This window comes from Kitasatospora sp. NPDC041988 (genome assembly GCF_055588525.1).
In genome coordinates this window covers 521,200-565,512 of record NZ_JBVJCO010000001.1, presented here as the reverse complement: position 1 = coordinate 565,512, position 44,313 = coordinate 521,200, and the positions used below count along the sequence as shown (strand labels likewise).

At 74.4% G+C, this 44,313-nt stretch carries 33 protein-coding genes; 15 read left to right on the top strand and 18 right to left on the bottom strand.

Annotated features, from left to right (window positions below; all coding sequences use genetic code 11):
• Positions 1-1,147 precede the first annotated feature (1,147 nt).
• From ACZ6NC_RS02365 to ACZ6NC_RS02335, 7 genes are all read left to right on the top strand, one after another.
• The gene (locus tag ACZ6NC_RS02365; protein WP_465728073.1) at positions 1,148-1,687 is read left to right on the top strand and encodes an ArsR/SmtB family transcription factor; all 540 of its coding nucleotides are present in this window, start codon (positions 1,148-1,150) and stop codon (positions 1,685-1,687) included.
• A complete protein-coding gene (locus tag ACZ6NC_RS02360) occupies positions 1,684-3,000 on the top strand; it encodes an MFS transporter (protein ID WP_465728071.1) in 1,317 nt (438 codons plus the stop codon). Before ACZ6NC_RS02365 ends, ACZ6NC_RS02360 begins: the two co-directional genes overlap by 4 nt.
• 316 nt (positions 3,001-3,316) lie before the next feature.
• Positions 3,317-3,886: a TetR/AcrR family transcriptional regulator gene (locus tag ACZ6NC_RS02355; RefSeq protein ID WP_465728313.1), complete on the top strand. Its 570-nt coding sequence runs from the start codon at positions 3,317-3,319 to the stop codon at positions 3,884-3,886.
• A 68-nt stretch (positions 3,887-3,954) separates the two neighbouring features.
• Positions 3,955-5,130: a GDSL-type esterase/lipase family protein gene (locus ACZ6NC_RS02350; protein WP_465728069.1), complete on the top strand. Its 1,176-nt coding sequence runs from the start codon at positions 3,955-3,957 to the stop codon at positions 5,128-5,130.
• Between the two features lie 307 nt (positions 5,131-5,437).
• On the top strand, positions 5,438-5,632 hold the full coding sequence (locus ACZ6NC_RS02345) for a hypothetical protein (RefSeq protein WP_465728067.1): 195 nt from the start codon (positions 5,438-5,440) through the stop codon (positions 5,630-5,632).
• Between the two features lie 225 nt (positions 5,633-5,857).
• A complete protein-coding gene (locus tag ACZ6NC_RS02340; RefSeq protein WP_465728065.1) occupies positions 5,858-6,298 on the top strand; it encodes an Lrp/AsnC family transcriptional regulator in 441 nt (146 codons plus the stop codon).
• A gap of 65 nt (positions 6,299-6,363) precedes the next feature.
• Positions 6,364-9,333, top strand: a complete 2,970-nt coding sequence (locus ACZ6NC_RS02335) for an aminotransferase (RefSeq protein ID WP_465728063.1) — start codon at positions 6,364-6,366, stop codon at positions 9,331-9,333.
• Between the two features lie 106 nt (positions 9,334-9,439).
• On the opposite strand, the gene ACZ6NC_RS02330 is transcribed toward ACZ6NC_RS02335, so the two are convergent.
• On the bottom strand, positions 9,440-10,396 hold the full coding sequence (locus ACZ6NC_RS02330; protein WP_465728061.1) for a GlxA family transcriptional regulator: 957 nt from the start codon (positions 10,394-10,396) through the stop codon (positions 9,440-9,442).
• 91 nt (positions 10,397-10,487) lie between these two features.
• On the opposite strand from ACZ6NC_RS02330, the gene ACZ6NC_RS02325 reads away from it, so the two are divergent.
• Positions 10,488-11,117, top strand: coding sequence for an MBL fold metallo-hydrolase (locus ACZ6NC_RS02325; RefSeq protein WP_465728059.1), 630 nt, complete (start codon positions 10,488-10,490; stop codon positions 11,115-11,117).
• A gap of 190 nt (positions 11,118-11,307) precedes the next feature.
• On the opposite strand, the gene ACZ6NC_RS02320 is transcribed toward ACZ6NC_RS02325, so the two are convergent.
• Positions 11,308-14,526, bottom strand: coding sequence for a DEAD/DEAH box helicase (locus tag ACZ6NC_RS02320; protein ID WP_465728057.1), 3,219 nt, complete (start codon positions 14,524-14,526; stop codon positions 11,308-11,310).
• Between the two features lie 111 nt (positions 14,527-14,637).
• Positions 14,638-15,513, bottom strand: a complete 876-nt coding sequence (locus ACZ6NC_RS02315) for a TIGR04222 domain-containing membrane protein (RefSeq protein WP_465728055.1) — start codon at positions 15,511-15,513, stop codon at positions 14,638-14,640.
• A gap of 283 nt (positions 15,514-15,796) precedes the next feature.
• On the opposite strand from ACZ6NC_RS02315, the gene ACZ6NC_RS02310 reads away from it, so the two are divergent.
• From ACZ6NC_RS02310 to ACZ6NC_RS02300, 3 genes are all read left to right on the top strand, one after another.
• A complete protein-coding gene (locus ACZ6NC_RS02310) occupies positions 15,797-17,305 on the top strand; it encodes a TolB family protein (protein WP_465728053.1) in 1,509 nt (502 codons plus the stop codon).
• Positions 17,306-17,383: 78 nt separating this feature from the next.
• Positions 17,384-18,160 (top strand): GNAT family N-acetyltransferase, encoded by a 777-nt coding sequence (locus ACZ6NC_RS02305; RefSeq protein WP_465728051.1) that lies wholly within the window; start codon positions 17,384-17,386, stop codon positions 18,158-18,160.
• Positions 18,161-18,525: 365 nt separating this feature from the next.
• Positions 18,526-20,019, top strand: a complete 1,494-nt coding sequence (locus tag ACZ6NC_RS02300; protein WP_465728049.1) for a phytoene desaturase family protein — start codon at positions 18,526-18,528, stop codon at positions 20,017-20,019.
• Between the two features lie 48 nt (positions 20,020-20,067).
• Here the strand turns inward: ACZ6NC_RS02300 and ACZ6NC_RS02295 are convergent, their stop codons facing one another.
• The 12 genes from ACZ6NC_RS02295 to ACZ6NC_RS02240 all read right to left on the bottom strand — a co-directional run bounded on the left by ACZ6NC_RS02295 (position 20,068) and on the right by ACZ6NC_RS02240 (position 36,915).
• Positions 20,068-21,498: a nucleotide pyrophosphatase/phosphodiesterase family protein gene (locus tag ACZ6NC_RS02295; protein WP_465728047.1), complete on the bottom strand. Its 1,431-nt coding sequence runs from the start codon at positions 21,496-21,498 to the stop codon at positions 20,068-20,070.
• On the bottom strand, positions 21,495-22,664 hold the full coding sequence (gene eboE / locus ACZ6NC_RS02290) for a metabolite traffic protein EboE (RefSeq protein WP_465728045.1): 1,170 nt from the start codon (positions 22,662-22,664) through the stop codon (positions 21,495-21,497). Before eboE ends, ACZ6NC_RS02295 begins: the two co-directional genes overlap by 4 nt.
• An 82-nt stretch (positions 22,665-22,746) precedes the next feature.
• Positions 22,747-23,637: a TatD family hydrolase gene (locus tag ACZ6NC_RS02285; RefSeq protein ID WP_465728043.1), complete on the bottom strand. Its 891-nt coding sequence runs from the start codon at positions 23,635-23,637 to the stop codon at positions 22,747-22,749.
• Positions 23,637-24,512, bottom strand: coding sequence for an EboA domain-containing protein (locus ACZ6NC_RS02280; protein ID WP_465728041.1), 876 nt, complete (start codon positions 24,510-24,512; stop codon positions 23,637-23,639). The genes ACZ6NC_RS02285 and ACZ6NC_RS02280 overlap by 1 nt, the downstream gene beginning before the upstream one ends.
• The gene (locus tag ACZ6NC_RS02275; RefSeq protein ID WP_465728039.1) at positions 24,509-25,501 is read right to left on the bottom strand and encodes a sugar phosphate isomerase/epimerase family protein; all 993 of its coding nucleotides are present in this window, start codon (positions 25,499-25,501) and stop codon (positions 24,509-24,511) included. The genes ACZ6NC_RS02280 and ACZ6NC_RS02275 overlap by 4 nt, the downstream gene beginning before the upstream one ends.
• Positions 25,498-26,412, bottom strand: a complete 915-nt coding sequence (locus ACZ6NC_RS02270) for an SCO3242 family prenyltransferase (RefSeq protein ID WP_465728037.1) — start codon at positions 26,410-26,412, stop codon at positions 25,498-25,500. The genes ACZ6NC_RS02275 and ACZ6NC_RS02270 overlap by 4 nt, the downstream gene beginning before the upstream one ends.
• A gap of 146 nt (positions 26,413-26,558) precedes the next feature.
• A complete protein-coding gene (locus ACZ6NC_RS02265; protein ID WP_465728035.1) occupies positions 26,559-27,794 on the bottom strand; it encodes an inositol-3-phosphate synthase in 1,236 nt (411 codons plus the stop codon).
• Between the two features lie 91 nt (positions 27,795-27,885).
• Positions 27,886-29,025, bottom strand: coding sequence for a ferritin-like domain-containing protein (locus tag ACZ6NC_RS02260; protein WP_465728034.1), 1,140 nt, complete (start codon positions 29,023-29,025; stop codon positions 27,886-27,888).
• Complete coding sequence (locus tag ACZ6NC_RS02255; protein WP_465728032.1) at positions 29,022-30,083, bottom strand: hypothetical protein; 1,062 nt, start codon at positions 30,081-30,083, stop codon at positions 29,022-29,024. The genes ACZ6NC_RS02260 and ACZ6NC_RS02255 overlap by 4 nt, the downstream gene beginning before the upstream one ends.
• Positions 30,080-32,251: a hypothetical protein gene (locus ACZ6NC_RS02250; protein ID WP_465728030.1), complete on the bottom strand. Its 2,172-nt coding sequence runs from the start codon at positions 32,249-32,251 to the stop codon at positions 30,080-30,082. The genes ACZ6NC_RS02255 and ACZ6NC_RS02250 overlap by 4 nt, the downstream gene beginning before the upstream one ends.
• Positions 32,252-32,300: 49 nt before the next feature.
• The gene (locus ACZ6NC_RS02245; protein ID WP_465728028.1) at positions 32,301-32,597 is read right to left on the bottom strand and encodes a hypothetical protein; all 297 of its coding nucleotides are present in this window, start codon (positions 32,595-32,597) and stop codon (positions 32,301-32,303) included.
• 277 nt (positions 32,598-32,874) lie between these two features.
• Entirely contained in the window at positions 32,875-36,915 is a 4,041-nt protein-coding gene (locus ACZ6NC_RS02240) for an nSTAND1 domain-containing NTPase (RefSeq protein ID WP_465728026.1), read from the bottom strand.
• 265 nt (positions 36,916-37,180) lie between these two features.
• On the opposite strand from ACZ6NC_RS02240, the gene ACZ6NC_RS02235 reads away from it, so the two are divergent.
• Positions 37,181-38,071 (top strand): glycoside hydrolase family 25 protein, encoded by an 891-nt coding sequence (locus ACZ6NC_RS02235; protein ID WP_465728024.1) that lies wholly within the window; start codon positions 37,181-37,183, stop codon positions 38,069-38,071.
• A gap of 62 nt (positions 38,072-38,133) precedes the next feature.
• A complete protein-coding gene (locus ACZ6NC_RS02230) occupies positions 38,134-38,781 on the top strand; it encodes a C40 family peptidase (protein WP_465728022.1) in 648 nt (215 codons plus the stop codon).
• A gap of 376 nt (positions 38,782-39,157) precedes the next feature.
• Here ACZ6NC_RS02230 and ACZ6NC_RS02225 read toward each other — a convergent pair whose 3' ends face one another.
• Positions 39,158-39,640 (bottom strand): carboxymuconolactone decarboxylase family protein, encoded by a 483-nt coding sequence (locus ACZ6NC_RS02225; protein WP_465728020.1) that lies wholly within the window; start codon positions 39,638-39,640, stop codon positions 39,158-39,160.
• Positions 39,641-39,821: 181 nt separating this feature from the next.
• On the opposite strand from ACZ6NC_RS02225, the gene ACZ6NC_RS02220 reads away from it, so the two are divergent.
• Positions 39,822-40,739, top strand: coding sequence for an RNA polymerase sigma-70 factor (locus ACZ6NC_RS02220; protein ID WP_465728018.1), 918 nt, complete (start codon positions 39,822-39,824; stop codon positions 40,737-40,739).
• Positions 40,740-40,852: 113 nt separating this feature from the next.
• Here the strand turns inward: ACZ6NC_RS02220 and ACZ6NC_RS02215 are convergent, their stop codons facing one another.
• Positions 40,853-41,929: a restriction endonuclease gene (locus tag ACZ6NC_RS02215; RefSeq protein WP_465728016.1), complete on the bottom strand. Its 1,077-nt coding sequence runs from the start codon at positions 41,927-41,929 to the stop codon at positions 40,853-40,855.
• Positions 41,930-42,139: 210 nt separating this feature from the next.
• Here ACZ6NC_RS02215 and ACZ6NC_RS02210 point away from each other — a divergent pair, with 210 nt between their 5' ends.
• Entirely contained in the window at positions 42,140-42,862 is a 723-nt protein-coding gene (locus ACZ6NC_RS02210; protein ID WP_465728014.1) for a DUF6193 family natural product biosynthesis protein, read from the top strand.
• A 118-nt stretch (positions 42,863-42,980) separates the two neighbouring features.
• Here ACZ6NC_RS02210 and ACZ6NC_RS02205 read toward each other — a convergent pair whose 3' ends face one another.
• A complete protein-coding gene (locus tag ACZ6NC_RS02205) occupies positions 42,981-44,189 on the bottom strand; it encodes a threonine synthase (protein WP_465728012.1) in 1,209 nt (402 codons plus the stop codon).
• Between the last annotated feature and the right edge of the window lie 124 nt (positions 44,190-44,313).

Genomic DNA, 44,313 nt, shown 5'->3' with positions numbered 1-44,313 from the left:
CCCCGACGATCCCTACGCGCTAAACTCAGCAGTACGACCTCCCTCCCCCGCCCTCCCCCCCCCCCCCCCCCCCCCCCCCCCCCCCCCCCCCCCCCCCCCCCCCCCCCCCCCCCCCCCCCCCCCCCCCCCCCCCCCCCCCCCGCGTCCGGCCGAGCGGACGAGCGGACGAGCGGACGGACGAGAGGGCTCGTCCTCGAGTCCGGCAGGTGCGACAACGGCGCCGTCCTGCGCTTCACCCACGCCGAGGAGATCGAGCCGCTCGCCGCCCTCACGGGCCTCCCCGGCAGCACCGAGCCGGCCCGGCCCGGGCAGCCGTACTCCTACCGGAACAACCCGTGGCGCGGCGCCGAGGTGGTGCCGATGGCCGCGAACATCCAGTGGGACCTCTACGCCGGCACCGACCTCACCACCAAGCGCGGCGACGGCACTTCGGCCGCGTACCTGGTCCGTCCGCATGCTCTACAACGAGAAGGAAACCGCCTTCAAGCCCTCCTGTCGGCCCATCGCCGAGGGCGGCTACTTCTACGACCTCGCCGAGCTCGAGCGCTGCTTCGGCCGCACCTGACCGCGTCCCGCCTGCGCCGCCGTGGGCGGTGGGTCCTCCGGGCGGGGCGGGCCGGGCCTCATCGTGGGGGGCTGCTCGTGGCTGGAGAAAGTGACGCGTCCGCGGCCTGCGGGGCCGCGTCACCGCGCTCGGCGCCGGCGTCCTCGGCCCGCGCGCGGTCCGGCCGGACCGGCCAGGCGCCTGAGACCGGGGTCGGATCGGAGATGTCGAGCACAGGCCGAGTGTCCGACGGGTCGCCGCCGCGACGGCGACCGACCTCGCTGTCCGTCGCGGCGGGTCGTGATCAATCCCGCTGACCGCAGCCATGCGGCGTGAACCGAAGCGCAAGCCGATCACGGCCGCGCAGTGGCGGGACGGCCTCGCAGGGCGATCTTCAGAAAACCAAGGCGACCTCAAGCGGTCAGTGCATCACCGCTGTTCAGAAGGTCAGCGCAGACCTCCGTCGGCGTTCGGTACCCGTGGATCTCGCGAGGTCGGGACGGAGAGCGCAGGAGCGAAGGCCTCACGCGCTGGACAGCCGATTCCGGAAGCCCGAACAAAACGCCCTTGACTAATGGTCAAGAAGTGTTGACCATTAGGGGCATGCCTACCGATGATCTTCCCGAGACGCTCCACGTCACCACTGACGAGCAACTACGCGCCGTTTCCAATCTCACGCGTCACCGGATCATGGCCGTGCTCCGCTTCGAGCCCGCGACGATCACGCAGATCGCCGAGCGAGTGGGCCTTGCGAAGGGGAGTTCCAGCTACCACGTACGGCTGCTGGAGCGGGCCGGCCTGGTGAAGGTGGTACGAACGCGGAAGGTCCGGGGGGTCACCGAGCGGTACTACGCAATGGCCGCGCGGGCGATCGTGCTGCCGGATCCGGGCGAGGGAGGGCCGGATGTGCTGATGCGGCATGCGGTGGCGGACCTGGAGGCAGCGCCGGTGGATGGCGAGCGGCACGTGCGGATGGCGCATCTGCGGCTCACCGAGGAGCAGTTCGCGGAGCTGGGGGCGCGGCTGCAGGCACTGGCGGACGAGTACCGGGAGCTGTCCGATCCGTCGCTGCCGGACGCGTCACTCGTCTTCGCACTGTTCCACCCGGCAGCGCGCCAGCAGGCCGAAGGGGACGCCAAGTGACCTCAGACGTTCGGAAGTTGCCGACCGGGTTCGGACGGCTGTGGACCGCGCAGACGGTGTCCTCGCTCGGTGACGGGGTGACGCATGCCGCGCTGCCGCTGCTCGCGTTGACGTTGACGCGGGATCCGATGGCGCTCGCCGTCATCACGGCCGCCGGAACGCTGCCGTGGCTGCTCTTCGGGGTGCTCGGCGGTGCGCTGGTGGACCGCTGGGACCGCCGGCGCACGATGTGGGTCACGGACGCGGCACGTGCGGTGCTGCTCGCGATACCGGCGGCAGCGGCCGCGCTAGACGTGCTGAGCATTCCACTGCTCGCGGCCGTCGCCTTCCTGCTCGGCCTCGGCGGACTCTTCTTCGACACGGCCGCGACGGCCTATCTGCCGGATCTGCTCGGCCGCGACCCCGCGCTCCTGGAGCGCGCCAACTCTCGCCTGCGCGGCACCCAGACCGCCGCGTCCGGCTTCGCGGGGCCGCCCGCGGGCAGTGCCCTGCTCGCGCTCGGGCGGGCGGTTCCGATCCTCGCCGACGCGGTCTCGTTCGCGCTCTCCGCACTGCTCGTACGGTCGCTGCCTGCCGCACCCCGGCCCGTACCGCAGGCCCGTGAGTCGCTGCTGCGGCAGGCGCGGGCCGGCGCCTCGTACGTATTCCGGGATCAGTTGCTGCTCGGTCTCGCGCTTCGTCCGGCGGTCGGGAACATCGCCTTCCTCGCCGTGGAGACCGTACTCGCCCTCTTCGCACACGACCGTCTCGGCATCGGCACCTTCGGCTTCGGCCTGCTCCTCACGGCGGAGGCCACCGGCGGTCTGCTAGGCGCGGGCATCGCCTCCTTCCTCGGCCGACGACTCGGCACCGGCACCGCGCTGACCTGCACGGCCGCGGTCGAGGGACTCGCCATCCTGGGCCTTGCCGCAGCCCCGAACCCGTACGTCGCCGGCCTCGCACTCGCCGCCTGCGGAGCGGGCATGGGCGCCACGATGGTGCTCGGCCCCTCCCTCCGACAGGCGATCGTCCCCGCCCACCTGATGGGCCGGGTCGCCTCCACCTCCCGCATGCTCGCCATGTGCGCCGCCCCGTTCGGCGCCTTCCTCGGCGGCTGGCTGGCCACCACCTACGACGTACGCACCCCGCTCTACACCGCCGCCGGCCTCCTCCTCACCATGACCGCCGTCACCGCGACCATGACCAGCAACCGCCAGGTCGAGGCGGCGCTGCGTGCCGCCGCCCCGGCCGATGATCCGGATCACCCGGAATCCCGGGATCCCGTTCAGGAGGGTGCCATTTCGGGCTCCGCGAGGTCGTCGAGCCAGTGCTGAGCCCAGCTCGGCGTTCCCCGCCTCGGCCCGGAGCGTCGGGCGCCTGGCCTCCACAGGATGCAACGAGTGGCCCAGCGGGCCGGGTGGGCCGCCGTCAATCCTCGTCGTCCTCGACAGCCTCCGGGTCCCGGAAGGGGCGCAGGCCCTGACCGGGTCCGCGGGCCTTGATGTTGAACAGACAGCGGCCCAGATGTGCCGGTCCTTGAGCGGGGAGAGGCGGGCCACGTGCTCCGGGCCTGAAGAATAACAGCCGCATGATTTGCCTAAATGCCTTAGGCAAAGGCATGATCGGTGCAGGCAACGGAAGGGGCACATGATGGCCAGGGCAGGAGTGACCGCGGAACGGCTCACCCAGGCCGGCGCGGAGCTCGCCGACGAGGTCGGCTTCGCGCAGGTGACCGTGTCCGAGCTCGCCAGGCGGTTCGACGTCAAGGTCGCGAGCCTGTATTCGCACGTGAAGAGCTCCCACGACCTCAAGACCAGGATCGCCCTGTTCGCCCTGGAGGAGCTCGCCGACCGGGCCGCCGACGCCCTGGCCGGGCGCGCCGGCAAGGACGCCCTGGCCGCCTTCGCGGACGCCTACCGCAGCTACGCGCGGCAGCACCCCGGGCGCTACGCCGCCACGCAGTACCGGCTCGACCCCGGGACGGCCGCCGCGAGTGCCGGCGTCCGGCACGCGCAGATGACCCGGGCGATCCTGCGCGGCTACGACCTGACCGAGCCGGACCAGACCCACGCCGTCCGGATGCTGGGCGGCGTCTTCCACGGCTACGTCAGCCTGGAGCTGGGCGGGAGCTTCGGCCACACCGCCGTCGACCCGCAGGAGTCCTGGGACTGGATCGTCGACTCGCTCGACGCCATGCTGCGGGCCCGGGCCGCGCACTGAGCGGTCCCCTCCCCGATCCCGAACGACCCGGTCACCCCTGATCACCCCTGATCACCAGGCTGGAAGCAATGAGCACCGAGCACGACCTGATCACCACACCCGTCACCCCGGACCTGCTGCGCGGCCATCTCGACATCGAGCGCACCTCCCACGGACTGCTGCCGCACCGACTGCCCGCCCGGGCCCGCCGTCAGATCCCCGACGAGCAGCTCGCCATGGCCGAGGCGCAGCCCTCCGGCGTGCGGCTGGCATTCCGCACCCGGGCCACCGCGATCGGCCTGGAGACCCTGCCGACCAAACGGGCCTACCGGGGTGTTCCCGCGCCGGCATCCGGCGTCTACGACCTCCTGGTGGACGGTGACCTGGCCGCCCAGGCCGGAGTTTCCGGCGGCAACACCCGGGTGATCGACATGGCCACCGGCTCCGCCGAGCTGCACCCGGGCCCGCCCGGCACCGCGTGGTTCCGCGGCCTGCCCGCGCGCGACAAGACGGTCGAGATCTGGCTTCCGCACACGGAGATCACCGAGCTGATCGCCCTGCGCACCGACGCCCCCGTCACGCCCGCGCCGGACCGCGGGCGCAGGCTGTGGCTGCACCACGGCAGCTCGATCAGCCACGGCTCCAACGCGGACCACCCGACCGCCACCTGGCCCGCCCTCGCCGCCGCGCGGGGCGGCGTCGAACTGGTCAACCTCGGCTTCGGCGGCAGCGCCGTGCTGGACCCGTTCACCGCGCGTGCGATGCGCGACGCTCCCGCCGACCTGATCAGCCTCAAGATCGGCATCAACCTCGTCAACACCGATCTGATGCGCCTGCGCGCCTTCGGCCCGGCCGTCCACGGGTTCCTGGACACGATCCGCGAGGGTCATCCGCGCACGCCGCTCCTGGTCGTCTCCCCCGTCCTCTGCCCGGTCCAGGAGGACACCCCCGGCCCGCTCGCACCGGACTTCACGAGTGGCACGCTGAAGTTCCGGGCCACCGGCGACCCCGCCGAACGCGCGGCCGGGCGCCTGACGCTCGGTGTCATCCGCGACGAGCTCTCCCGCATCGTCGCCGGGCGCGCCACCGACGACCCGCACCTGCATCACCTTGACGGCCGCGCGCTCTACGGCCCGGCCGACTACGACGAGTTGCCGCTGCCCGACGAGATCCACCCCGACCCGGCAGGTCACCGCCGCATCGCCGAGAACTTCGGCCGCCTCGCCTTCGGCCCTGGCGGGCCCTTCGCGGGCGCGAACGCCTGACCGGACGCGGCGCGAGCGGCACCGTGGTGGCCATTCCCGACCCCGAGGCCTGATCGGCGCGTGAGGACCCGGCGGGCGCCGCCGGAGTGCTCCCGTACGCGGCTGCTGTGCTGCCCGTGGCGGCTGGTGTCATAGGTGCATCACCCTGGTCGACCGCGCACTCCTCGGCCGCCGGGCCGCCGACGGCCGCCCGCCGTGTGACCTCCTCCCCCGCCTCCCGGCACCGCGGACCGGCCACGGTCACTGACCGACACCCCCACCGGACCAGACGCCACGTCAGACAGCTCTCAGGAACGGGGACCTTCCCTTGACCGTCAGCGCCTCGGCGGCCTTCGCCATCATCATCCTCATCCGGCTGTCCCGCCGGACCGAGGCCCGCACCCGGGCCGACGAGAAGTTCACCGCACTCCTCTGCACCGTGTTCGGGGTCCTCATCGCCACCACACCGTGGGGCCAGGCCATCCTCCGCCTGGTCGGCGTGGTGACCCGGGCAACCCACTGAGGCCGGCCCGCCTCCCGTGGCGTGGTGACGGCGGCTCCCTCGGAAGCCTCCTGCCGACCGCCGGCTTCGTTCGGCGGCACAATCGATTCGAGCGTTAAGTGTTGCCTGGACGCGCGAATCGATCGTAGGGTCGAACGTGCCACCTCATCGCGGAGGATCATCCATGGGCCATCTGACCGCCGGACCGCCGGACCGTGACGACCTCGCCGTGCGGCGGTGAGCGGCATGGACGAGATCGACCGGGCGATTCTGCGCGAGCTCCAGGCCGACGGGCGGATCCCGTACGCGGACCTCGGGCCCAAGGTCGGGCTGTCGCCGTCGGCGGCACGGCAGCGGCTGCAGCGGCTGCTGGACGCCAAGGTGGTGCAGGTCGTCGGCGTCACCGACCCCATGGCGATGGGCGGGCAGGCGATGGCCCTGCTCGGGATCAAGGTGGACGGCGATCCGCGGGCGGTGGCCGACGCGCTCTCGCGGCACGAGGAGGTCGTCTACGCCGTCCTGACCTCAGGCTCCTTCGACCTGTTCACCGAGGTGGTCTGCCAGAGCCCGGCCGCGCTGCTGGCCTTCATCAACGACGTGGTGCGCCCGGTGGAGGGCGTGACCGTGGTCGACAACTTCCCCTACTTCGGGATCCACACCCACCGGTTCCTCTGGGACGTGGGCTGAGCCCGCCCACCGGCGCTCTTCTCGTTCCGCCCGCCCGAGCCCGCACCCCAGGACAAGGATCCCGCATGCCTCAGCACCAGCCCTCCGGCGTCGACTTCTTCGCCCGCAAGGCCCTGCCGGCCCCGCGGGTGTCCGGGGAGGAGGCACGGCGGATCGCCGCCGAGAGCTTCGGGCTCACCGTGCGGGCCGAGCCGCTCGGCAGCCAACAGGACACCAACTTCCTGCTGTACCAGGGTGACGACGCGCCGGCGGCCGTGCTCAAGATCGCCAATCCGGCGTTCGGCGCGGCCGAGATCGAGGCCCAGGACGCCGCCGCCGATCTGATCGCCGAGGCGCACCCCGGACTGCGGGTGGCGACCGTCCTGCGCGACCTCGCCGGTGCCCGGCGGGCGGCCACGGTCGGCACCGAGGACGGGCCGGTCACCGCGCGGCTGCTGCGCTACCTGCCGGGCGGTGCGCTCTCCGGCCCCCGCCACCTCTCCCCGCGGACGGTGGCGGCGATGGGCGCCATCGCCGGCCGGGTCGGCACGACCCTGCGCGACTTCCGCCACCCCGGGCTGGAGCGGGTGCTGCAGTGGGACCCTCAGCACGCCGACCGCGTCGTCGGCGGCCTGCTGCACCACGTGCCGGAGCCGGACCGCCGGGGCGCCGTCGAGGCCGCCGCGGCCGCGGCCTGGGCGGCGCTCGGCGAGTCGGCCGAGGCGCTGCCGCGGCAGGCGGTGCACCTGGACCTCACCGACGACAACCTGGTCCGCTCCCCGGGGGGCCGCTCCGGACTTCCCGACGGGATCATCGACTTCGGCGACCTGACCCACAGCTGGGCCGTCGGCGAGCTCGCCGTCTGCCTCTCCTCGGTGCTGCACCACGCCGGCGCGGAACCACACCATGTGCTGCCCGCCGTGCGTGCCTTCCACGGCGTGCGCCCGCTGTCCGCCGACGAGGTGGCCGCGCTGTGGCCGCTGGTCGTGCTGCGGGCCGCCACGCTCGTCGTCAGCGGCCGGCAGCAGGCCGCCGTCGACGGCGACAACGCCTACGTCACCGCCGCGCTCGACGCCGAGTGGCGGATCTTCGAGCAGGCCGTCTCGGTACCGTCCGCGGTGATGACGGGCCTGGTCGCCGACGCGCTGGGCCTGCCCCCGCGGCCGGCCCCCTCCCTGCCGGTCGGCCGGCCGCTGGTGCCGGGGCTCGCACCGGACGGGATCGCCGTGCTCGACCTGTCGACCGAGGCCGACGCGATGGACCACGGCGCCTGGCTGGAGGCGGGCGCCGAGGGCCGGCTGGCCTCGGACCTGCTGGCCCGGGGCAGCGCCGCGGTGGCCACCCGGTACGGCCGGCCGCGGCTGACCGCCGCCAGGACGCTGGCCGCCGACTCGCCCGCGACCGTCGCCACCGGGGTCGACCTCTGGCTCGGCGGGCCGGCCGGGCTGCAGGTGCCGCGCGACGGCGAGCTGCTCGCCGCCTCTCCCGGCCGGGCGACCCTCGGCTGCGGTCTCCACCTGCTCGACGTGGCGTGGAACGCCGACGTCGCCCCGAGGGCGCAGGCCGGCACGCCGCTGCGGGCCGGGGACCCACTGGCGGACCTGCCCGCCGGCACCCGTGTGCACCTCGCGCTGCGACGCCGGCAGAGCCCCGAGGTGCCGCCCCTGGTCCGCCCCGAGTACGCCGCCGGGTGGCTCGCGCTGACCGCCGACCCGGCAGCGCTGCTCGGCCTGCCCGCGGCCGCCCCCATCACGCCGCCCGCGGAGCTGCTCCACCGGCGCAGCGCCTCCTTCGCCACCGTGCAGGAGCACTACTACGACGCCCCGCCCCGGATCGAGCGCGGCTGGCGGCACCACCTGGTCTCCACGGACGGGCGGGTCTACCTCGACATCGTCAACAACGTCACGCCGCTCGGCCACGCGCACCCGCGCGTCGAGCAGGCGGTGGCCCGGCAGCTACGGCGGCTGAACACCAACTCCCGGTTCCACTACGCCGCGGTGGTGGAGTTCACCGAGCGGCTGGCCGCCCTCCTGCCGGACCCGCTCGACACCGTGTTCCTGGTCAACTCCGGCTCGGAGGCGGTCGACCTGGCCCTGCGGCTGGCCATCGGCGCCACCGGCCGGCACGACGTGGTCGCCCTGCGCGAGGCCTACCACGGCTGGACGTACGCGTCGGACGCCGTCTCCACCTCCGTCGCCGACAACCCCAACGCGCTCACCAGCCGCCCGGGCTGGGTGCACACCGTGGACTCGCCCAACCCGTACCGGGGGCGCCACCGCGGCGCCGACGCGGCGGCCTACGCCGAGGACGCCGTCCGCACCGTCGACGACCTCGCGGCGGCCGGCCGGGCACCGGGGGCCTTCGTCTCCGAGTCCTTCTACGGCAACGCCGGGGCCGTCGCCCTGCCCGACGGCTACCTCCGCCAGGTCTACGGCGCGGTGCGGCGCCACGGCGGGCTGGCGATCGCGGACGAGATCCAGGTCGGCTACGGCCGGCTCGGCAGCTGGTTCTGGGGCTTCGAGCAGCAGGGCGTGGTGCCGGACATCGTCACGGTGGCCAAGGCGATGGGCAACGGCCACCCGCTGGGCGCCGTCATCACCTCGCGGGCCGTCGCCGACGCCTACCGGGACCAGGGCTACTTCTTCTCCTCCACCGGCGGCAGCCCCGTCTCCAGCATCGCCGGCCTCACCGTCCTCGACACGCTGCGGGACGAGGACCTCCAGGGCAACGCCCTCCGGGTGGGCGGCCACCTGCGGGCCCGGCTCGAAGCGCTGACGGACCGCCACCCGGTGATCGGTGCCGTGCACGGCGCCGGCCTCTACCTGGGCGTCGAGCTGGTCCGCGACCGCGACACGCTCGAACCCGCGCCCGAGGAGACGGCCGAGCTCTGCGACCGGATGCTCGAACTCGGCGTGGTCGTCCAGCCCACCGGGGACCACCTCAACGTGCTCAAGATCAAGCCGCCGCTCTGCATCGACCGGGCCGCCGCCGACTTCTTCGCGGACATGCTCGACCGGGCGCTCACCGAGCTGACCCGCGGCCCGCGCGGGCACTGACCGGCCCCAGGGGCACTGACCGCCCTCGGGGCCGACCGCCACCTGCTGCCCGTCCGGGGCACGGCGGACGGCGTCTCCGGAGCGTGGCGGGCCCGGGCACCGGTGGTCAGGGGGCGTGGCTGAAGGAACGCCGGTAGGAGCGGGGCGGTACGCCGCGGCGACGCACGAACTGCTCGCGCAGGACGGCGGCGCTCGCGTAGCCGACCCGGCGGGCGATCTCCTCGACGGGCAGGGCGGTGGTCTCCAGGAGCTCCTCGGCGCGGGTGAGGCGGAGGTTGAGGAGCCACGCGTGCGGGGTGGTGCCGGTGGCGGCGGTGAAGCGGCGGGCGAACGAGCGTTTGCTCATCAGCGCGCGGCGGGCCAGCTCCGCGACCGGCAGGGGTTCGTGGAGGTGGTCGCGGGCCCACGCGAGGACGCCGGCCAGCCGATCGTCCTGGGCGTCCTCGGGTGCGGGAGTGGCGAGGTACTGGGCCTGGCCGCCGTCACGGTGCGAGGGCAGGACGAGGTCACGGGCGATCGCGTTGGCCGCGGCAGCGCCGTGCTCGCGCCGGATCAGGTGCAGACACAGGTCGAAGCCGGCGGCGGCGCCCGCCCCGGTCACGACCTGCCCCTCGTCGACGTACAGGGCCCCGGGGTCGACGGCGACCAGTGGATGGCGCTCGGCGAGCAGGCCGGCGAACCGCCAGTGGGTGGTGGCCCGGCGGCGGTCGAGGAACCCGGCGGCGGCGAGGGCGAAGGCGCCGACGCAGTGCGAGGCCACCAGGGCGCCGCGTTCGTGGGCCCGGGTCAGCCCGTCCAGCACGGCGGGGGCGGGCGGGGTCCGGAAGTCGGCCCCCGCCAGGGCGATGACCAGGTCGGCGGTGGCCAGGCGGTCCAGCCCGTGCTCGACGGCCAGCGGCGTCCCGACGTCGGTCGGCACGTTCCCCGGCCGGTCCGTGCAGAGCGCGAAGTCGAAGCGGGGCAGACCGCCGGACCGTTCGGCGAAGACCTCGGAGACGAGGGCGGCGCCGAGCAGGCCGACCCCGGCGGGGGCGTACGCGGCGATCCTGGTGAAGGGCGGCATCCCGGCAGTCTGCCACGCTTGGCACGATTCCCGCGATCACTGGCATCCGTGCCACTCGTGGTCGCGAGGACGACACGGAAGACTCCCTGTCATGACGAACACCGCAGCCGCGACACCCACCGCGCACCCCACCGACGCCCCGCCCGCCCGCACCGCCACGTACACCGTGCTGACCACCGGGTACACGCTCTCCACCGGCCCGGGCGTGGCCGCCACCGTCTCCTACGTCTCCGACGGCGACCTGCACGTGATCGTCGACCCCGGGATGGTGGCGAGCCGGGACCGCATCCTCGGGCCGCTCGCCGAACTCGGCCTGGGCGCCGACGACATCACCGACGTCGTACTCAGCCACCACCACCCCGACAACACCATGAACGTGGGCCTGTTCGGCAACGCGCGCGTGCACGATCACAAGGCGGTCTACCGGGCCGACCAGTGGACCACCCGTGACGCCGAGGGGTACGAACTCTCCCCCGCGCTGCGGCTGATCCGCACCCCCGGCCACAGCCCCGAGGACATCACCCTGCTCGCCGGCACCGCCGAGGGCGTCGTGGCCTTCGTCGGCGACCTGTGGTGGCGGCCCGACGGCCCGGCGGACGACCCGGTCGCCCCGGACCGCGACCAGCTGCGCACCTCGCGCCTGCGGGTGCTGGATTCCGCCGCTCTGATCGTGCCGGGCCACGGAGCGCCGTTCGCCGCCGACGAGAGTGCCGTGCTCTGAACGGGCGCCGACGGCAGACCGTCCGATTCCACCGGCCCGGGCGGCCCGCGCCCAGGTGCCGGACCACCACCGCCGGGGCAGGCCCTTCCGCACCCGGCGGGCGGGCCGGGCGGACCGGGCCGGGCGGCCGTCCGGGCAGGGCGCTCGGCCGCTGTCGCCCGGGTTCCGCCCCCCGTCAACCGGCCTCCCGTCAGCCGACGTTGCGGTAGGCGGCGGCCCAGCCGCCCGCGGTGTGGTCGCCGCGGGTGAAGACGGCGGCGCCGGTGCGACCGGCGGCCGGGTCCTCCGGAGCGGGAACGGGGTACGGGAGCTCGACGGGCGTGCCGGTGCCGGTGTGGCGGGCGGTCGCGGCGCCGCTCCAGGTGAGGACGGTCGCACCGCGCGGGGCGTGCACCTCCGCGTGGCCCGCGTGCAGGGTGATCGTGGTGCCGGTCGCACGGGCGGCCAGCAGACCCTGGTACTCCCCGGCGGACAGCCGGCAGCTGCCGGGCGGCGTGGTGCCGGACCAGTCCGGGGCGTCCAGGCCGCGGGCCCGGGCCGCCTTCCACATGGCCGGGACGAGGGCGGTGGTGTGGGCGGGGGTGGCCATCTGCTCGCACATCCAGAGCAGCCGGCCGGCGCCGCGGCGGGGCCCGAGGGTGCGCCAGCGGATGCGCTGGGCGAGGTCGGCGGCGACGGTGGCGATCCACGGGTGGACGGTGCCGAGATGGCCCTGGGCGCCGAGCCAGGCGAGGTAGCGCTGCGCCTCCTCCAGCACGGGGGTCATCGAGTCGGTGGGGATGCCCAGGACGTAGGCGCTGCGGCCGCGGAACGCCTGGGGGCTGTGGGCGACCAGCAGCAGGACGGCGCGGGCGAGGTCGCCGGCCACGGGCTTGGCGTCCTCCTCCGCCTCCTCGCCCGGCGCGTCGCCCGGCTGCTCGGGGGCGTCGGGGCGGCCCGCGGTGCGCAGCACGTGGAACAGCGCCTGCTTGGCCCGCTCGGTGAAGGGGGCCTGTTCGAGGGCGGGCAGACGGGTGGCCAGAACGGCGATGAGGGCGTCCTCGGCGGTGTCCGGGTCGTCGGGGACGGGCAGCGCGTGGGCGGCCTCGGCGAGGCCGGCGGCGAGTTCGGCCTCGACCATGAAACGGCTCGTGAGCTTGCCGAGTTCGGTGGCCGCCAGCCCGGCGTCGCCGTCGGCCGGCCCGGTGCGGCTGAGGTAGCCGGTGGCGGCGAGGAACTCGGTGGCGTCGTACAGCGGGTCGAAGGGGTGCTGGCCCTGGTGGAAGGCGAAGGTGCGGGTCCACCACTGTTCGGCCTGGGCGAGGGTGGCGATCCGGCCCTGCACGGCCTCGGCGAGCAGGTGGTCGGAGAGCCGGTCGCGGATGCGGGAGGTGACGGTGTACCCGGCGGCCAGCCGGGCCTGCCAGTGGTGGCGCTCGCCGGGGGCGGTGAGCAGATGGGCGAAGCCCTCGCGTTCGCCGGCACCGATCCGGCCGGCCCGGCCGAACATCTGCTGGACCATGGACACCTCGATCCGGTCCAGGCCGATCTGGGTGTCCCGGACGATCACGGCCCGGGCGGGCAGGTTGACGCCCGCGGCGACGGTGGAGGTGGCCACCAGGACGTCGGCCCGGCGGGTCCGGAAGGCGTGTTCGGCCTCGCGCTTGAAAGGCCAGTCGCGGTAGTGCAGTTGCACTCCGGCCTTGCTGCACAGGCGCTCCACCAGGTCGACGTCGTCCGCGTCGGCACCTGCCGTGTCGACGCCGCGGTCGTGGGCCAGGGCGAGCGCGGTGGTGCGCACCGAGCGCTTGCTGCCGCAGAACACCAGCACGCTCCCGCCGTCGGCGCTGTGCCGGCGGGCCAGCCGGACGGCCTCCCGGGTACGGGTCCGGTTGCGGGTGGCCCAGTCGGGGGCGTCCGCGTCCGGGGGCAGCGCGGGGAGCTGCCAGGTCAGCCGGGTGGGCCGCCAGGGCGAACGGATCAGACGGGCGTTCAGCCAGGCGGCGGTCTCCTCGGCGTTGGCCACGGTGGCGGACAGGCCGACGATCCGCACCCGGGAGGCGTCCTCCCGCACCCGGGCGAGCAGAGCCTCCAGGACCGGGCCGCGGGTGGGGTCGCCGAGCAGGTGGATCTCGTCGACGACCAGGCAGCCGACCTCGGCGAGCGCGGCGCGCAGTGAGCTGGTGCGGCAGATCGCCTCGAACTTCTCGGTGGTGGCCACCCAGAGGTCGGCCTCGCGGATCAGATCGGTGTCCACGGCCGCCTCACCGGTCAGCCGGACGACGCGGCGGCCGGCCCGGCGCCAGGCGTCGAGATCGCGGTCGAGCTCGTCGGTCAGCGAGCGCTGCGGGACCAACCAGGCGGCCTTGCGGCCGCGTTCGCAGGCGGTGAGCGCGGCGACCACGCCGATCGCGGTCTTGCCGGCCCCGGTGGGGGCGACCACCATGACGTGCTCGTCGCCGTCCAGCAGGGCCGGGACGGCAGCGGCCTGGACCGGGTTGAAGGTGGGGTGCGGCAGCAGCCCGGCCCACGCCTCGGGCACCAGCGCGTGGACCGGGACGAACGCGTCCGCGTCGTCGGCGGGCAGGTCGTCCAGGGCGTCCCACTGGGCGGCGAAGGCGTCCCGGGCCGCGTGGGCGGCGGGGCCGGCGGCCGGGGTGACGCTGCCGGCCGGCCAGGCCACCAGGTCGGTGCGCCCGCCGAGGTCCGAGACGGTGGCCACGTGCTCGGCCTCGGCCCAGTGTTCGGCACGGCGCACCCGCACGCCGAGGGCGGTCAGCTCACGGCCCAGGGCGTCGAAGTCCTCGCCGGCCGGGAGGATGACCCGGGCGTCGTCGGCGGCACCCAGGGCGGCCACGGGCAGCGGCCGGGCGGGGTCGGTGACCTTGCCCCACCACAGCGCCCTGGTCTCCGGCCGGGTGGGCCGGGGCAGGTCCTCGGGCCAGTCGGGGGCGGCGGCCTTCGGCTGGGCCGGGGCGCCGGGCGGACGCCATTCCGTGATCGGCGTGACGGTCACGCCCGGTCCCGTCTCCTCCGGGAGGGCGCAGGGCTCCAGGCCCGCCATGATCCGGGCGGCGGTGCGCACGGTCACGGTCCGCTGGCCGGGCACCGGCGCGGACGCCGGGGCGGCCGGGCGCAGCAGCTTGTCGTAGGTCTTCACACCCAGCTCGGCGAGGGCGAAGGCGCGCGGGCAGGCCGGACAGACCACGGCCACGTACCGGTGCTGGCGCCCGCCCGCCTCGTACGGGCGGCGCAGCGAGTGCAACGGCTCGCCGCAGTCGGGGCACGGGCGGGGCACCTGCTCCTGGTAGCTCCAGCCAGGTTCCGTGAAGCGCAGCAGCAGGCCCTCGGCCGGGAGGGCGTTCCCCCAGCGCTGTTCGACCAGTTGAGGGACGGTCGGCTCGGTGGTTTCGGTGTCCGGTTCGTGCACGACGACCACTCTCGCAGCAGGCCGGCCCCCGGCGCAGGGATTCCGCGGGACCGGCCCGCACGCCCCGGGGCGGGGGCGGGGGCCGGTCGGGTCAGGTCCCGTCAGGTCGGCTCACGTCACGGCGGGGCCCTGGCGCCTGCTCCCGTCGGCGTCGGCGTCCTCGGCCCGGATGGGCCGCGGCCGGCGGCGGCCGGGCAGCGCCGGGCGCCCGCGGACTGCGACGGTGAGCCGGTCCCTTCCCAGCGCCTCGACACCGACCACGGCGACCGCACTCCACGAGGTCCGGCCCACCGGGGCGAGCACGTCCTCCGCCAACCGCCATCCCGGCGGGACCGCCGTCCCGGCCTCCAGCGCGGCGAGCAGCGGGCGGGCGCGGTCGGCCGGGCGCTGGTACTCCTCGTTCGCCTCCTGCGCCTCGTTCGCCTCGCGCTCCTGCCGCCTCCGGAGGCGGCGGGCCGGCGGCGCGGCCACCACCAGTGCGGCGATCCCGCCCAGTACCACCGCCGCGCCCTGGTCCACGCCGAGCACGACCACGGCCGCCCGGGCGGCGAGGGCCGCGACAGCAGTCAGGACGACGGCGACCAGGACGGGGACGACCCACCCGGCCGGCACCTGCCGCGGACGCCGGGCTTGCGACGAACGGAGACCGCCCACCAGCAGGCCCCGGCGCCGCAGCCCCGCCTCCAGCCCGTCGGCCGGTGCGCTGGAACCGAACGCGGCCCGTGGCGCGCCGATCCAGGAGGTACCGGACGGGCCGATCGCCGCCAGCAGAACGGCCTCCACCTCGTCCCTGGGCCGCGGCCGGATGACCCGCAGCATCCCGTTCCGGTCCATCTCCAGCCGGTTGGTGAGGATCATCCGCAGCAGCGCCGTCTCGGCGACCCGCCAGCCGCCGCCCGCCAGCCAGGCCAGCTCGTACAGCGACAACTCCTCGTCCGTCGAAGGCTGTTCGGACCGTCTCCCCGTCCGTCGTCCTCGCACGACCACCGCTCCCCCACACACCCGGCCACCGGGCCACCGGGCCACCCGGCCGCCCCGGTGCCCGCAAGACTACCGAGGCCCTGACCACGGCACTGCGCGCGGGCCGCCGTCACGGCCCGGGCCTCGCCGGGGCGGTCCCCGGGGCAGGACCGGGAGTTGGCGCAATGTCGTCAAGACGGTGCCCGGTGCATTGACCGAACCCGGCGCGGACGATTGGCTCGCCCTGAGCCGGCCGCCGGGGGCGGGCCGTGGCAACGCGGCAAGGGCGCGAGCAAGGGAGCCGACCACGATGAGCAGGACACCACGCACCACCGCCGGCCGACCGGCCACGAGGCGCCGTCCGGCGGCCGGCGCGGCAGCCGTGCTGATCGCCGCCGCGCTGGCGGGCACGGCCGCACCCGCACAGGCCGCGTCGCCGGGCACGGCCACCACCCGGGTCAGCTCCGGGCCGGCCGGGGACCAGCCGAACGCCTCCTCGTGGGCGAGCGGCGTGAGCGCCGAGGGCCGGTACGCCGTCTTCAGCTCGGCCGCCACCAACCTCGTCCCGGGTGACACCAACGGCGTGCTCGACGTCTTCACCCGAGACCTCTGGACCGGGCGGACCGAACGCATCAGCCTCACCGGAAGCGGCGCGCAGGCGGACGGGGGCTCGTACGACGGCGTGATCAGCGGCGACGGCCGATACGTCGTCTTCACCTCCACCGCCGCGCTCGTCCCCGGAGACACCAACGGCGCGGAGGACATCTACCTGCGCGACCGCTGGACCGGGCGCACCGAGCGGCTCACCGTCGGGGACCCGAAGCGCGAGCAGCCGGGCCGGGACTCCTACCTCCCCTCGGTGAGCCGGGACGGCCGGTACGTCGCCTTCGCGTCCAGCCGGACGGACCTCCTCCCCGCCGACAGCCCGGCGCTGGCCAACGTCTACGTCCTCGACCGGTGGACCGGCACCACCCGGCTGGCCACCGTCGGCCCGGACGGCTCGCCGGCCAACCGGCCGTCCGCCGACCCGGAGATCAGCGCCGACGGCAGCAGCGTCGGCTTCATCTCCAAGGCCACCAACCTGCTGCCGCCCGCCGCGGGCGCTACGGCCAAGGGGCCCGCAGCCGGCCCAGCCGCGGGCGCGCCGGCCACGGACGCCGCGGACGAGGGCCCGGAGCACCGCCCCGGGGTGCCGGCCCGGACGGGCAGCCGCTCGCGGGCGGGCGACGGCCGGCCCGCCGAGCTCCTCAAGCCGCGCCTCTACCCGTTCTACGTCCGCGACTTGGCGACCGGGCGGACAAGCGGCGCCAGTACCGACGAGAACGGCGAGCTGGTCGGCGTCGCCGACGGCTCGCTCGGCCCGGACGGCCACCACGTCGTCTACTCGCTACCGGTCGCCGACCAGGGCCCGGACGGCGGCGTCGGCGGCCGGCACTTCGAGCTCTTCGTCCGCGACCTGCGGCTCGGCAGCGTGCGACACGTGGCCGCAGGCCTGCCGGGCACCACGTCGGACGCCTCCTTCTACGACCCCCGCCTGGCCCTGGGCAACCGCTGGCTCTACTTCACCTCCAGCGCCGGGAACCTGGTGTCCGACGACACCAACCAGGCCGACGACGTGTTCCGCCACGACCTCTGGAGCGGCCGCACCGAGCGGATCAGCGTGGCGTCCGACGGCACCCAGAACACGGGCGCCTCAAGCGGGCCGGTGGTCGCCGCACTCGGCACCACGGTGCTGTTCGGCGCCGAGGACGGCACACTGGTGGAGGGGGACTCCAACCGAGCGGCCGACGTCTTCGCCCGACGGCTGCCGCTGTTCTGACCCTCCGCCCGGGCACCGGCAGGGGGCATCCCCGGCCGCCTGCCCGGACACGATGCGGTCCGGGCTACGATCGGTCGGATGCTCCCTGCCTCCGTTCACGACCGGTCCGAACTCGCCTCCCTGCTGCAACGGGATCCCGCGCTGCACGCCTACGAGTTGGGCGATCTCGACGACTTCTTCTGGCCCTGGACGGCGTGGTACCGCCACAACGACAGCCTCGCGCTGGTCTACCACGGCAACGGGCACCCCACCCTGCTCGCCTTCGAACGGCCCGAAGCCGTGGGCGAACTACGGGAGTTGCTCGACGGCCTGCGCACCCTGCTCCCCCGGCGCTTCCATGCGCTGGTCACCGAGGGCGCCGAGGACGTGCTCGGCGTCCGGCCTGACGTCGAGCCGCACGGACTGCACCTGAGAATGGCCCTGACCGACCGGGTCCGGGCATCCGGCCAGGACCCGCGGACCGAGCCACTCACCCGCGCCGACCTGCCCGACCTGACGGAGCTCTACGCCGTGGCCTACCCGGGCAACTGGTTCGACCCTCGCATGCTCGACACCGGCCAGTACGTCGGTGTCCGGGACAAGGGCGAACTCGTCGCGGCCGCCGGCGTTCACGTCTGGTCGCCCGCCTATCTGATTGCCGTCCTGGGCAATGTCACGACGCACCCGCGCGCCCGCGGCCGGGGCCTCGGCAAGGCCGTTGTCTCAACCCTGTGCGGCCGCCTCCTCGAGACGGTCGACCACCTCGCCCTGAACGTCAAAGCGAGCAACTCCGCAGCCGTCGCGCTGTACACCGCGCTCGGTTTCGAGACGATAGGGCGCTACCACGAGTTGTCTGTCGGCCAGGGGCACCTCTGACGGGTCGGGGACGGTCGGGGCAGGTGCTCCGGGCTCTGTATTCGGGTTGGGTCCGCAGGGCGTGGCCCGGTAGCGTGCGGGGACGATCTCGGGGGGCCGATGCGGCCGGTGGGACCGGGCCTGGGCGCGGGCCCACCACGACGGTCCGGCCCTGCTGCACCGGGTTGATCGTCGGACCGGGCTCACCGCCGACGACTTCGCCCTCCTCTCGGACTGGGCGGGCGAGTTGGGCTGACGCCGCCGGTCACAGGGCAGGGCACGGAACGGCTTCCGAAATCCCGTAGCCCGCCCCGCCGTCCCACGCCATCGGCCGTCCTCGCCGTGGTGCACGGCCTTCGACCCGTCCCGCACGGGAGACTGGTGCCGTGGACAGCACTCCTGGACCAGGTGATGGGCGTGGCCGGCCGCCACGCGCCGCTCGTGCCGGCGAGGGTAGCGCCGTCGTCGTCGGGGCCGGCCCGAACGGGCTGGCCGCCGCCGTCCGGCTCGCCCAGGCCGGTGTCCGCGTCACCGTCCTGGAGGCCGCCGACGAGATCGGCGGCGGTGCCCGAAGCGGTGAGGCGATCCTCCCGGGGCTCCTGCACGACCACTGCTCCGCCGTCCACCTGATCACCGTCGGCTCGGCCTTCCTGCGCGGCCTCGGCCTGCACCGCTACGGGCTCCGGTGGCGCCTCCCCGAGATCGACTGCGTCCACCCTCTCGACGACGGCACCGCCGGTGTCCTGCACCGCTCCGTCGGGGAGACCGCGGCAGGGCTCGGCACGGACGGTGCGCGCTGGCGCCGGCTGTTCGCGGCCCCCGCCGCGACGTACGACGAACTCGCCGAGGACATCATGCGCCCGCTGCTGCGCGTCCCCCGCCACCCGCTGCTGCTGGCCCGCTTCGGAGCCCCGGCCATGCTGCCGGCCACGGTCCTGGCGCGCGCGTTCACCGGAGACCAGGCACGGGCGCTGTTCGGCGGTGTGGCGGCCCACGCCTACCAGCCGTTGGACCGGCCGCTCAGTTCCAGCGTCGGTCTCGGCATCCTCACCGCCGGCCACCGGTACGGCTGGGCCGTGGCCGCCGGCGGGTCGCGCTCGATCAGCCGGGCGCTGGCCGAGCTACTCACCGACCTGGGCGGCACAATCGAGACGGGCCGGCGGATCCGCTCGGCCGCCGAGCTCCCGCCCGCGGACATCACGATGTTCGACCTCGTGCCCAGCGCCGTCGCCGAGATCCTCGGCGATCGGCTGCCGCCCCGGGTCGCCCGCGCCTACCGCCGGTTCCGGCACGGACCGGGCGCCTTCAAGGTCGACTTCGCCGTGGCCGGCGGCGTCCCGTGGACCGCCGAACCGGCGCGGCGGGCCGGCATGGTCCACCTCGGCGGCACCTTCGACGAGGTCGCCGCCACCGAACGGGAGATCGCTGCCGGGCGCATGCCGCAGCGACCGTTCGTCCTCGTCGGCCAGCAGTACCTGGCCGACCCGCAACGCTCCGTGGGCGACGTCCACCCCGTGTGGAGCTACGCGCACGTACCGCACGGCTACACCGGCGACGCCACCGAGGCCGTCACGGCCCAGATCGAGCGATTCGCCCCCGGGTTCCGGGACCGCATCATCGGCCGCTCCGTCCGCACCACCTCCGACTTCGCCGCCCAGAACCCGAACTACGTCGGCGGGGACATCATGACCGGGGCCAAGAACGTCCCCCAGCTGCTGTTCGGCCCCCGCATCACCCTCCGCCCCTACGACACCGGCGTCCCCGGCCACTACCTCTGCTCCGCCGCGACCCCGCCCGGCCCCGGGGTCCACGGCATGTGCGGCGCCAACGCCGCCGAGGCCGCCCTGCGCCGGTTCCGCCGGATCCGCGGCCCACGATGACGCCGTCGCGGACGTGAGCCGGCGGCCGGGGCCGGGGCGGGCCTCCGGTCATCCCGCCGTCGTCAGGGTCCGCCCCGGTACCGGCGGGATGCCGTCGAGGCCGGCCAGGGTCAGCAGGAGCTCCGGCAGGTCGGTGGCGGCGTAGCGCGGGCGCGGGGCGGCGAGCCGGGTGGTGTCGGAGCAGAGCAGGACGGGGGCGTCGTCCGGAGCCTCGCCGGGCAGCCGGCCGTGGCTGCCCCGGACCCAGCCGGCGTCCAGCGGGACGACGGAGAGGGTGGACCGCAGGCCGAGCCGGCGGCGGGCCAGGGCGGCGGCGGCGCGTAGCCGCACGGCCCGGTCGGCGGGGTCGAGGAAGAGCTCGGCCGGGTCGTAGCCGGGCTTGCGGTGGATGTCGACGCACCGGGCGAAGTCGGGGGCGTGGTCGTCGCGCAGCCAGTAGTAGTAGGTGAACCACGCGTCGGCGGCGGCGACGGCGATCAGCTCGCCGGCCCGCGGGTGGGCGATTCCGCGGGCCGCGTGGTCGGTGCCGGCCAGCACCTCGTCGATCCCCGGCACGCCGGTCAGCAGCTCCCGTACCCGGGGTTCGTCCGCCCGGTCGGCGAGGTAGACGTGCGCGACCTGGTGGTCGGCGACCGCGAAGGCGCCCGAGGTCCACGGGTCGAGGTACTCCATTCCGGCCTGGCGGTGGACGGCGAGCAGCCCGGCCTCGCGCAGCACCCGGTTGATGTGCACGGGCCGGTGGACCGGTGTGATGCCGTACTCGGAGAGTGCGACGAGGGTGGCTCCGGTCTCCCGGGCGAGGCGCAGGAGCGGTTCGAGGGCGGCGTCCAGCTCGGCCGCGGCGGCGGCGGCCTGTGGGGCGTCCGGTCCGAAGCGTTGCAGGTCGTAGTCGAGGTGCGGGACGTAGGCGAGGGTCAGGTCGGGCCGGCCGGTGCGGACGACGTGCTCGGTGGCGCGCACGATCCAGTGCGTGGAGGCGATCGAGGCGCGGGGGCCCCAGTAGTCGAAGAGCGGGAACGGGCCGAGGGCCGCGGTGAGGTCGTCCCGCAGGGCAGGCGGGGTGGTGTAGCAGTCGGGGGACTTGCGCCCGTCCGCGTGGTACACCGGGCGCGGGGTGACGGTGAGGTCGGTGCCGGCGCCCATCGCGTACCACCAGCAGATGTTGGCGACCCGGTAGCCGGGAAAGCGCCGGCGGGCGGTCTGCCAGACCTTCTCGCCGGCGACGAGCCGGTTGTGCTGACGCCACATCAGCACCTCGCCGAGCTCGCGGTCGTACCAGCCGTTGCCGACGATCCCGTGGCCGGCGGGCGGCAGGCCGGTCAGCAGGCTGGCCTGCACGCTGCAGGTGACGGCGGGGAAGACCGGATCCAGGCGGGCGCCATGGGCGGCGGAGGCCGCGAGACGCGGCATGTGGCGCAGCAGCCGGGGCGTGAGGGCGGCGACGTTGAGCACCAGGAGCGGGGTCGGGCGGGCGGTCATTCGGCGGCCCGCAGGCCGGCGGCCGCCAACTGCTCGCGAGCCCAGCCGAGTTCGGCCGCGATGCCGGCGGCGAGGGCGCGGCGGTCGGCGGGGCGGTCGGTCGCGGGGAGCACGGGCCAGGTGTACGTCTCGACCTCCAGGTGGTCGGTGGCCGGGCTCGCACCCGACAGCAGGGCGTGCAGGGCCTCCGTGAGGACGGGCCGGGTGGAGGTCAGCGGCGGCTGCGGATCGGCGTGCAGCGGGACGTGGAAGTGGACCCGCCAGGGGGCTGCGTCCTCGTGCGGGGGCGTGAGCAGGGCCTGGTCGAGGTCGTCCCAGCAGCGCGGGTGCGGCCGGGTGCCGGCGCGGGTCTGGTGCAGGAAGCGCGGCTCGGCGAAGGAGGCAAGCGCCTGCCGGACGGCCGGGTCGGAGGGGTCGTCGGCCTGAAGTGCGCAGGCGAGCTGGGCCTTGACGACGGGCAGGCCGGCCCGGGCCAGGGAGGACAGTGCCGCGGCGGGCTGTTCGAAGTCGACGGCGAGATGGCAGGTGTCCAGGCAGACGCCGAGGTGGTCGGTGTCGATTCCGTCCAGGCGGGCGCAGGCCTCCTCGACGGTGCCGATCGTGCAGCCGGGTTCCGGTTCCAGGCCGACCCGGACCTTCCGGCCGCTCTCCGCCTCGATCTTGGCCAGCCCTTCGGCGAGCAGGTCGAGTCCGCGCCGGGCGGCCGCTTCGTGGTCGGGCGTCCAGGTGGTACGCCACCCCAGCGGCAGGGTCGAGATGCTGCCGCGCACGGCGTCGTCGGGCAGGAGGGCGGCGAGCACCCTGGCGAGGGTGAGGGTGTGGTCGAGGCGCTCGGGGCGGGACCAGTCGGGCAGGTAGACGGCGCGTTTGACGACCGGCTCGTGGAAGCCGCGGTAGGGGAAGCCGTTGAGCGTGACGACCTCCAGCCCGCGGGTGGTCAGTTCGTGGCGCAGCCGGTCGAGGGCCGGCGGATCCTCGGCGAGTGCCCGGGCGGCGTCGTGGGCCAGCCAGAGCCCCAGCCCGAGCCGTGGTGCGTCGAGCAGTTCACGGACCGGTTCGGCGTAGGCGGCGAGCTGTCCGACGACTCCGGCGAGGTCCTCGGCGGGGTGGACGTTGGTGCAGTAGGCGAGGTGGACGGTGCTGCCGTCCGGGTGGCGCAGGCGCATGGTCTCCTCGTACGGACAGGGGCCTCGGTGGTACGCACAGGGGCCCTTGGTGCGGGGGCGTGCTGGCGGGTGCGACGGGCCCTCAGGCCCCGCGAACGACGGTGTTTCCCAGGTAGGACGCGGGCGGGGCGTCGGCCTGGCCCGGCAGCGGGGCGCCGGCCGGTGGCGTGCGGGTGTCCTCGGCCGGGTCGAGGCGCCCGCTCTGGCCGTAGAAGGCGAGCGGATTGCGCCAGCACACCTGGTCGACCTGGTCGGGGGAGAACCCGGCCGCCAGCATCGCCTCGGCGGTCCGCCGGGTGGCCAGCGGGTCGCTGCGGCCCCAGTCCGCGGCCGAGTTCACCAGCATCCGGTCGACGCCGTGGCGGGTGAGGACCTCGACCATGCGCCGGGGGTCCATCTTGGTGTGCGGGTAGATGGAGAAGCCCATCCAGTGCCCGGAGTCGACGACCTGGTCGACGGTCAGTTCGGTGAGATGGTCGATCAGCACGAGCTCCGGCGCGATCGTGCTCTCGCGCAGCAGGTCGAGGGTCCGGCGTGTGCCGGCGGCCTTGTCCCGGTGCGGGGTGTGGACCAGGACCGGAAGGCCGTGGCCGATCGCGAGTTCGACCTGCGCGGCGAACGCGTGGTCCTCCCGTGGCGTCATCGAGTCGTAGCCGATCTCGCCGACCGCCACCACCGCGTCCTTGTCCAGGTAGCGCGGCAGCAGGTCGAGCACGCCGGCGCAGCGTGGGTCGTTCGCCTCCTTCGGGTTGAGTGCCAGTGCGCAGTGGTGGCGGATGCCGAACTGGGCGGCGCGGAACGGCTCCCAGCCGATGAGGGAGTCGAAGTAGTCGGCGAAGCTGCTCACGGCGGTCCGCGGCTGGCCGATCCAGAACGCGGGCTCCACGGCCGCGCGGATGCCGGCGGCGTGCATGGCCTCGTAGTCGTCGGTGGTGCGGGACGACAGGTGGATGTGCGGGTCGAAGATGCGCATCAGATCCCGGAAAGGTGTGCGGAGGGGCGGGTGGGGGCGGTCGTGGGGGCGGCGGCGCCCGTGGGCGGCCGGGGCGGGTCTCCGCTGTCGGCCAGCAGCCACAGGTCGGGGGGAACGGGACGGCCGGCGCTCGCCAGCTCCTCGGCGTAGGTGAGCGCCATCCTGGCGAGCTCGCGGTCCGCCCGGTGGCGCAGCCCGGCGACCGCACGCAGCGGGATCGCGCAGTGCAGGCACTTGAGGACCGCCTGCCGGTAGGTGTGCTGGTCCAGGTACCGGGCGCCGTACGGGCCGAGGGCGGCGGCCACCAGTCTGGTGTCGTTGGTCCGCAGGGCGTCGTGCACGAGCCCGAGCAGGTCCCCGGGTTGCCCGCCGGGGCCGGTGCCCGCGCCGCCGGGCGCCTCGCCGTGGCCGGCGCCGACGGGGCCGTCGTCGTACATAGCCGGGCCGGGTGCCCCGGGGTTGAGCACGCCGAGCGCGCGAAGCACGCCGCGCCGTTCGGCGGCGTCCCCACCGTGGTAGAGGACGGTGAGCCGCTGCGGGTCGGGGCGCGGGCCGGCCGCGGCGGCCAGCAGGAGCGTGCGGACGGCGTCGTCGATAGTCCAGCCGAGTCCCTCGGGCGCCGGGCCGGCTGCGGCGGACGGCGGCCCGGTGGATGGCCGCGCGTCGGGCGGGGCGTCCAGCTGTGCCCGCCCGAACCGCCGGGCGGCCTGGGCCAGGTGCCGGGGCAGCGCGCCGGCCGGGTCGGCGGCAGCCTCTCCGAGCGCCTCGGTGAGGACTCGTGCACCGTCATGGGTGAGCCGCTCGTGCAGGGCTTCGCGGAGGGCGTCGAGCGTGACCGGAGCGGCGTTGCCGAACCGCGTCACGGGTTGCGTCACCGCGCCGCCTCGGCCGTCATGGTGTGGGCGGCGGCGGGGCGCGGCCCGGACGGGCGGCCCCCGGCCGGGACGTCCGCCGGGGCATCGGCCGGCCACGTGCCTGCCGCCCGTGCCTCGGCCGCTTGCAGGAAGGCCAGGGAGCGCTGCGCGATCTCCGGGGCGGCGTGGCTGTGCCGGGGCAGCTCCACCCCGACCAGCCCCTGGTAGCCGGTCACGGCCAGCGCTGCCAGCACGGGCGGGAAGTCGATCTCGCCCGCTCCGAATTCGAGGTGCTCGTGCACCCCGCGGCACATGTCCTCGATCTGGACGTTGACCAGCCACGGCCCGGCCCGGCGTACACAGTCCGGCACCGGCTGCGGTTCCACCGCCCGGCAGTGGCCGATGTCCAGGGTCAGTCCCAGCCGTGGCGGCTCCCCGAGGTCGCGCCGGAGCAGGTCGTAGGCGTCCAGGGTGTCGACCAGCATTCCGGGTTCCGGCTCGAAGCCGAGGACCACGCCCTGCCGTTCGGCCTCCTCGACCGCCCAGGAGCACCCGCTCAGCAGACGGTCCCAGCCGGCGGCGGCCGGCAGCCCGGCCGGCAGGACGCCGCTCCAGAGCGAGACGGCCTGCGCGCCGAGCTCGGCGGCGATCCGCATGGCGCGCGCCAGGTGGTCGAGCCGCGGGCCGCGGTCCTCGTCCAGCAGGGTCGGGGCGTGCTTGCGCCGCGGATCGAGCAGGTAACGGGCGCCGGTCTCGATCACGACGCTCAGGCCGAGCGCGTCGAGCCGCCGCGCGACCTCGGCGGTGCGGCGCGCAAGATCCGGCGCGAACGGGTCGAGGTGGCAGTGGTCCAGGGTCAGGGCGACGCCCTGGTAACCGAGGTCCGCGAGCAGCTCCAGGGCGTCGGTGAGCCGGTGCCCGGCGAAGCCGTTGGTGCCGTACCCGAACTGCAGGCCCGGTCCCGGCCGGGCCACTGTCCGCTCCGGGGGATTGGACTGATCGACCGTCACGTGGGTGAGACCTTCCGGAACAGTCGCCGCGCCACCGGCGCGACGGCCAGCAGCGACACGGCGAGCGGGAGTGCGCCGGCCCGTGCGGCGCAGGCGGCCTGGAGCGGCAGCAGGCTTGCGATGCCCGCTGCGACGGCGCCTTGCAGGCGTCCGGGATCCCCGTGCCGGGCCTCGGCCTGCGCGCCGCCGAAGCCGACGGCGTAGACGGTGAGTGCGGCCGCCGTCGCGGCTGCGGACGACCGCCCGGGCGCCGCCGGACCGCCGGTCGCGCGACCCCCGGCCGCCAGGGCGGTCACCCCCGCGGTGGCGGTGAGGCTGAGTGCGAGCAGCCCGGGGCCGGCGCCCTCGGTCTCCCGGCGTCCCAGTGCGCTGACGACCAGCACGTGTGCGCCGACGACGGCGGCCGGCAGCACCGCCGGTCGCCGTGCTCCGGGCCCGGTGCCCATCAGGACGTCCAGTCCACGGGCCAGCGCCATGGCCGCCGGCCCCGCCACCGGGTGGTGCTTGAGCCCCAGGTCGTAGGCCCAGATGGTGGCGGCGAGCGGAACGGCGACGGCGAGTGTCCGCCGTCCGCCGGCCGCGCCGGCCAGGGCCAGTCCGGCCGCGCTCAGGCCGCCGGCCAGGGCGAGGGCGAAGCCCGGCGTCACGCGGCCGGAGGGGATCGGCCGCGCCGGGCGCTCCCGTGCGTCGATCTCGCGGTCCATGCAGTCGTTGAGGGCGATGCCCGCCCAGTAGAGGCAGACCGAGGACGCCGCCAGCAGCGGTGTGGCGGTGCTGAACGGCGCTCGGCCGGCCGCGGCACCCACCAGTGTGTCCCCGGGCACGGAGAGAGCGGCCGGCGCCCGGACGAGTTCGGCGACGGTCCGCCGGTCCGGCCGGCGGCCACGGCCCACCGCGCCGTGCCCGGCCACCGCACCCGGGACCGTATCCGGGACCGCGCCGGGGGCCGACGCTCCCCCGGGCGCCGCGTCCGCCACCCGGACGTCCTCCGCAGGAACCCTCTCCACCCGTGCGTCGACCGCCGGTGCTTCGGCGGGCGTCCGTCCGCTCGTTCCCGTCACCGGACCGGCCTCCGCCCCAGTCCTGCGGCGAACGTCCTCAGCCGCTGGTACTGCGACTCCAGCCCGTACTCGACCGGAGGCCCCGAGGCGTCGCCCACCGGGTCCTTGAAGAAGAAGCCGAGCTCCGCGAGCGGCCCGCTCACGCCCGCCGCGTGGGCGGCGGCCGTGAGCCTGGCGAGGTCCAGGACGAGCGGTGCCGCCAGCGCGGAATCGCAGCCGTGCCAGGTGAACTGGAGGTTCATCGGCACGCCCAGAAAGCCCTCGAACGCGATGTGGTCCCAGGCCGTTTTCCACTCGCCGAGCGTCGGCACGCAGTCGATGTGGACCGCTCCCTCCACCTGCGGCCCCAGCATCCGGTGCAGCCCGGTGCGCTTGGACGCGGTCTTGCTCTCGGCCGTCCGCGGATCCGCCAGGGTGGCGCCGTCTCCGCCGCCCAGCAGGTTGGTACCGGACCAGGAGCGCACGCGCAGGGCCCGGGCGGCGAACATCGGTGCCAGGGCCGACTGCAGGAGGGTCTCCCCCGTCTTCCCGTCGCTGCCGGCGTACGGCAGTCCGCGGTCGCGGGCCAGTTGGTCGAGTGCGGGCAGCCGCGCGCCGGCCGAGGGTGTGAAGTCGACGTACGGACAGCCGGCGGTGAGCGCGGCGTAGGCGTAGAGCGAGCTCGGCGGCAGCACGTCGGCGCCTGCGCGCAGGGCGCGCTCCAGGTCTTCGAGCCGCCGGTACTCGGGGCGCGGGGCGGGGCGGGGCTCGGTGGAGGCGACGTTCACCACCACGACGCGGGTGAGGCGCAGCCGCTCCCGGAAGTCCGCGATGTCCCCGGCGAGCCGGCGCGCGGCCTCGGCCTGGACGACTCCGTCCGCACCGCCGTCCCCGTCGCCGTCGCCGCCTCCGCCGGTGTATCCGGAGCGGATCTCCCGCTCCGCCGCGGCGAGTTCGCCGGCCACCGCGCCGGTCAGCCGCTCCGGGAACACCCCGGCGGCGGCCAGCTCCGCGGCCCGCTTCTCCAGCGCCGTGGTGTGGACGTCATGGCCGCCGAACACCAGGTCCGCCACCGGCGGGAGCCGCCCGTCCGGGAAGCCCTCCTGTTCGGTGACGCAGCCCACCGGCTCCGCCAGCCCGGCCCGCAGGGCGGCCGCGCCGACCACCGTGGTGGTCGCCACCGATCCGCGCGCGCCGACCAGCCAGACGCCGGTCCGCTCCTGCCGTCCTGCCGTACGCGGTGATCGAGCCATGGTTGTCTCCCTTCGGTCCCACTCGCGGTTCCACTCGATGCACCACCGGCCGGGCGTGCCCGGGGCACGGCACGCCCGGCCCCGGGCGACGTCAGAAGCTCTCCGGCACGTTCACGGCCTCCTTCCGGTAGGGCGGGATCTCGAAGGTGGGCGCGGCGTGGAAGGCGATGCCGCGCTCCCGGTAGAGCTCGCAGGCGAGCACCCGGTCGGCGAGCGCCTCCAGCTGGTGCATCTGCCCGATCGCGGTGTCGACCTGCTGCGGGTGGCCGTTGAACCCGATCTGGAGGTTGTCGACGATCCTCGTGTACAGCCGGTTGAACTCGTCCGCGTGCTTCCTCGCCTCGGGGAAGTCCTTGTAGCTCGCCATCATGGGATCCCAGATGGTGTTCACGATGTCGTCGCCCTCCGGGACGGCGAGCTCCCCGGTCGGGCGGCACCGCACGTCGCCCGGCCGGTACGCCTTCTTCCTCCGCAGCTGGTCGAAGCAGTAGTAGTGGGAGAGCTGGCCGTTCTCGTCCCGCATCTGGTCGCCGCCGCCCTCCCCCTCGTCGATGATGTCGCGCAGCAGGGTGACGGCGTCTCCGCTGCCGGCCACGGTGATGTTGTCCTGGCCGCCGAAGTGGGTGTACTGGCGGCGGACGCGGCCGCCGTCGGGGAAGACGTAGGCCTCGCCCTCCCGCCTGACGAGCAGCTGGATGCCGTCGATGACCGCCTTGTAGAAGGCGCCGATGGTGCGGTACCCGAGCTCGATCGGGAGGATGTGCTCGGTGAGAAGGGTGTGCAGCTCGCTGCCCGGGGTGAGGGTGGTGAGCAGCGACAGGTCGATCTCGCCGTTGACCGTTCCCTCCTGGCACTGTTTGTCCAGCTCGTCCGGCTGCTCGACGAAGAGGCCCAGCTCCCAGTACGCCCGGCCGAACGGCACCAGCCTGACCAGCTTGTCCCGGTCCTGGTCCGGCAGCCTGCCGGGGTACTGGGGCACGGCCGTGCGGATGTCGGGGCTGCCGCCCACGGCGATCAGGGTGTTGCAGGCGATCGACAGGTGGCGCATCTCCGCGATGGCGATGCCCAGCAGGGTGTCGGCGACCACGTGGTACCGGCGGCGGTCCTTGATGGTCAGCCAGCCGGAGAGGTAGGCGGGGATGGTGCAGAACTCTAGCTCGATGGCCTTCTGCAGCTTCTGCCTCAGGACTTCGATGCTCTCGATCCTGGGCTCGGTGGTCGGCACGGTCATCCCGAGTTCCCGCCCTTCTTCAGCAGCTTGTCGATGTCGGTGAGCTGGGTGCCGGTGGGCAGCAGCGCGGTGAGGACGAAGTCCTGCGCGACGATCTCGTCCGGGTGGAAGAGCTCGTCGGTGAGGTTCAGGCCGATCTTGCCCAGGTACTGCGGCCAGAGCGGGCTGTCCTTGCCCATCCGGTACGTCAGCGGCCGGCCCGAGGAGTCCAGCACCGCCGCCCATGTCCCGGCCTTCTCCTCGACCGCCATGAAGTACCAGCCCAGGTACTCGAAGAAGCTCCCGCCCTGGTAGGGCCGGTCGGCCAGCAGCACCGGCAGCAGGGAGCGCGACCGGGTGCCGCCGCCCGGCTCCGGTGCGTCCAGCGTGATGGCGACGTCGAGTTCGGGCGTGTCCGGATTGGTGATCTTCAGGTCCGGCAGGTCCGCGGGCGAGCCGGCGGTGGGCCACTTGACCTTCGGCAGTGGTACCGCGTTGGGGAGCTGGACGTAGCCGACCAGCTGGTAGAGCTGCTTGCGCAGTACCGGGTTGTTCTTGCTCACCAGGTGGAAGAGCTCGTGCAGCAGCAGGGCCCGCAGGGGGTCGGTGCTCCGCCGGGGGTAGAGCGGGTCGCTGTCCGGCGAGGGCATCTGCAGGCTCTCCAGTTTGCCCGCCGGCAGCACGATGGTGTCCTGGCGCCTGGTGTAGGCCGCCCGCCCCTCCTCCTGGCCGGTGGTCTTCACCAGGTGGACGGTCGAGGGCAGCCTGACCGGCCAGCCGGCGAACCGTCCGGCGACCCAGGCGATGATCTGCTTGAGCGCCGCGATCTCGTCGGCCTCCCAGGCCGTCACCTGGGAGGCGCAGTAGTCCCGGTAGACGCGCTCGTCGACCTTGAGCACCGTCTCCTGGAGGCAGACCCGGGCCTGCCGGTCGAACCGGCTCTGGTTGCGGACGAAGGCGTCCTGCTCACCGATGATGGTCCGCCCGGTGGGAACGGAGGCGGCCACCACCGCCGTCTGGGCGATCTTGCCCACGTCGGTGTCCTGCCGGCCGGCGTTGCGCAGGTCCGCGTCGGTCATACCGGCTTCTCCAGCTTCTTCAGGTCGTCACCGTTGTTCACGGCGTGCACGATCGCCTGATAGATCCTCAGCACGTCCCGCTTGCCCGCCGAGAGCTCGCGCGAGACGGGCATGTAGACCGTCGTGTCGCGCAGCGACGGGTCCGAGAGGTCGACGATCTGGTCGATGTTCTTGTCCACCGAGGCCTTGTCGCCCAGGTCCAGGCCGCCCATGTAGCGCATCACCGGGTAGAGCACGTCGTGCAGGTAGAGCACCTTCTTGTAGACGTACTTCCAGGCGAACTCGGGGTCGCACCCGGAGGCCTTCCACGCGTCCCAGAACTTCTGCGGCAGCTCGTTGTCGAACGGCAGGACCCGGACGCAGGTGTAGAACGTCCACGGGGTCGACTCGTAGCTCGGCCCCCAGGCCTTCCCCTCCGGCATCGGGCACAGCCCGATCCGCGGCGGGATCGTGTCGGGCTGTTCCTTCGGAAAGAGGTCCTTGGGGAAGAAGGCGATGACCGCGCACCCCGGGTTGACCGTGCCGATCTCGAGTACGGCCTGGCCCGTGCCCTTGGGCACCAGGATGGTCTCGGACTTGAGCTCGACGTACCTCTTCTTCGTCTTGGTGGCCTCCGGCTCCTGCCAGTACGTACCGTCGGCGAGTGGCTGCTCGGGGGCCGGGACGTACTGATGGGCCCGGATCTCGACGTCCCGCTGCGGGATCGCGCCGCGTTCCCTGACGTGCACCGCGATCTGCGCGGTGCCGTCCTGCTCCACGAAGACGCTGCGCTGCTCGGTCTCGACGGTGATCGTCCGCTCCCGGAGCAGCACCATGCGGGCCGCGTTCGGCGGCCGGCAGGCCAGCTCCAGGGTGCCCTCGGCCAGCATCCGGTCGGTGACCGATGCCGGCACTTCGAGGTCGACGATGCCGGCCCGCGCCTCGAACGCCGCACGGTCGTACCGGTCGAGGGGGATCTTCGCGAGGGGCTGGGAGCCGGTGCCGGTGACGAGGTCGAGCTCCAGGGTGCCCAGGTCCTTCTTGCGGCCCGTGGAGTCCAGCCCCGGCACGGTGGTCGCCAGGTCGAGGATGATGCGGCACTTCTTCCCGCTGGTCCCGCCGTCCGGGTGCGTCTCCAGGACCGCCGGCCCCGGCCAGAGCCCGGTCGGCTTGCCCTGCCCGTCCGGCACGCTGGCCACGGGCACGAGAAAACGGCCCCCGGGGTTGTTGGTCACCGGGTCGGTGTCGTGCCAGAGACCGATCGTGCCGACCACGGAGGAGACCGCCGGGTTGGCCACCGGGGTCCGGCCCTTCGCCAGCTGCTCCTGCCACAGCTCGGCCAGCAGCCGGTACTGCGCGGAGGAACGCTGGTACTTGTCGCTGATCCCGCTGACGCAGTCGAAGGCGTCGAGCGTGAAGTAGCGCGTCAGGTAGGCCGTGCAGCGGACCATCAGGCCCAGCACGCCCTTCTCGTCGAGCCTGCTCTTCAGCTCGCTCAGGAGGGGGGAGTCACGCGGATCGAACTGGAGGGAGCCGGTCGGCATGCAGCCCTGGAGCACGGTCCCGCCGACCCCGGCGATCTGCAGCTTGCCGTCCGCGTTCATGTTGTACTGCAGGTTGAACAGCCGTGAGGCCAGGTAGGTGTCCGGCTGGATCGGGCCGGACAGGTAGTACTCCGGGGCCGGACGCGTACCGAGCTGGAAGCGCTTGAGGTAGAAGGCGCTGGACCAGAAGGAGTCCGGGTTGTTGTCGACGAAGCGGGCGGGGGTGTTGAACGTACCGCCGGGGAAGGTGTCCCCGACCACGTCGAAGGCCGCGCCGACCACGGGGTCGTCGGTGATGAGGTGGCCGCCGTGCCGCAGCTGCCCGCCGGTGACGGCGGTGTGCTCGGTGTCGCTGTGCAGGAACCACTCCATACCGCCGAAGTAGTTCCACTCCGCCGGCGGCTGCCACCACCCCTTCGTCGGGTCCTTCTCGTTGGGGTCGGGGTACCATTTCGGCTCCAGCGCCCATTTCGGGAACTCCTGGCGCACGTTGTCCTCGGTGATCCCGACCGTATTGAGGTATTTCCAATAGAGCTCGGCGTCCGGGAAGTTGTAGATCGACCACTGGTCGTTGTTGTTCGCGGTGGCCGGGTTCCAGGAGACCTTGCCCCGGAAATGGACGCGGGGGACGGAAAGCACGCTCACGGGTTCCTCCAGGTGGCGCGGCGGTTTTCGGCGCGGGCCTCGGCGGGGGTCAGGGGTTGGGCCCGGTCCTGTCGAGCCAGCCGCACGCCACGCGCAGCGCTCCGACCCTGCGGCCCTCGCTGATCAGGACCAGCTCGACCCTCGTCGGGTCGCCCTCCATCGACGCGTAGAGGTTCTCCCACTCGCCGCGGGTGAGCTGGAGTTGGCGCATGGTCCACTCCTCCGCCGCCGGCGCGGGCGGCGCCGCGACGGCGCCACCGGCATCGGCCCCGGCCTCGTCGAGTTCGGCCTCGGACAGCTCCACGGCGAGCTGGGAACGGACGATGGATTCCAGGTCTCCGACCACTGACTTCCCTGACTCTCATGCCACCGTGGGACGGGTGGCGGCCTCGCCTTGCAGGAGAGGTATATCAGCGATCCTCATCCGAACAATGCGGACGGAGATTCGTGTTCAAACTCCCCATCCCAGTGGGCTATCCGGGCTATTTCCATACGAATATGCCCCGGCCCGCCGCCGTTCCCTCCTCGGCCGTACGGCCCGGCGAGCTGCGGGGTTCGCGTGGCGGGGCGGGTCAGCGGTCGGACGGCGCCCTCCCGCGCCGTACGGCTCCGGGGGCACGCCGTCAGGGGCAGCCGGGGCGGTAGGGGGCGCCGGGGGCCAGGCGGAGCCAGTCGTGCCTGGGGACGGGTGGGCGCAGGACCACGCAGACCTCGCGGGCGACCGTGGCCGGGTCGAGGCTCCAGAGCGGCGCCGAGCCGTTCTCTCCCGCGGCCAGGACGCGGCCGTCGGGTAGGAACGCGAGCCCGTTGAGCGGTTGCCCCGGCCCGGTGAGGGTGGCGGTCGGAGCCGCGGCGGTGAGCCCCCACCGGCGCAGCACGCCCTGACGGCCGACGTCCGCGACGGTACCGCCGTCCGGCGCGAACGCGAGGGCCCGGACGGTATCGGAGCCCACGGTGCGGGCGTCGCCGTCGGGATCGGCGGCCGCGCGGGCGCCGCCGTCCGGTTGCCTGCCGGTGCGGGCGTCCCAGACCAGGACGACGCGGTCGTTCCCGGCCGTGGCCAGGCGTCGGCCGTCCGGGCTTACGGCCAGGTGGCGGATGTGGTCCTGGTGTTTCATGGTGCTCGCCCGGGCGTCCGCGGACGGGTCGGCGACCGTGAGCAGCCAGACCGCCTGCGACTCGCACACGAAGGCCAGTTCGGCGCCGTCGCCGAGGAACGCCAGCGCGTGCACCGGGCCGCCGGCGGCGTGCGGGCGGGCCCGTAGCGGTGAGCCGTCCGGGGCGCCGGTGAGCAGCCGCCCGTTCTCCGTCCCCACCGCCAGCACCGTGCCGTCGGGGCTGAGCGCCACCGCCGTCGGCTCCGCGCCCACATCGGTGACGGCCGACTGCGCGCCGTCCCGGGCGCGGACCACCCGGACGGCGCCACCCGCGAACGCCGCTGCCAGCGTGCGGCCGCCCCGGTCGAAGGCCAGCCCGGTGACGGCCCGTCCGTTGGCCGCGGAGACCGCCACCGCGCGCGGCGCGGCGCCTCCGACGTCCCAGAGCGCGATCCGGCCGTCGGCCGTGCCCACCGCCGCCCGGTCGCCGGCCGCCGCGACCGCCGTCACCCGGGGGCGGTCCGGGCCGGGGGCGAGGTCGGTGCCACGGCGCAGGTCCCAGATCAGGATGCTGCCGGGCGGGGAGCTGATGCCGGCCGAGGAGACGACCGTCCGGTTGTCCCCGCCGACCGCGACGCCGAGGACGAAGGTCGGATGGCCGCGCAGCTCCGCCGTGACCCGGCCGGTGGGGAGGTCCCAGACCCGGGTGCACTGGTCGGCGCCCGCCGAGAGCAGGGTGGACCCGTCCGGGGTGAGGGCCAGGGCGTTGACCGAGCCGAGGTGGGCGGGCGTCAGGTCGGTGACGGACCAGTCGGGGCCGGCGGACGGGGTTGCGGAGGAGTCGGTGGAGGGGTTCGCAGGCAGGTGGTCGCCCGGCCCGGACACCTGGGAGGTGGACGCGGTGACGGGCGGGTCGGTGGCGGGCGACGCGGGACCGGCGGAGAGCGCGGGACCGGCGGACGGCGGGCTCCAGAGCCGGATGCCGCCGTACTCGCTGCCGACCGCCAGCAGCCGGCCATCCGCCGCGAAGGCCAACGACCGCGGTTCGGTGGCCCGCCCGGTGAACACCGCCGGTGCCTCCTGGCCCTCCCCGACCGGTGGCGCGTCGAGGTCCCGTACCAGGACCGCGCCCTCCGTCGACGCCGAGGCCAGCAGGTGGCCTGGGCCGAAGCCCAGCCCCTGGACGACTCCCGTGTGGCCGGTCAGCGTCCGCACCGGAGGAGCCGCGCCGGCGTCCGTGCGCCAGACCCAGACCCGGCCCGGCAGGTCGCCGTCGCTGCTGCCCGCGGCCAGCAGCGCGCCGTCCCGGCTGAACGCGAGCCGCTTGGCCACCGAGGACCTCCCGGTGGTGCTCGGCGGCATCACCGGCGACGGCAGCTCCTGCCGGTCGGCGACCCGCCAGAGCACGATGCGCCTGCTCGGCTCCCGGGTGATCGCGGCGGCGAGCAGCGAGCCGTCGGGGCTGAACTCCACGTCCTGCACCGGCTTGCCCAGGGTGTGGTCCTGCAGCTCGGCCACCAGGGCCGTGGTGCGCGTGTCCCAGAGCGCCACCTGCCCCTGGGAGTCGCCGGTGGCCACCAACCGTCCGTCAGGGCTGAGGGCGAGCGCGTTGACGCCCCAGGCGAAACCCGGGATCCGCCCCGTCAGGTACTGCGACTGGGTGCTCAGCACCGCGTCGTCGGCCGGCTGCTTCAGGCCCGTCGCACCGGACTGCGCGGCCCGGCGGGCCTCGACCGACGCCAGCATCGCCGCGTACGGGTCCTGGGCCGCGGTGCGCTGCGCCTCGGAGAGCAGTGCACGGGCGAGGTTGGTCCGGTTGGCCGTGGTCGCGCGGTCCCGCTGCTGCCAGGCGGACCCGGCCGCCAGGAGTGCCGACACCAGCAGCAGGGCCAGCCCTGTCACCAACTGGCGCAGCGTCCGCACCCGGCGCCGCTCGGCCGCCCGCTCGTGCTCCGCCCGGGCCGTCGCGGCCGCCAGGAACTCCCGTTCCACGCGGGTGAGCAGCTCCTCGCCGGCGGGCTCCGCCGCCCACTCCCGGGCCAGCTCCAGCCGGCTCCCCCGGTAGAGCAGCGCCGCCTCGCGGCCCGCCGCGGCCCAGTGCTCCGCGTCCTGGGTGAGCTGCTGGTGCAGGCGCAGGCCGGCCCGGCCCTCCTCCACCCAGCCGCGCAGGCGCGGCCAGGCGCGCAGCAGCGCCTCGTGGGAGAGCGTCACGCCGCTCGCGTCGACGGTGAGCAGCCGGTCGGCCGCGAAGGAGGCCAGCACGTGGCTCAGCACGCGATCGTCCGGTGAGTGCGTGGCCGGTGGCTGGTGGGCCAGTGGGTGCGTGGCCGGTGACTGGTGCGCCGGAGGGTGCTGGGCCGGAGGGTGCTGGGCCGGCACGCAGGCGTCGGACATGGCGCCGGCCAGGGCCGCGCGCTCCACCCGGCGGCGCGAGGTCCGGCCGTCCGGCCCGAGGTGGACCAGGCGGAGCAGCACCCGGCGGGCGGTGGCCCGTGCCTCGTCGTCGTCCAGCCGTGCCCAGGCGCGCTCGGCCGTCGCGGCGACCGACCCGTGCAGCCCGCCGATGGCGCGGTAGCCGGCCAGTGTCAGCGAGCGGCCGGAGCGCTGCTGCCAGACCGCGCGCAGGGTGTGGGCGAGCAGCGGCAGCGCGCCCGGGTCGTAGGCGCCGGAGGTGCCGGCCCCCTCCAGCCCGAGGTCGGTCGACATCAGCTCCAGCAGACCGGGTTCGAGCTCCAGTCGGGCGGTGCGGGCCGGGCCGGTGATCGCCTCGGCCACCTCGGCGGCGCTCATCGGACCGAGCGCCAACTGGCCGCGCCGGACGGCCTGCAGCAGGCCGTCGTGCGCCAGGCAGTGCCCGTAGAGGTCCGCCCGGACACCCAGGACCACCAGCCGGCCGCCCCCGGGGCCGGCCTCCCGGCAGAGCGCGTCCAGGAACGCCCGCCGCTCCTCGGGGTCGGCGCAGAGGGTGAACAGCTCCTCGGCCTGGTCGACGATCCACACCGCGTCCGGGCCGTCGGCCAGGCTCGCGAGGCGGTCGAGCGGGCGGCCGGTCGGGGTGACGACGGCCGCCGAGGCGGGGCCGAGGCCGGCCAGGCCGCCGCGCCGCAGGGCCGGCACCAGGCCGGCCCGCAACAGTGAGGACTTGCCGGCGCCGGACGGTCCGACGACCAGCGCGGGCCCGCCGCGGTCCGCCATCCGCTCGGCGAGCAGACCGAGCAGGGCGGCGCGGGCCCGGTCGCGGCCGTGGAACCAGCGTTCGTCCTCCGCTCTGAAGGAGGCGAGCCCCGGGTACGGGCACTGGCCGCGCGTCGCCAGCTCGACCAGCGAGCCGCCGGCCCGCAGGGCGCGGTCGCAGGCACGGGCGAAATCGGCGGTCGCCGGCTTGTCGCCGTTCTCCACCTTGCTGATGTGGCTCTTGTCGTAGTGCACACGGCCGGCGAGCTCCGCCTGCGAGAGGCCCGCCTCGCGGCGCAGCGCGCGCAGTACCGCCCCGAATCCCGCCCCGTCCGGCTCCGGCGTCCGCTCCGGCGTCGGGTCCGGGCCGGTCACGTCGCTCTCCGTGCTCACCGTCAGCCCCCGCTCCGTTCGGTCCCGATCGGTCAACGAGCCGGTGCGGGCCTGGTCACGCGGTGTCGGGCAATCCCCTCGGAGGAGTGATTCCGGCAGGTCAGAGGGGTTGTCGAGATGTCCTGCCCGGCCGACAACAGGCAACAGGTGCGAGCATCGCCGTTTCCGGGCCAAGCTCTCAACGGGCAGCGGACCACCGGCCGACAGACCGTCGGCTCCGGACGATCCGTCACCACCCGTGAACCGCAGCAGAGGAGAACCCGACGTGAAGCTCCGATCCCGCCCGACCTCCCGCGCCGCACTCCGCCCGACGTCGGCGGCTCGTACGGCGACCGGCAAGGCGTCCGGCACCGCGTCCGCCGGCACGGCGTCTGCCGGCGCGTCCGGCGGCACGTTCCGGCACGCGATCGGGGTGACCGCCGTCGCCGCCGCCGTGGTGGCCGCCGTGGGCACGGCGGCCCTGGTGCCGGCACCGCCCGCCGGGGCCGCCGGCACCGGCCCGGACGCCTACGCCGTGCGCGGCATCGACAGCTACCACGGCGACCACGGACCGAAGGAGGACCAGGCCTTCGACTGGCCGGCCATCGCCCGCGGCGGCCAGTCCTTCGTGATGCTCAAGGCCACCCAGGGCACCGGCTTCACCGACGGCTGGTTCGCCCGGGACCTCGCCGGCGCGCGTTCGGTGGACCTCATCCGCACCGGCTACCACTACTTCACGGCCGACCAGGACGGCTCCGCCCAGGCCGACCACTTCCTCGACGTGCTGCACCACGAGGGGTTCACCGGCACCAAGCCGGGCGAGCTCCCGCCGGTCCTGGACCTCGAACAGTGCGAGAAGGCGGGGCACCGGCTCCAGCTCGGCCAGGTGAAGGCCTTCCTCCAGCAGGTCCGGAAGGTCACCGGCGCCACCCCGATCGTCTACACCCGCAAGGGCTTCGTGGACGACTGCCTCGGCGGGACGAAGGAGCTGGGCGGCTACCCGGTCTGGCTCGCCCGCTACGGCGACACCCCGCCCCAGCCCCTGCCCGGCGCCACCGGCTGGGACTTCTGGCAGTACACCGACCACGCGTCGGTGCCCGGCACCCCCGCCAAGGTCGACGCCAGCGTCTTCCACGCCGACCGGGCCGCCCTGCGCCGCCTCGCCCACCTGGGCTGAGACGGCCCACGACTCCCCTCTCCCCCTTTTCCCTCACCACCTGCCACAGGAGGCACCACCCCATGAAGAGCATCCGCCGCTCGACCGTCACCGCCCTCGCCACCGCCGTCCTCGGCTCGCTCGTCCTCACCGGGCCCGCCGCCGCGCTGCCGACCGGCTCCGCGGCGGCCGCCGTGGTCACCGACACGGCCGACGACGCGGCCGCCGTGGCCGATGCCGAGGCGGTCGGCGGCGAGGCCACCGACGCCGGGTCGGACGCCGACCTGCGGGCCTCGGCGCCGAAGATCACCCGCGCCGAGGAGATCCGGCGGGCCAAGATCTGGCTCACCGACAACGCGGGCAAGCCCGTGCCCTACAGCCAGAAGAAGAGCTGGAAGGACGGCTACCGCCAGGACTGCTCCGGCTACGCCTCGATGGCCCTCAGGCTCCCCAAGTCGGGCCCGAACACGGTGTCCTTGAAGAACGACGGCTGGACCAAGGCCATCGCGATGTCCGAGCTCCGCCAGGGCGACCTCGTCATCAAGGCCAACAGCAACGACCCCAACCACCGGCACGTCGTCATCTTCGACGGCTGGGTGGACGGCAAGCACAACTCCTACCGCTCCTACGAGCAGGCCGGCAAGGTGGGCACCCGCCACACCACGCACAGCTACGGCCTGAAGTCCGGCGACGGCTACCACGCCTACCGCCCGGTCAACCTGGCCGACTGACGCCCCTTCGCCTCGCACCCCCGCGGTCGCCGGTTCCCCGGCCCCGCGGGGGTGCGGGCGTGGTGGGCGGCTTCGCCCGCTCCGGCCGGCCAACCCGCCCCGGCGCCGGTCGCGCTGAGCTCGGCCGCACTGGTCCAGGGGCCGCGGTCAGAACGGCCCATGCGCCCGCTGCGGTCGTTTCCCGCCGAAGCGGCCGACCCCGCCGGACTGCCGATGGGGTGGTACAGGGGCCCCGTCCGCCCCGCCGAGCGGTTCGGCGGCAACCGTCGGCACCGGCGGCCGGGTCGGCAACGGTGTCGGGGACCGCCGTGGCCCCGCCTTCTCGGGGCCCGGCCTGGGTCGACCATCCCGGGCCGGGCCGGCGTTGGTCCGCTGCTCAGTCGAGCGCGGCGAACATGCCGGGCTCGTAGGAGCCGCCCTGGTTGTGCAGGATCACGCTCATCCGGTTGGCCGCGTTGATCATGGCGACTAGGCAGACCAGCGCACCGACCTGGTCGTCGTCGAAGTGCTTGCGCACCTCGGCCCAGGTCACGTCGGACACGCCCCTGCCGGTGTCCGCGAGCCGGGTGCCCTCCTCCGTGAGCGCCAGCGCGGCGCGCTCGGCATCGCTGAACACGGTGGTGTGGCGCCATGCGGCAACCAGGTTGAGCCGGAGCGGCGTCTCCCCGGCGGCCCCGGCCTCCTTGGTGTGGATGTCGACGCAGAAACCGCAGCCGTTGATCTGGCTGGCGCGCAGCTCGACCAGTTCCTGCATGCTCTTCGGCAGTGTCGACTCCCGGAGGGCCGACGAGGTGGCGTAGAACCGCTTGGCGACCTTCGCGGCGGTCGGGCTGTCGAACAGGTTGAATCGGGATTCCATCGATCCGTCCTCACGTATGGCCTTGTGTGCAACTGCACCGGACGGACACAAGATGCCGACGGGCCGGTCCGCGTGACGGCATGCCGATGTGACGTGCGCCACCGCTCTCGGTTGTCACAGGACGGTGGGGACCGGCGTCTCGTGGGTGACACATACGGGAGCCGACGGGCAGGAGCCGGCGATGAGCGAGCGAACCACCGACACGATCGAGCCGGCCCCTCCGGGCCCGCACGCGGACTCCGCCACCGAGGCGTTCATCGCCCACCGCAACCTGCTGTTCACCGTCGCCTACGAGCTGCTGGGCTCGGCCGCCGACGCGGAGGACGTCCTGCAGGAGACCTGGTTGCGGTGGGTGGGCGTCGACCTCGACACCGTGCGGGACCAGCGCGCCTACCTGGTCCGGATCAGCACCCGCCAGGCGCTGGGCCGCCTGCGGACGCACGCGCGCCGCAGGGAGTCCTACGTCGGCCCCTGGCTGCCCGAACCCCTGTTGACCGTGCCCGACGTGGCCGAGGACGTCGAACTCGCCGACAGCGTCTCGATGGCGATGCTGCTGGTGCTGGAGACGCTCACCCCGACCGAGCGGGCGGTGTTCGTGCTCCGCGAGGTGTTCGGTCTGGAGTACGTCGAGATCGCCGAGGCCGTGGACAAGGGCCCGGCGGCGGTCCGTCAGATCGCCCACCGGGCCCGCACGCACGTCGCTGCGCGCCGGCCACGCGGGACCGCGTCCGCAACCGAGGTCCGCCGCGCCCTCGACGCGTTCCGGCACGCGGTCGAAACGGGCGATCTGCAAGGCCTGTTCGACCTGCTCGCGCCGGGCGTCGTCCTTCTGACCGACGGCGGCGGCGTCGTGCAGGCCGCGCTGACGCCGGTCGTCGGGGTCGAGCAGGTGGCCCACGTGGTGGGCCGGATCGCCGCCGCGGCGTCGCTGCGGCCCGCCCAGGTCAACGGCCACCCGGGGCTGGTCCTGCACCTCGACGGCCGGATCGACACCGTCATCGCGCTGCGCATCGACGAGGGTCGCATCACCGGGCTCTACGCCGTGCGCAACCCCGAGAAGCTGTCGCGCATGGACCGGGACACCGCCCTGCACCGCTGAGCCGTACCGAACCGACACGGCCTCCCGACCGACTTCCGTCGGGCACTGCCGCAGCGCCGGACCGTCTCGACGAGCGGCCCGCCCAGCACGGCGGGCCACTGCTTCGCCAGGGCCTACGCCTCCTCGACCTCCAGGCCGTAGGCGACGACGGCCTGGCGCAGTCCGCCCGGGTACCCGGCGAGGGCAGGGGTGAAGTCCCAGTTCCCGGCGGTGTCGCGATCGAACCGGCCCAGACGCATCGCGGTGTTGGCCCCCGCGCCGTCGGCCAGGTGCACCACGGCCGGGTCCTGGCCCGCGCCGGCTTCGAGGATCAGCGCCGGATCGGCGAACCCGGCCATCGTCGCCGCGGGGTGGTTCTCGGTGTCGGCCGCGGCGACGATCACGAGCCGGTCGGCGTCGGCGGGCAGGGCGTCGAAGTCGACCATGAGGCAGGCGTTGGCATCGCCGTAGCCGGTGACCACTCGCACCGAACCATCGGGCGTGGAAGCGTTGTTGTAGAACACCAGGTGCTCATCCGACAACGCGCGGTTCCCCTGGCACACCAGCGCGGCGATGTCGTACTCCTCCTCACCGGTCCAGTGGAGGAGAAGCCGGGCGGGCTCGGCCGCGACATCGATCCCGGGCAGGTCGCCCCCGGCGTCGACACCGCCGGCGGCACCGTGCTGGGCGGCCGCGAACACCTCGTGAAATCCGTGGTGCTTGAGCAGGCCGACCAGCTCGGCGCCGTTGATCAGGGTGATCGGCTTGCCCGCGACGAACTGGTGCGAACTCGGACCGAACCTGCTGGTCGTGACGAGCACGGCCTTCGTCGCCGCCTGATCGTGCTGCAGCGTGCCGTACAAGTCCCGTACGGCCGAGGGCGTCACCGTGTCCCGGTACCGCTTCACCTGCACGATCACGTTTCCGCCGCGGAAGGGGTCGGTGTCGATCCCGCGCACGTCCACCCCGCCGTCCCGCGACCGGGCCGTCAGCTCGACCTTCATGCCCATCGCCTCCATCAACCGGGCGATGAGCTGCTCGAACTCCACCGGGTCCATCGCCAGCAGGAGCTGGAGCTCACGGACCCGCTTCGCCATCCGGCCGCGATTCGCCGTGGTGTCATCGCGGAGGTGGCGGAACAGCAAGCGCTGCGCGCGACGCTCGTCGGTGTCAGGGCTGCTGAGACGGTGAAGCTTGCGGCTCCGGGACATAGGGTGCTCCCTTGGACGTGACTGGTCGACGGCAGGCGTCACGGTAGGGGACATGCCGACGCCGCGTCAGCCGCGTGTCACAAATGAGACTTTCGGGAGGGATCGCATGCCGAGGAACCTCCGGGCCCGGCGCCCGGCGGTTGCACCGGAGCAGGGGTGCTGTCGGCGGATCACCCGCGCGGTCGGCCCGGCACCGGGCAGACTGATCACATGACCTCGTCCTCGCCGGGCATCACCCCGGACACCCCCCGTTGCCCGGAGCGCGCCGCCGCCGAAAGCCTCACGGCCTTCCTCTGCCGCACGGCCGGGGAACTCGGGATCAGCCTGCCCGTGCCGCAGAGGGAGAGGTACGACTTCACCGCCGAGTTCGACAGCGCCGACGACCGCCGGACCATCGTCAGTTCCTACGACGACATACCCGGCTACCTGGTGCGCTGCCGGGGCCTCGGAGCCTGGCTTGCCGCCGGACGGACCGCCGACCCGGCCACCGCCGTCCGGGCCGCGGCCGCGTGGACGAGCGGCGCAGGCCTCCAGGAGACCAGGCGAGCGGCCCCGTTCATCGAGTTCAGAGACTGGGCCCTCGCCCACGAACGCGAACCGCTCGACCCCGTCGAGCTGGCCTGGCGGCACCAGATCGATCGCCACTTCCTTCCCCCCTGGGACCGCTTCCCCCGCAGTCTCGCGCTCACGGAGGCGGCCCACGCCCAGCCGGCGCTGCGCCGGCTGACCCCGGTCACCAGCCACTTCATGCTCTGGTTCGCGACCACCGTCGAGCACCCCTACGAGCGGGTCGGGTACTCGGTCGACCCCCACCACGACGGCCAGTACGCCGTCCACGACCGGGGCGATGTCGTCGCGCTCACCGACACCCCCGAGGAGGCCGTCGCCATCGTCGTCGCCCACCTCCCCCGGCACCTCGGCCCCGACGACTGAACGGCGGAACACCGGGCACGGCAGCTCCCCCGGGAGGACGGCCCACCCCGGCGGCCCGCGCCGGCACGGCCTCTCCCCCGGGCCACTGCCGCCCGGCGATTTCCCGGGCGGTGGCCGTTCAGCCCTTGAGGCCCGCGGCATGCAGGCGGCTGCGGACGGCGTCCCAGGCCGGGTCCGCGGGGGCCGGAGGGTTGAGGCCGACGCCGCGGTCCTTGAAGCCGCTGGAGGTGGCGACGCAGACCACCGGGCCGTCGATCGGCTCGTCCAGAGCCCGCAGGCCCGCCAGCCCGGCCGCGGCCGACAGCTCCACCCACAGGCCCTGGGCGGCGAGTTCGGCCTGGGCGGCACGCAGCCGGCGGTCGTCGGCCAGCAGCGGCCGGCCGCCGCTGCCGCGCAGGGCCAGGACACCGCGGTAGCCGTTGACCGGGCAGTCGATGCCGTACGCATCGGTTGCCCCGACCTCCACCCGGGCGACGGGCAGCCGCTCGCGGACGGCGGCGGCGAGCGGCCCGCCGGTGGCCGGCTCGCAGCTGAACAGCCGCGGGACGCCGCCGGTGAGGCCGAGACGGTGCAGTTCGGCGAAGCCCTTGCCGATCCCGAAGAGCAGTTCGCCGTAGCCGGTCGGGACGAACACCGCGGCGGGCACGCCGAGGTCGGCGGCGATCTCGTACGCGACGGTCTTGTAGCCCTCCGGGCCGAAGGAGCTGCCGGTGTGGAAGGGGGTGAGGTTGCTGACCGGGAAGAGCCCGAACTCCGCCGCGATGCGCTCGGTCAGCGGCCACCGCGCCTCGGCGGGAACGGGCAGGACCACGGCACCGTAGGCGTCCAGGAAGGAGGCGGCGGCGGGCGGCGCGCCGGGGGAGGTGAGCACGACGCAGCGCAGGCCGGCGCGGGCCGCATAGGCTGCGGCGGAGGCGCCGTGGTTGCCGGAGGAGGCCACCACCACGCCGGGGGCGCCGGCGGCGAGCGCGGCGCTGACGGTGCAGCGGTTGAGCCGGTCCTTGTGGCTCCAGGTGGGGTTGCGCGACTCGTCCTTGACGTACACGCCGCCGCCGAGGCCGACCAGCGGCGTGCCGCCCTCGCCTAGCCCGGGCGCGGCCAGCGGCGGCAGCAGCGCCGCCCAGCGGTCGAGCCCTGGGCCGGTGGGCCGCGCGGTGAGGAAGTCGGCCGGCACGCGCGCGTAGTCGTAGTCCACCTCGACCGGGTAGGAGACGGTCTCGGTGCTGGTGCGCGGACAGCCGTGGGTCAGCGGGGGGAACAGCGGATAGCGGATCTGCGGGTCGCCGAGGGAGCGTTGGCCCGAGGCCAGGGACGGTGCCGTCGTCATGCCCGGAATCCTACGAGGCGGCCCGGGACCGCGAGGTGGGTCGTCGTGGGGGGGGGGGGGGGGGGGGGGGGGGGGAGAGAGCGGGCAAGAAATGGGCATGGGAGGCGAGGTGACGAGCAGCATG

Bases quoted from the DNA above. Each gene is read 5' to 3' on its own strand.
- ACZ6NC_RS02330 (WP_465728061.1), bottom strand. From the start codon at position 10,396: ATGCCGCCCTTCACCAGGATCGCCGCGTACGCCCCCGCCGGGGTCGGC.
- ACZ6NC_RS02325 (WP_465728059.1), top strand. From the start codon at position 10,488: ATGACGAACACCGCAGCCGCGACACCCACCGCGCACCCCACCGACGCC.
- ACZ6NC_RS02210 (WP_465728014.1), top strand. From the start codon at position 42,140: ATGACCTCGTCCTCGCCGGGCATCACCCCGGACACCCCCCGTTGCCCG.
- ACZ6NC_RS02350 (WP_465728069.1), top strand. From the start codon at position 3,955: ATGAGCACCGAGCACGACCTGATCACCACACCCGTCACCCCGGACCTG.
- ACZ6NC_RS02335 (WP_465728063.1), top strand. From the start codon at position 6,364: ATGCCTCAGCACCAGCCCTCCGGCGTCGACTTCTTCGCCCGCAAGGCC.
- ACZ6NC_RS02355 (WP_465728313.1), top strand. From the start codon at position 3,317: ATGGCCAGGGCAGGAGTGACCGCGGAACGGCTCACCCAGGCCGGCGCG.
- ACZ6NC_RS02260 (WP_465728034.1), bottom strand. From the start codon at position 29,025: ATGACCGTGCCGACCACCGAGCCCAGGATCGAGAGCATCGAAGTCCTG.
- ACZ6NC_RS02340 (WP_465728065.1), top strand. From the start codon at position 5,858: ATGGACGAGATCGACCGGGCGATTCTGCGCGAGCTCCAGGCCGACGGG.
- ACZ6NC_RS02265 (WP_465728035.1), bottom strand. From the start codon at position 27,794: ATGGCTCGATCACCGCGTACGGCAGGACGGCAGGAGCGGACCGGCGTC.
- ACZ6NC_RS02295 (WP_465728047.1), bottom strand. From the start codon at position 21,498: ATGACCGCCCGCCCGACCCCGCTCCTGGTGCTCAACGTCGCCGCCCTC.
- ACZ6NC_RS02220 (WP_465728018.1), top strand. From the start codon at position 39,822: ATGAGCGAGCGAACCACCGACACGATCGAGCCGGCCCCTCCGGGCCCG.
- ACZ6NC_RS02215 (WP_465728016.1), bottom strand. From the start codon at position 41,929: ATGTCCCGGAGCCGCAAGCTTCACCGTCTCAGCAGCCCTGACACCGAC.
- ACZ6NC_RS02285 (WP_465728043.1), bottom strand. From the start codon at position 23,637: ATGCGCATCTTCGACCCGCACATCCACCTGTCGTCCCGCACCACCGAC.
- eboE (WP_465728045.1), bottom strand. From the start codon at position 22,664: ATGCGCCTGCGCCACCCGGACGGCAGCACCGTCCACCTCGCCTACTGC.
- ACZ6NC_RS02255 (WP_465728032.1), bottom strand. From the start codon at position 30,083: ATGACCGACGCGGACCTGCGCAACGCCGGCCGGCAGGACACCGACGTG.
- ACZ6NC_RS02230 (WP_465728022.1), top strand. From the start codon at position 38,134: ATGAAGAGCATCCGCCGCTCGACCGTCACCGCCCTCGCCACCGCCGTC.
- ACZ6NC_RS02225 (WP_465728020.1), bottom strand. From the start codon at position 39,640: ATGGAATCCCGATTCAACCTGTTCGACAGCCCGACCGCCGCGAAGGTC.
- ACZ6NC_RS02305 (WP_465728051.1), top strand. From the start codon at position 17,384: ATGCTCCCTGCCTCCGTTCACGACCGGTCCGAACTCGCCTCCCTGCTG.
- ACZ6NC_RS02310 (WP_465728053.1), top strand. From the start codon at position 15,797: ATGAGCAGGACACCACGCACCACCGCCGGCCGACCGGCCACGAGGCGC.
- ACZ6NC_RS02365 (WP_465728073.1), top strand. From the start codon at position 1,148: ATGCCTACCGATGATCTTCCCGAGACGCTCCACGTCACCACTGACGAG.
- ACZ6NC_RS02205 (WP_465728012.1), bottom strand. From the start codon at position 44,189: ATGACGACGGCACCGTCCCTGGCCTCGGGCCAACGCTCCCTCGGCGAC.